We start from the raw sequence: 57,671 nt of genomic DNA on the forward strand, positions 1-57,671 counted from the left end.
GGTGCTGCTGGAGTTGCCCTGGGTGGCGGGGCCGGCGCCGCCGCAGGGGCTGCCGCCGGGCGTGGGGGTGCAGGTGCCGCCGCCCGAGCCGCCACCGCCACCGCCGAGGTCGATGCCGCCGCCCGTGCCGGGGGCGCAGCTTTGTACGGTGGGGTCGCATTTGCCGGAGCCGCCGCCCAGGTTGGGGGCGGCAGCCGCCAGGGTCGGCGTGGCCTGGGCCAGCAGTGCGGCAATGCATAGCAAGGCGCTGCGCAGCAGCGTGTGCCGTGGGTGCATGTGAGTTTCTCCCTCGGGATTTTTAGGAATCTCGGGCAGGAGGCGGCCATGCGTCTGGCGGGGAGCTGGTGGAGGCAAGCCTGTGTCCGGGTTGCCGGTCAATCTAGGCAGCTGCGGCGTGCTTGTCTCTAGGAATAGTCTGCTTCTGCGGCCCAAAGGGAGGAATGGGGCGGAAAAGGGGCCGGCGTGGGGCTGTGGCGCAACGGAATGCGCCCCGCCCCAACGCAACCACTCAGAACTTGTAGTTCAGCACCGCCATGGCCTGGCGCGGCGTGCCGAACTGGCCCTGGCCGTCGATGTTGACGTAGTACTTTTTGTTGAAGAGGTTGTTCAGGTTCAGCTGCAGCGAGAGCCTGGGGCTGAAGGCATAGCGCGCCATGAGGCTGGCGGTGGCGAAGGATTTCTGCTCGAAGACCAGGTCATTGCCCGCCACGAAGACGCTGGCGCGGGTGCGGCTTTGCCATTGCAGGCCGCCGCCCACGGTGAGCTGATTCCATCCACCGGGCAGGCGGTAGGAAGTGAACAGCTGGGCCTGGGTCTTGGGCGCCCAGGCGTTGATGGACAGGCCCTGGGCGTCGCGCGCGACGGTGTGGGCAATGCCGGCCGACAGGTTCCAGCCCGTGGCCAGCTCGCCCGAGACCTGGGCCTCGAAGCCCTTGCTGGTCACGCCCTTGGCGCCGTAGTAGGCGAAGTCGGTGGTGCCGGGCACGACCTGGCCTTCGTCCAGCTGGGCCACGTTGTCCTGCTGGATGCGGAAGACGGACAGCGAGCTGTTGAGCCTGCCGTTGAGGTGCTCGCCCTTGATGCCGATCTCGAAGCTCTTGCCCGCCACGGGGTCCAGGTAGCTGCCGCCACGGTCGCGGTAGTTCTGGGGCTGGAAGATGTCGGTGTAGCTGGCATAGGCCGAGAAGCCTTCGCTCAGGTCCAGGACGACGCCGGCATAGGGGATGAAGACATCGTGCGAGCGGTTCTCGCTCAGGCTGCGCACCTTCCAGCTGCTCTGGCGCCCGCCCACGATGAGCTTGACCGGATCGGCCAGCGACAGGCGCAGCGCGCCGTACAGCGCGTCCTGGCGCGTGTGGTCCAGGCTGCTGGTGGTCAGCGGCCCCCAGGTGGGCTCGGCATAGGAGCCGTCCCATTGGTAGTAGTTGCCCACGTCCTGCAGGGGGCTGGTGCGCGCATGGCCGGCCTTGTGCTCGCGGGCACGGCTGCTGGTCAGGCCCACCACGGCCTCATGGCGGCGCCCGCCCAGTTCCCAGCCGCCCGTCACCTGCAGGTCGGCGCTGTTTTGCTGGAAGCTGTATTCGGAGTAGTTGGGCAGGGCCGCCATGCCCAGGCCGGTGGTGATGTCGGGCTGGCGCATGAGGTACAGCAGCTTGGCGTCGTAGGCGCTGTCGCGGTGCACGAAGTTGGCCTTGAGCTTCCAGTCGTTGCCGAAGCGGTGCTGCAGGTTGGCGAAGATGCTTTTGTTGGTGCTGTTCCAGCGCGTCCAGTTCGCAGCCGTGGTCTTGGAGGTGCTCCAGTCGGCCGGCATGCCGTTCGTGAAGACCAGCGGCAGGCCGCCCCAGGTCGAGCCGGTGGGCCGGTTGGCCTGGTAGTCGGCGCCCACGCTGAGCGTGGTGTCGGGCGTGAGGTCGGCATCGATCACGCCGTAGAAGACCTGCTTGCGCGCGTGGTAGAGGTCCACATGGGAGTCGCGCTCTTCGGCCATGCCGGCGACGCGTGCGCGGATGCGGCCGTCCTGCGTCAGCGGCATGGACAGGTCCACCGTGCCGCGATGGTGGTTCCACGAGCCCACGCTGGCCGAGGCCGAGCCCGTGAACACCTTGCTGTTGGCGTGCTTGCGCACCATGTTGATGGAGGCCGACGGATTGCCCGCGCCCGTGAGCAGGCCCGTGGCGCCGCGCACCACTTCGACGCGGTCATAGATGGTGGTGTCGTTGCCCGATTCGCCGTAGAACGACAGGCCGATGGAGGTGGGCACGCCGTCGTACTGCAGGTTGTCCACGTAGAAGCCGCGCGAGTAGAAGTCCGAGCGGTCGCTGTCCGAGCTGACGACATGGATGCCGGTGACGCTGCGCATGGCGTCGTTGAGCGATAGCAGGCCCTGGTCCTCGATCTGCTGGCGCGTGAGCACGCTGACGGACTGCGGCGTGTCGCGCAGCGACAGGCTCAGGCCCGTGGCCGCCGCCGTGGCCGGCGTGGTGTAGGAGCCCGAGCCTTCGGTGGTGGGGCTGGCCTGGGCAGAGGCCGTGACCAGCACGGTCCTGAGCGTCTGGGAGGACCCCGCGCCTGCCGCACCCGCAGCACCCGCCGCGCCGGAGGTGGCAGGCACCACGGGCATCTCGCGCAGGGTGTAGCCGCCACCGGCCGAGCGCACGGCCGCCAGCGGCGTGCCCAGCAAGGCGCGGTCCAGCGCCTGCTCCACGGTGAAGCGCCCGCTCACGCCGCCGCTGCGCAAGCCTTCGGTGACGCCCGAGCCGAAGGTGACCAGCACGCCGGCCTCGCGCCCGAGCTGGTTGAGCACGCTTTCCAGCGGGCCGGCTGCAATGTCGTACTGGCGTTGCTGCGAAGCACCGGCAGCGGGCTGCGCCCAGGCCTGTGCCGGAGCCAGGGCGCCTGCGGCAGCCAGCCCCGCCAGCGTGCCCGCGCACAGCACCTGCAGCGCCAGCGCCACGGGCCGCAACGCCGGGGCCGCCTGGGATGGGCGGACGGTGGAGGCGGCAGCCTGCCGCATGGAGTTCTGGCGCATGGTCTGAGGGCGCATGGAAAGGCCTTGTTGCAATGGTTGTAGAGAAGCGTTGGCGCACGCTGCGGTGCGCTCCTGTCTCTGTTGACAGCCATCGCCGGCAAATCAGCTCACATTTTTTTCAGGAAAGTGCGAAGGCCTTCATGCAGGCCGTGCCGCTCATGCCTTGCCCGCCCCGGCAGGCCGCACCATCACCCAGTAGCGCGAGAAGGAATGGATTTCCACGGGCAGCGACGAGGTCAGCGCGGCCAGCACGCGGTCGGTGTCGGCCAGCGGATAGGCGCCGGAGACGTGCAGGCCGGCCACGGCGGGGTCGCAGCCCAGGCGCCCGCGCCGGTAGCGGCCCAGCTCGGCCAGGAAATCCTCCAGCAGCATGCGCGAGGCCACCAGCATGCCTTCGGCCCAGGCGCTGGCCGCCGTGTCCAGCGCGCCGGAGTGCACGGCCTGCTGGGCCGTGAACGTGCCCTGCTCTCCCGCATTGATGCGCTGCGCGGCATGCGGGGCATGCGCGGGCCGCAGTTGCACGGCGCCTTGCAGCACGCCCACTTCAACGCCGGACTCGCGCTCGCGCACCGTGAAGCGCGTGCCCAGGGCCTGGACGGCGCCCATGGCGGTCTGCACGATGAAGGGCCGGTGCAGGCTGTCCGGCGCGGTCTGCACGAGGATTTCGCCACGCACCAGCTCCAGCACGCGCTCGGCCGCGCCGTAGCGCAGGTTGAGGGCGCTGCCGGTGTTGAGCACCACGCTGCCGCCATCGGGCAGCGGCAGCCGGCGCTGCTCGCCCACGGCAGCCACCTGGTCGGCCGTCCAGCCGCGCCAGGCCTGCGAGCGCACGACGGCTGCGGAGCCTGCGCCCGAGACCAGCAGCACGGCCAGCGCCTGCACCGCACGGCGCCTGCCGGCCGAGCCGGGTGCGGCCAATGCGGCCCGCGCCAGCGGCATGGGGATGCCGGCCATCTGGCTGCCCATGGATTCGATGCGCTGCCAGGCGGCCTCATGCTCGGGGCTGGCCGCACGCCAGCGCTGCAGGCCAGCGTGCTGCCGGGCCTGGGCCTGGCCGGAGTTCAGTTGCAGCCACCATTGCACGGCCTGGCGGGCCACTTCGGCAGAAATGGGGGAAGAAGCGGAAGGGAACGCCTGCATGCCGACTACTCCGGGAAGAAGCAGCGCATGGCCGCCTTGGCCAGATGCCGCTTGACCGTGGAGATGGAGATGCCCAGCTCGGCAGCGATCTCGCCATGGCCGAGCCCTTCGAGCTGGGCCAGCAGGAAGGCCTGCTTGGCCAGCGCGGGCAGGCGGCCCAGGCGCCGATCTATCTCCACCAGGGTCTCCAGCACCATGAGCCGGACCTCGGGCGGCGGCGCCACGGGCTCGGGCATGGCGGCCAGGGCATCGAGATAGGCCTGCTCGATGGCGCGGCGGCGCACCTGGTTGATCAGCAGGTTGCGCGCAATGGTGGTCAGGTAGGCGCGCGGCTCCTGGAGCTGGTCCAGCCCCTTGGCGCCCAGCACCTTGAGGAAGGTGCTCTGCGCCAGATCGGCCGCGTCGAAGGCATTGCCCACCTTCTTGCGCAGCCAGCCCTGCAGCCAGCCGTGGTGGGCCAGGTACAGGGATTCGACATGGGCGGACAAGGAAGGCGATGGGCTGGACACGCGACGACCCGAGATTGAGAATAATTCTCAATTATAGGCAACTGCGACCCTCTTGCGGCCCTGCTCTGCCGCCTGCTGCTGCAGTCCGTTCCTCCTGGCCGCGTTTCAGAACTTGCCGCGCAGGGTGAGCGTCGCGCTGCGTGGCGCGCCGTAGACATTGCCCCAGGCCGGCGCGCCTATGGTCTGGTAGTAGGTCTTGTCGAACAGGTTGGCCACGCTCAGTGCCACGGACCAGTTGCGGTCGATGCGGTAGCCCAGGCGGGCAGACCACACGGCATAGGCTGGCTGCACGTCGGTGATGGCGCCCACCGCGCGCGAGCTGGCGGTCTGGAAGTTGACGCCGCCGCCCACGTTCCAGGCGCTCCATTCGCCCGGCAGGCGGTAGTCGCTCCAGACCCGCAGCATGTGCTTGGGCGTGTAGGTGCTGGCGAACTCCACGCCGGCATTGGAGGTGTTGTCCAGGTACTTGAAATGGCTGAAGGTGTAGCCGGCAAACAGCTGCCAGCCGCGCGCCACCTCGCCGCTGATCTCGGCATCCAGCCCCTGGCTGCGGACCTTGCCCACGGAGACATAGCAGTAGGTGCTGGCCGAGCAGGGGTTGACCAGGTCCTCTTCGGCGCGGTTCTTCTGGTCGATGCGGAACAGGGCCACGGCCGCGTTCACCCTGCCGTCCAGCAATTCGCCCTTCATGCCCACTTCCAGATTGCGCCCCTTGATGGGAGCCAGCAGGTCGCCGGCCGCCGTCACGGCGTTCTGGGCCTGGAAGATGTCGGAGTAGCTGGCATAGGCCGACCACTGGTCATTGAGCGCATAGACCAGGCCGCCATAGGGCGTGATGACGCCGCTTTCCTTGTACGGGTCGTTGTAGGCCTCGCCCGTGTTGCGGTAGTTGCTGCTGCCCGTGAAGCGGGTGATGCGGGCGCCGCCGATCAGGGTCAGCGCATCGGTGAGGCCCAGCCGCGCCACGCCGTAGGCGCCGGACTGGGTCATGCGGGTGCGGCTTTCATCGCCACGATAGCGGTTGGCCAGGAATTCCGCGCGGGACGGCTCGCGGATGGCGGCGCTCGGGTCGAACACGTTGTTGGGCAGGCCCATGCGGATCAGCGAATAGTCGCTGTCGTTGACCATGCGGCCCGTGTTGGCGCCAAAGCTCAGCGAATGCCGGCGGCCGAAGGCGTCGAATTTGCCGTCCACCGCCACGTCCAGGGTCTTGTTGTCGGTGGTGACATCGAACAGGCCGGCATACATCTCGTTGCCCGCCAGCGTGGCGGGATTGATGGCCCCCAGGGCGAAGGCGTACTTCATGTCGTGCTTTTCCCGGGTGTAGCCTGCCGTGGCCTTGACGGTCCAGTCCGCGTTGAAGCGGTGCTGCAGCTCGGCAAACAGCGATGTCTGCTCGCTGTCCCAGCGGTTCCAGTCCGCGCCCAGGAAGGTGGAGCGCGGCAGCCGCAGGTCCGCACCGTCGGCATAGCGCGGCAGGCCCTGGAAGAACGGCGTGGAGCGCAGCCGCTCGTGGGTGGCGCCCACCGTCAGCCGGGTCTGGGAGCTGAGGTCGTACTCCAGCACGCCGTAGAGCACGCCGGTGCGGCTGCTGGCCACGTCGTAGAAATAGTCGCGGCTATTGAGGCTGGCGACCACGCGCCCGCGCAGCGTGCCGGCCTCGTTGAGCGGGCCCGTGGCATCGATCTCGCTGCGCAGGTTGTTCCAGGAGCCCGCACTGGCCGAGACCTCCAGCTGGCGCTCTGCCAGGGGGCGCTTGCGCACCATGTTGATGGCCGCGCTGGGCGAGCCCGCCCCCTGCAGCAGCCCCGTGGCACCGCGCACCACTTCCACGCGGTCCAGCGTGGCGGCGTTGCTGGTGAAGTTGTCGGCCTGCGGGTAGTAGAAGGCGCGGTTCACACCATCGAACTGGTAGGTGTCCACGCGGAAGCCGCGCGAGTAGACATAGCGCCCGCCCATGGGGCTGTCGTACATGGTGATGCCCGTGGTGCTGGCCAGCACGTCGTCCACGGTGTGGAGGTTCTGGTCGTCCATGCGCTGGCGCGTGATCACGCTGATGGACTGGGGGATGTCCTTGATCGCCTGCTCGCCCTTGCCCACCGTGACCGCGCGGGCCGCGTAGCTGCCCGTGCCTTCGCTGGTGGCGCTGCGCTCGGCGCGGGCCGTCACCTGCACTTCGTTCAGGACCGTGGTGGAACCGGCGCCAGCGCCGGCCGGTGCGGCCTGCCTGCGCAGCGTGTAGCTGCCATCGCTGCGCGCCACCATGTCCAGCCCGCTGCCGGCCAGCAGGCGCTGCAGCGCCTGCTGCGGCGCGTAGTGGCCGGACAGGGCCGGGCTGGTGAGCCCTTCGGTCAGCGCAGGATCGAAGGACAGCGAAATGCCCGCCGCCGTGGCCACGCCGGCCAGCGTGCGGCCCAGCGGCCCGGGCGCAATCTGGTAGGTCTGGGCTGCGGGAGCGGGGGCAGGTACGGAAGCGGGGGCCGGTTCGGCCGCCTGCCCGGCGCCTGCGGCCAATGCCATGCCCAGCAGGGCCAGTCGGGCGGCATGCGCCAGGGGATGGAAGACGGGATGCGGCATGGGTACGGCAGGCATGGAAATCGGTCCTTGGAGGCGGTGAAGAAAGAAGCTCTTTCCCCGTTGCCAGCCGAGATCCGAAAAAGTGTCACCCTGCCTCGATTTTTTTAGTTCCTGGCGACGACGGTGATCCAGTAGCCGCGCATGCGCGTCTGCACGTCGACGGGATAGGTGGAGGCCAGCATGGTCAGCGTCCGGTCCGTATCGCCCAGCGGGAAGGAGCCGGACACGCGCAGCGCGCGCACCTCGGGCGCGCACTGCAGCAGGCCGGGGCGGTAGCGCGACAGTTCGGCGCAGAACGCGGCCAGCGGCATGGCGTCGGCCATCAGCATGCCGTGGGTCCAGGCCGTGGCCTCGGGCTGCAGGGGCTGGGGCGCGGTCACCTCCCCCGCTCGCAATACCGTTTGCTGACCGGCTTGAACGACCAGCGCCGGGCTGGCGGCGCCGCGCAGCGTGACCTCCACGGCGCCCTCGGTCACGGCCAGGCGCACGGGGCCGCCGTCCGCCCTCTCGCCCTCTTGCCGCACGGTGAAGCGGGTGCCCAGGGCGCGCAGCCGGCCATGGGCGGTGTCCACGACAAAGGGACGGTGCGACGTGGCGGTATCGGCCGCCGTTTCTATGGAAATCGCGCCCTGGCGCAGGGTGAGCAGGCGCAGTGCGCCATCAAACCGGATGTCCACCGCGCTGGCCGTGTCCAGCAGGAGGCGGCTGCCATCGGCCAGATGCTCGGTGCGGCGCTCGCCGGTGGCGGTGCGCAGGTCGGCGCCCCAGCCGCGCTGGTCCGCCGCACTCCATACCAGCCAGCCTGCAGGCGCCACGGCCAGCAGCGCGGCCAGCCGGGCCACGGCGGCGCGGCGCTGGGCGCGGTGGCTTCGGGGCCGGTCCAGCGCCGGCATGGCCAGCGCTGCAGGCAGGCCGCCCAACTTGCCCAGCAGCCGCTCGGCGCGCTCCCAGGCCAGGGCATGCTGTGGGTCGGCCTGGCGCCAGCGCTCGCAGGCGGCGCGGTCGGCATCGGTGGCGCCGCTGTCGTGCAGGCGCATCAGCCATTCGGCGGCCTCGTCGAGCACGCGCGCTTGCAGGGGCGTCTCCATCACGCCATTGCCCCCAGGCATTGGCGAAACGCCTGGGCCATGTAGCGCTTGACGCTGGTGAGCGAGACCTCCAGCTGCTGCGCGATGTCCTCGTACTTCATGCCGTCCAGCTGGGACAGCAAAAACGTGCGCCGCACGATGGGCGGCAGCGCGTCCAGCATGGCGTCTATCTCGTGCAGGGTCTCCAGTACCAGGGCGCGCTGCTCGGGCGAAGGCGCCACGGGCTCGGGCAAGGCGGCCAGGGCTTCGAGGTAGGCGCGCTCCAGCGCCTGGCGCTTGTACCAGTTGACGAGCACGCCCTTGGCCACCGTGGTCAGGTAGGCACGCGGCTCCTGCACACCGGCCAGGTCGCGCACGCCCAGGATGCGCACGAAGGTGTCCTGCGCCAGGTCCGCCGCATCCGCCCCGTTGCCCAGCCTGCGGCGCAGCCATCCCTGCAGCCAGCCATGGTGGCCGGCATAGAGGGTGGAGATTTCGCGGTGCAAGGAGCTGGAGGCGGCGCTGGAGGCTGGGGCGGATGGCATGGTAGGACCCGATGGCTTGAAGGCGGGATGCACCATCAAACAAGAATCATTCTCAAATCATTGTAACCAGCGGAATCACTTGCCTAAGCGTGCCATCAGGCGGACCATCCAAAGGCGAACAGTGGGAGCAAGTGCGACCAGGTGTGGCTGACATCCAGCTGCTGCGCCGGATCGGTATCATTTAGAAACAATCAATCATCAGCTCAGCATCCATCAGGAGAGCGAACCATGTTCGAAACGCGGGTAGCAGGCACGGCAGGACAACAGGCGCTGTGGAGCACGCTGGACAAGGCCATGGCGCTGGCGGAATTCACGCCCGAAGGCCGGCTGATGCGCGCCAATGCCAACTACGAGGCCATCCTCGGCTATCCGGCCACGGGCGCTGAAGGTCTGCTTCACAGCGATCTGTGCACGCAGGCCCAGGCCGACCCGGCCGCCTACGGTCAGTGGCGCCAGCGCTGGGGCGCGGGCGAGACGGTTTCGCGCGTGGGAGAGCACCGGCGCCGCGACGGAAGCACCTGCTGGCTGGAGGCCACCTATGCGCCCGTGCTCGATGCGGCCGGCGCCCTCAGCCATGTGCTGTGCATTGCCACCGATGTCTCGGCCCGCATGCTGGCCGACCGCCGGCGGCAGGAGCACATGCGGCGCCTGTCCCTGGTGGCCGATGCCACCGACGCGGCCGTGGTGATCGCCGATGGCAACTGGACCATCAGCTATGTGAATGCGGGCTTCAGCCGCATGTTCGGCTGGACCAGCGAGGAGGTGGTGGGCCGTGCGCCCATCGCCCTGCTGGTGCCCCATGCCTCGCCCGAATTCACGGCCGCCTACCGCGCCGAGCTGGACGCGGGCAAGCCCGTGTACCGCGAGGAGATCCTGGTGGGCAAGGACGGCGAGCGCTACTGGGTCAGCGCCCAGGCCAATCCCGTGATGGGGCCGGACGGGCGGCTGCAGACCACGGTGACGGTGATCACCGACATTACCGAAGCCAAGATGCATGAGGTGCTGCAGCGGCGCGCCCTGGAGGCCATGGCCCGCGACCAGCCGCTGACCGAGGTGCTGGACCTGGTGTGCCGCGAGGTCGAGCGCATTGCGCCCGATATCGCGGTCTCGGTGCTGGAAGTCGATGACCAGAACCGCCTGCATCCGCTGGCCGCGCCCAGCCTGCCGGCCTCCTATTCGGCGGCGCTGGACGGCGTGCCCATCGGCCCCAATGTCGGCTCCTGCGGCGCGGCGGCCTTTCACAACCGGCCCGTGCTGGTGGGCGACATCGCCACCGACCCGCTGTGGGCCGACTACAAGCACCTCATCCTGCCGCTGGGGTATACGGCCTGCTGGTCCACGCCCATCTGCGGGCTGCAGGGCGGCGTGGCCGGCACCTTTGCCTTCTACTACCGCCATTTCAACCGGCCCGGCCCCGATCCCTTCCACCAGCGGCTGGTGGAGGCCTGCACCGACCTGTGCGCGCTGGCGCTGGAGCGCGAGCAGGCACGCCGCCGCATCCGGCAGCTGGCCTTCTACGACGGGCTGACCACCCTGCCCAACCGCAGCCTGCTGCTGGCCCAGGCCGAGCAGGCGCTGTCCGTGGCGTCGCACGAGGGCCACGAGCTGGCCGTGGTCTTCATCGACCTGGACCGTTTCAAGCAGGTCAACGACTCGCTGGGCCACCCGGCCGGCGACCGGCTGCTGTGCAGCGTGGCCCAGCGCATTCAGGCGGAGCTGCGCACGGGTGACATTGCCGGGCGGCTGTCGGGCGACGAGTTCGTCATCGTGCTGCCACACTGCGGCGGTGCGCAGGCGGCCGAGGTGATAGAGCGGCTGCAGTCGGCACTTGGCGAGCCCTGCATGATCGACGACGTGTCCCTGGCCAGCACGGCCAGTTGCGGCATTGCCGTGTTTCCCGCCGACGGGCGCGACATGGAGACCCTGCTGCACCGCGCCGACATGGCCATGTACCAGGCCAAGTCGGGCGGGCGCGGGCTCTACAGCTTCTTCAGCCCCGAGATGAACCGCCTGGCCCAGGAGCGCCTGGTGCTGGAGACGGCGCTGCGCGATGCCCTGCGCAGCGGCGGCCTGCGACTGCACTACCAGCCCCAGCTCGACCTGAAGGACGGGCGCCTCTACGGCGTGGAGGCCCTGGCGCGCTGGAGCCATGCGGAATTCGGCGAGATCTCGCCCGCACGCTTCATTCCGCTGGCCGAGGAATGCGGCCTGATCGGCGAGCTGGGCACCTGGGCACTGCGCGAGGCCTGCCGCCAGCTGGGCGAGTGGCGCAGCCGGGGCATCGACGTGCCGGCCATGTCGGTCAACCTCTCGCCCACCAGCTTTCACAACCTGGACCTGCCGCGCATGATTGCCGACACCCTGGAGCACAACGCGCTCAAGCCGCAGGACCTCACGCTGGAGATCACCGAAAGCCTGCTGCTGGACACCAACCCGGGCACCATGCGCACGCTGCAGGCCGTGCATTCCCAGGGCGTGCGCCTGTCCATGGACGACTTCGGCACGGGCTACTCCAGCCTCAGCTACCTGCGGCGCCTGCCGGTCAGCGAACTCAAGCTGGACCGCAGCTTCGTCGCCGACCTGGAGCACGACGAGGCCGCGCAGGCGCTGAGCAACGCCATCCTGGGCATAGGCCGCAGCCTGCACCTGACCGTGGTGGCCGAGGGCGTGGAGACGGCAGCGCAGAACACCATCCTGCGCGAACAGGGCTATCCGGTGGCACAGGGCTATCTGTTCTCGCGCCCGCTGCCGGCCGCTGATCTGGAGCGGTGGCTGCAGGCCTCGAGCGCGCCGGCCGGCCTGGCGACGGACGTGTGAGCGGGCATGTGAACGGGCATGTGAGCGGACCAGGCCATGCGCGCGGAGACCTTGGCCGGCAAAAGTAACAATCCGCAATAAATATTCGGACTGGACCTATTTTTCCCTAAGCCTCGCCGGCAAGTGACCGATATCTGCGGCATGGCGGCGGCTGAGTGTCGGCCCCGCTGATCGCCACAGATCGCCACCGTTTCCGCCGACTCCCAGCCCCAGCCGCTCATCCGCTTCCGCTCTTCGCCATACGGCACTCCCCCACCATGATGTTTTTCCGCAATCTGAAGCTGGCCCCCAAGCTGCTGGCCTCCTTCATCGCCCTGCTGCTGCTGACCGCAGGCCTGGGCCTGTTCTCCGTGGTCCAGCTGGACCGCGTCAACCAGACCGCCACCGACCTGGCCCACCACTGGATGCCTGCCGAGCGCGTGCTCCTGGAGATGCGCTACCAGCTGCAGCGCTACCGCTCGCAGACCATGCAGCATGTGCTGGCCACCTCCATGGAAGAGATGGCCGTCTACGACAAGAACATGCCCGCGCTGTGGTCCGAGCTGCTGAAGAACCAGCAGGCCTTCGAGCGCTATGCCAATACGGCACGCGAGCGCGAGCTGATGGCCGGCATCAAGGACGATCTGGGCCAGTACGCGCAGCACACGGCAAAGATCGTGGACCTGTCCCACGCCCTGCGCACCGACGAGGCCTCCGAGCTGCTGCGCGGCGATTCGGTCAAGACCAGCCGCGCCATCAACAGCAAGCTTGATGAACTGATCAAGCTCAACGCCCAGGGCATCGAAGATGCCAACCAGGCCGGTGACGACATCTTCACGGCTGCGCGCTGGTGGGTGATCGCCCTGCTGGTGGGCGCCGTGGTCTTCGGCCTGGCCATGGCCCTGCTGATCGCCCGCAGCGTGGCGCGCCCCCTGCAGCAGGCCGTGAGCCTGGCGCAGGCCGTGGCCGCAGGCGACCTGGGCAGCCGCATCGAGGTGCATGGCAAGGACGAGACCGGCCAGCTGCTGCTGGCCCTGCAGCACATGAACGAAAGCCTGCAACGCATCGTGGGCCAGGTGCGCCAGGGCACGGACTCCATCGCCACGGCCAGCGGCCAGATCGCATCGGGCAACCAGGACCTGTCGGCCCGCACCGAGGAGCAGGCCAGCTCGCTGGAGCAGACCGCCGCCTCCATGGAGGAGCTGACCTCCACCGTCAAGCAAAACGGCGCCAACGCCCAGCAGGCCAACCAGCTGGCCGCCGCCGCGTCCCAGGTCGCCGTGCGCGGCGGAACGGCCGTGGCCCAGGTGGTGCAGACCATGTCCGCCATCAACGATGCCTCGCGCAAGATCGTGGACATCATCGGCGTCATCGACTCCATCGCCTTCCAGACCAACATCCTGGCGCTGAATGCCGCCGTGGAAGCGGCCCGCGCCGGCGACCAGGGCCGGGGCTTTGCCGTCGTCGCCTCGGAAGTGCGCACCCTGGCCCAGCGCTCGGCCGCCGCCGCCAAGGAGATCAAGCAGCTGATCGACGACTCGGTGGGCAAGGTCGAGGAAGGCAGCGCCCAGGTCGATTCGGCCGGCAAGACCATGGAGGAGATCGTGGCCAGCGTGCGCCGCGTGACCGACATCATGGGCGAGATCTCGGCCGCCAGCCATGAGCAGACGGCCGGTATCGAGCAGGTCAACCAGGCTGTTACGCAGATGGACCAGATGACCCAGCAGAACGCGGCCCTGGTCGAGGAATCGGCGGCGGCCACCGGCGCCCTGCAGGCCCAGGCCAAGGCGCTGGCCGAGGTGGTGAGCGTGTTCAAGCTCTCGCCGTCCACCGGCATGCTGGGCAGCAGCCGCGGTGTCAGCCACGCCGCCGCCGTGGCAGCGCCCCGCCAAACACCGGCGGCGCCCCGTCCGCATCTGGCGCCTGCCGCTCCCAAAGGCGCTGTGCCCGCACGCGCATCGGCCGCCCTGCCTTCTGCAACTGTTGCGGCCGGTGCACCCCCTGCTCCGGCAGGCGCCGCGCGCCCGGCCCAGCCGGCGCAGCCGGCCCGGCCTGCCGTGACCGCACCTGCCAGGGCCAAGGCCAAGGCGGCCAGCACGGCCTCCGACGACGATTGGGAAACCTTCTGAACCAGGTTTTCACCCGCCCCGCCCGGGGGCGGACACACCGGCCAAGGCCCGACCAGCTCCTGCTGGCCGGGCCTTTTTTCCGGGCGCCTCGCAGGCGGATCACGCCCCTGCCATGGCCAAGCCCTTCAAATCTGCCATGATCGACCGCTGCAAGCCCTTGTTTTGAAAGCCCTCGCCAGTCTGCCGCCCTCCCGCAGCCCCGCGCGACAGGCGCTTGGCCCGGCACGGTGCCCCAGCATGAGAAAATCGGCGATTCAGCCAAGAACACATTCATCAGAAGACGGAACACATCATGGAAGCAGAACGCATCAACCTCATCGGCAACACCCTCGAAGATCTGTCGCAGCGGACGGCAGATCTACGGAGGTATCTTTGACTACGATGCAAAGTACGAACGACTGCGCACGGTAAATGCCTCGCTGGAAGATCCCAGCGTCTGGAACGACCCCAAGAAGGCCCAGGAACTGGGCAAGGAAAAGAAGCTGCTCGACGGCGTCGTGCTGACGCTGCAAAAGCTCACCACCGAGCTGGCCGACAACGCCGAGCTGTTCGAGATGAGCAAGGAAGAAGGCGATGAGACCGGCCTGCTCACCATCGAGGGCGAGACCGCCAAGCTGCAGCCCCTGATCGAGGAACTGGAGTTCCGCCGCATGTTCGGCAAGGAAGCCGATCCGCTGAACTGCTTCGTGGACATCCAGGCCGGCGCCGGCGGCACCGAAGCCTGCGACTGGGCCGGCATGCTGCTGCGCCAGTACCTGAAGTACGCCGAGCGCAAGGGCTTCAAGGCCACGGTCGAGGAAGAGACGCCGGGCGACATCGCCGGCATCAAGAGCGCGACCATCCACATCGAGGGCGAGTACGCCTACGGCCTGCTGCGCACCGAAACCGGCGTGCACCGCCTGGTGCGCAAGTCGCCCTTCGACAGTTCGGGCGGCCGCCACACCAGCTTTGCCTCGCTGTTCGTCTATCCCGAGATCGACGACTCGATCCAGATCGAGATCAACCCCTCGGACGTGCGCACCGACACCTACCGCGCATCGGGCGCCGGCGGCCAGCACATCAACAAGACCGACTCGGCCGTGCGCCTGACGCACATCCCGACCGGCATCGTCGTGCAATGCCAGGATGGCCGCAGCCAGCACAGCAACCGCGACGTCGCATGGCAGCGCCTGCGCTCCAAGCTCTACGAGCACGAGATGCAAAAGCGCATGGTGGAGCAGCAAAAGCTGGAGGACACCAAGACCGATGTGGGCTGGGGCCACCAGATCCGCTCGTACGTGCTGGACAACAGCCGCATCAAGGATTTGCGCACCAACGTCGAAATCTCGGCCACCCAGAAGGTGCTGGACGGCGACCTCGACGCTTTCATCGAAGCCTCGCTCAAGCAAGGCCTCTGAGTTCCAAGCCCCTGGGCGGCACCGGCCGCACAGGGGCTTGGACTCTGTCCCCTGATATTGGCATAGGAAGGAATCTGTATGCTGCAACTGCGTGACGGGCAGGCCCCTGCCACCGCCATCCACCGCGCCGACTACCAGGCTCCTGCCTGGTGGATCGACACCGTGGACCTGACCTTCGATCTCGATCCGGCCAAGACCCGCGTGCTCAACAAGATGCGCGTGCGCCGCAACACCGAGGTGCCGGCGCAGCCGCTGCGCCTGGACGGCGATGAACTGAACCTTGCGCGCGTGCTGGTCAACGGCGGCGGCACCTCGTTCAAGATGGACGGCGACCAGCTCGTGCTGGAGAACCTGCCCGAGGGCGGCGACCCCGTCGATCTGGAAATCTTCACCACCTGCGCGCCCGCCAAGAACACCAAGCTCATGGGCCTGTATGTGAGCCAGGGCACGTTCTTCACCCAGTGCGAGGCCGAGGGTTTCCGCCGCATCACCTATTTCCTGGACCGTCCCGACGTGATGGCCATGTATACCGTGACGCTGCGCGCCGACAAGACCGCGTACCCGGTGCTGCTGTCCAACGGCAACCTGGTCGAGCAAGGCGCGCTGGAAGACGGCCGCCACTTCGCCAAGTGGGCCGATCCGCACCGCAAGCCCAGCTACCTGTTCGCCCTGGTGGCCGGCAACCTGGTCGCGCGCGAGCAAAAGATCAAGAGCCGCGCAGGCCGCGACCACCTGCTGCAGGTCTTCGTGCGCCCCGGCGACCTGGAGAAGACCGAGCACGCCATGAACTCCCTCATGGCCAGCGTGGCCTGGGACGAGGCCCGCTTCGGCCTGTCGCTGGACCTGGACCGCTTCATGATCGTCGCCACCAGCGACTTCAACATGGGCGCCATGGAGAACAAGGGCCTGAACGTCTTCAATACCAAGTACGTCCTGGCCAGCCAGTCCACGGCCACCGACACCGACTACGCCAACATCGAGTCCGTCGTCGGCCACGAGTACTTCCACAACTGGACCGGCAACCGCGTCACCTGCCGCGACTGGTTCCAGCTGTCGCTCAAGGAAGGCCTGACCGTCTTCCGCGACCAGGAATTCAGCATGGACATGGCGGGCAGCCCCTCGGCGCGCGCCGTCAAGCGCATCGAGGACGTGCGCGTGCTGCGCACCGCCCAGTTCCCCGAGGATGCAGGCCCCATGGCCCACCCGGTGCGGCCCGACAGCTACATCGAGATCAACAACTTCTACACCGTCACCATCTACGAAAAAGGTGCCGAGGTCGTGCGCATGCAGCACAACCTGGTGGGCCGCGAAGGCTTCGCCAAGGGCATGAAGCTGTATTTCGAGCGCCATGACGGCCACGCAGTGACCTGCGACGACTTCGCCCAGGCCATGGCCGACGCCAACCCCGACAGCGAACTGGCCCGGCGCCTGGACCAGTTCAAGCGCTGGTACAGCCAGGCCGGCACGCCACAGCTGCGCGCCGAAGGCAGCTATGACGCGGCCGCCCGCACCTACACGCTGACCCTGAGCCAAAGCTGCGCGCCCACGCCCGGCCAGGCCGAGAAGCTGCCCTTCGTCATCCCCGTGCAGATGGGCCTGCTGGGCCAGGACGGCCGCGCGCTGACCCTGCGCCTGCAGGGCGAAGATGCGCAGGCAGCCGGCGACAGCCGCCTGTTGGTGCTGTCCGAACCCAGCCACAGCTTCGTCTTCACCGACGTGGACCAGGAGCCCGTGCCCTCGCTGCTGCGCGGCTTCAGCGCCCCCGTGGTGCTGCAGCACAGCGACAGCGATGCCGCCTTGCTGACCCTGCTGGCCCATGACAGCGATGCCTTCAACCGCTGGGAAGCCGGCCAGCGCCTGGGCCTGCGCATCGCGCTGCAGGCCATTGGCGACACCTCCATCACGGCAGACGCCAGCGGCCAGATCGCCGCTGCCCTGCTGCCGGCCTCCTTCGTCGAGGCCATGCGCGGCGTGCTGCGCCATCCGCAGCTGGATGCGGCCTTCAAGGAACTGATGCTGACCCTGCCCGGCGAAAGCTACATTGCCGAGCAGCTGGCCGTGGTCGATCCGCAGCGCGTGCACGCCGTGCGCGAAGCCATGCGCCAGCAACTGGCCACCGAACTGCAGGCCGACTGGCAGCAGGCATGGCAGGAGCACAGCGACACCGGCGCCTACCGCCCCGACCCCGTCAGCTCCGGCCGCCGCGCCCTGTCCGGCATGGCACTGTCCATGCTGTGCCTGGCCGCGCGCGCCTCGGGCGACACGGTCTGGCCCGGCAAGGCGCTGCAGCGCTTCAAGGACGCAGGCAACATGACCGACCGCATGAGCGCCCTGACGGCACTGGTGCAAAGCGGCCACCCGCTGGCCGCCCAGGCCCTGGCGCGTTTCCACAAGCTGTTCCAGCACGATGCGCTGGTGCTGGACAAGTGGTTCGCGCTGCAGGGCGGCGCCTGCGACCGTGGCGGCAACGTGCTGCCGGCCGTCAAGCAGCTGATGAAGCACCCCGACTTCCAGATCAAGAACCCCAACCGCGCGCGCAGCCTGATCTTCAGCTACTGCAGCGCCAATCCCGGCGCCTTCCACCGCGCCGACGCGGCGGGCTACGTGTTCTGGAGCGAGCGCGTCATCGAGCTGGACGCCATCAACCCCCAGGTCGCCGCCCGCCTGGCGCGTGCCCTGGACCGCTGGAGCAAGCTGGCCGAGCCCTACCGCACGGCGGCACGCGAGGCCATCGCCCGCGTGGCGGCCCGCGCCGAACTCAGCAACGACGTGCGTGAAGTCGTCACCCGCGCCCTCGCGGATTGACGAGCCACCCCCTGAGTCGCTTCGCGCCTTCCCCCTTGCAGGGGGACGACACCCTCGGTGCGAGGCGGCTCTTCCTCGGTGTCCCCGGCTTGAGCAGCGCCGGTTTTATGCTGCAAGCCAGGAATCACTGAAATGCTGTTCATCAGCAGATGCATACGCCATGCCGCATCTGCTCCCGGATTTTTAGGAGTTGAACCCATGAAGAAAAACGTCAGCCTGACCCGCTACCTGGTCGAGCAGCAACGCGTGGACGGCCTCATCCCCGGCCAGCTGCGCCTGCTGCTGGAAGTCGTGGCACGCGCCTGCAAGCGCATCAGCCAATCCGTCAACAAGGGCGCCATCGGCGACGTGCTGGGCACGGCCGGCAGCGAGAACGTGCAGGGCGAAGTCCAGAAGAAGCTGGACATCATCGCCAACGAGGTGCTGATCGAGGCCAACGAATGGGGCGGCCACCTGGCAGCCATGGCCTCCGAGGAAATGGAAGGCATCTACCTGGTGCCCAACCGCTACCCGCACGGCGAGTACCTGCTGATGTTCGATCCGCTGGACGGCTCGTCCAACATCGACGTCAACGTATCCATCGGCACCATCTTCAGCGTGCTCAAGAAGCCCGAAGGCCACCCCGGCGTGACCGAGCAGGACTTCATGCAGCCTGGCACCCAGCAGGTCGCCGCCGGCTACTGCATCTACGGCCCGCAGACCACCCTGGTGCTGACCGTGGGCGACGGCGTCTCCATGTTCACGCTGGACCGCGAGCAAGGCTCCTTCGTGCTGGTGCAGGAAAACATCCGCATCCCCGAGGACACCAAGGAATTCGCCATCAACATGTCCAACATGCGTCACTGGGACACCCCCGTCAAGCGCTACGTGGACGAATGCCTGGCCGGCGTGGAAGGCCCGCGCGGCAAGGACTTCAACATGCGCTGGATCGCCTCCATGGTGGCCGACGTGCACCGCATCATGACCCGCGGCGGCATCTTCATGTACCCCTGGGACCGCCGCGAGCCCAACAAGCCCGGCAAGCTGCGCCTGATGTATGAAGCCAACCCCATGGCCTGGCTGGTCGAGCAGGCCGGCGGCGCCGCCACCAACGGCAAGCAGCGCATCCTCGACATCCAGCCCACGCAGCTGCACGAACGTGTGAGCGTCATCCTCGGCTCGAAGAACGAAGTCGAAAAAGTGACGCAATACCATTCCGAGGCATGAATTTGCCGTTATAATTTTTGTCTGTCGCCGGTGTAGCTCAGTTGGTAGAGCAGCTCATTCGTAATGAGAAGGTCGAGGGTTCGATTCCTTTCTCCGGCACCAAACAAGAAGCCCCTGGTTCGCAAGAGCCAGGGGCTTTTTTCATGCTGCCGCGAGCATACCCCCCTGCGTCCGGCCGGTAGGAGCGCTGCCAGCCCTCTGTCGCGCAACGGCTCGCAGGCAGGGCCGGCCTATGCCATTGCCTCGGGTCGCAGCCGGGACCCGTCATTTGCCGCCTGCGCCGCCTGCAGCCCGTTCGGGCGACATACACGCAGCGGTCCTGCTTCCAACCTCCATTACACGTGACCTGCCGGCGCCGGACGGAAAAAGGGCTGCGGGCCCGTGCACGCGCAGGAACGCTCGGCAGCCGATATGAACTTGATGCCGGCAACGGAGCGTCCCATACGAATACCTATTTCCAGTGATATACCACTTTCCGTGCGTCTCCTATGATCGCGGCTTCCTCTCATCTCAGCGATATTCATTGGAGCAAATGGTATTAATGAAAATGAAAAATCATTTCGACCAAAATCTCACCTGCTTGCATGGTCGATAAACGTTTTCAAAAAAACTATTGAAAATGCCTTCTTGAAATAAATAGATAGCCAACAACCATCGCCGTTGGTTATTGACATCCCACCCAATCCCCTGACAGGACGCTCCGGCACGTTTTCCCCGGGGAGACGGGTGCGCCTGCACTGCGGAGAAGCGAATGTTGTCGTCAGTAATTTTTCTTGAAATTTCTTAACAATTCGTAGATATTCGCCCTGTCCGATTGACCCGTCTTTCGTTTTCCCGCTTTCCCACCCAAGCCATGCCATTTTCCGGCCATACCCCACCGCCCGACGTACATGCACAACCGTTTTGCATTACCAGGCAAGACAGGGAAAATCTGCATGGCCACAGGGCATGCGCCATATGGCTCACCGGTCTTTCCGGATCTGGCAAATCGACAATCGCGAATGCGCTGCAGGCCCGGCTGCATGCCGCCGGCAGACGCACCTATGTGCTTGATGGCGACAACATCCGCCAGGGCCTGAACCGCGACCTGGGTTTCTCCAACGAAGACCGTGCAGAGAACATCCGCAGGGTTTCAGAGGTCGCACGGCTGTTCGTGGATGCGGGAACCATCGTGATCGCCGCCTTCATCTCCCCTTTCCGGGCCGAGCGCGATGCTGCGCGGGCCTTGTTCGACAAGGGCGACTTCTTCGAGATCTTCGTGGATGTTCCCCTGTCCGTCGCCGAGCAGCGCGACCCCAAGGGCCTGTACATGAAAGCCCGCCGCGGCGAGCTGCGCCAGTTCACCGGCATCGACTCTCCTTACGAGGTGCCCTCTGCTCCGGACCTGGCCTTGGCCACGCACCAGCTCAGCATCGCTGCCTGCGTCTCGCGCATACAGGCGCTGCTGCAGATGGAGCAGGCGGCCGAACCAGGCCCGGCAGCATGTGGCGTGGTGCCGCTGGTGGACTCACCCCTGCCGCTGGCCAAGGCACTTCAATGAATGCCAGGGCCATCCCGTCTTGTACAACTGTCGGCGCATGCGCCGGCGCGCCCTTGTTTGCCCGGCTGGAGGCCGAGGTACGGCTGCAGGGACTGCGGGACGAGGTCGATGCGCTGCTGTCCTCACACTGGTGTGACCATGTGAACCACCGCGGCTACGAAGGTGCATGGCGCGTGGTGCCGCTGCGCTGCCAGCGCCAGCATGTGGCGGCCCACCCCCTTCTTCAGAGCTTCTCCATCGAGGCGCCTGACGAAGAATGGGACGATCTGCCTTCGCTGCAGCACAGCCCGGCGATGCGTGAGGTGCTGGACCAGTTGCAATGCCCGCTGCGCTCCGTGCGCCTGATGCAGCTGAAGGCCTGCTCATCCATCAAGCCGCATCGCGACCATGGCTTGAGCCTGGATCATGGCCAGGCGCGACTGCACGTGCCCGTCTACACACACCCCGATGTGCGATTCATCGTGGAAGGCCTGGAAATCCCCATGGCCCCAGGAGAGCTCTGGTACTTCAATGCCGACGCCACGCATGAAGTGCTGAACCAGAGCACGCAGGACCGCACCCATCTGGTCATCGACTGCATTGCCAACGCCTGGCTGGCCGACCGCATCGGCAAGGGACAGGCCTATGCATGAGCTGCAGGTCGCTTTTGCCGCACTGATCGCAAGCCCGTCGCAGCAGGCCTTGTTTGAGCGGGCTGGAAGTGTGGAATCGGTGCTCGCCCAGTTGCGGCTGCTGTGGCGTCTTCACGGCTGGGGCGATGCCCGGCTCATCCAGACTCTGGAGCAGTTGAGCAAGGAGGCTGCCGTGCCAGCCACCGCGCTGCTGGCCGGTGGCTGGCTTCCACACAGGTATGAGGCACGCACGCGCAGCATCCAGTGGTGCCTGCCGGACGGCCCTGCCACCGAGCCGTTCCATGACGAGTACATCAGCCGCTGCCTGCAGCGCAGGCTGCTGAATCAGTTCATCCGGCCACGCACGCCGCTGGCCGAGCTGTGCGCAGCCAGCGCTCCCAGGCGCGGGGGCCATCGGCCTGCCGGCTTCATCTTCCACCTCTCGCGCTGCGGCTCCACCCTGGTCTCGGGCAGCCTTTCCGAGCTGGACAGCACGCTGGTTCTGTCGGAGCCGCCGGTGTTCACCGAGTTGCTGCTGGACACCTCGCTGGACCGTGCGCAAAAGCGCGAGGGCATTGCCGGTCTGGTGTCGGCAATCACCGTCGCCGTGCCTGGGCGCCATGACCTTGTGGTCAAGTGGAATGCCTGGGACATCTTCCAGTGGGAGCTACTGCAGGACCTCTACCCCGAGGTGCCCAGCCTGATGCTGGTGCGCGATCCTGTGGAGATCCTGGCCTCGCACCACAGGCAGGCCGGCCGGCACATGTCAGGCGACCCGTCGCTGGCTGGCGCCAGTCCGGTGTTCTGTTGCGGCAGGAGCAGCCAACCCTTTGTCTCCATGCTCGACCATCGCATGCGCGTGCTGCAGGCACTGATGGAGCGGATGCGGGGCCTGCACGAAAGCCAGGGCGTTCCTGTGCTGCACTACAGCCAGCTGGGTGCCGGGGCCATGGAGCAGATAGCCCGGCGCTTCGGCCTTCATGCGAGCGAGGCCGCACGCCAGCGCATCGCCGTGCGCCTCAGCCAGCATGCCAAGGCGCTGGACCAACGCTTCTCGCCTGATGGGCAGGACAAGGCAGCCGTCTTTGGCGCAGGCGATCGCCAGGATATCGAAGCGCGCCTGGGCCCGCTGCACGCACAGCTGCTGCAGTGCGCACAACCCCTGATGGATGCGGAGGCCCTGCATGCTGCTTGAAGCGCTGCGCCCCCCCGGCCTGTTCACCCGTCCCGCTGAACCCGAAGACCGCGACTTCCAGCGCGCACTGTTTCTCTCCGCGCGCCCGCACCTGCAATCCCTGCCACTGCCCGGGGCCGCCCTCGCCCAGCTGCTGGACCAGCAGTACGACTTCCAGCAGGCCGACTACCAGCGCCGCTTTGCCGGCGCACCCCGCCTCATCGTGCAGGAAAGGGGCGTGCCCATAGGCGCACTGACGGTGCATGACAACGGAGCGGACCTGCACATCGTGGACATCGTGATCACGCCTGCCGTACGCGGACAAGGATACGGCGCGGCTCTGCTGCGCTGGGTGCAAGGCAGTGCCGCCGTGCTGGGCCGCCGGGTCACGCTGAGCGTCGATGCAGCCAACCACGGCGCGCAAAGGCTGTACGCCCGGCTGGGCTTCGCGTCATCGGGCATCGATGCCGTTCAACTGGGCATGGCCTGGCATCCGCCTGCCGCCTGAACACCTTCATACCCCTCCTGCACCCCCACAAAGCGATAACAGAAAGGCAACGCTTCCATGGAAAACTTCATTGGAGAAATCCGCTTGTATCCCTATGGCTGGCCTCCCAAGGGATGGGCGATGTGCGCCGGACAGATTCTGGCCATCAACCAGAACCAGGCACTGTTCTCGCTGCTGGGTACGCAATTCGGCGGAAACGGCAGCACTACCTTCGCGCTTCCCGATCTTCGTGGCCGGGTCGCACGGCACACGGGCGGCGGCTTGCAGCAAGGCTTGCCGGGTGGCGTGGAAAGCGTCACCTTGGTCGCCAACAATCTTCCCCAGCACACCCACTTCGTCATGGCAAGCACGGACAGCGGGGATGCGCCCGCGTTCAGCAACAACAGCATGGCCACGGCCACGCTCGTGGCCACCAGCGCCCCCACCAATTTCTATGCACCAGGCACCGCTGGCCAGCAGCCGATCGCGCCGGCCAGCGTCTCCAACACCGGCGGCAATCAGCCGCACGAGAACTGCCAACCCTCGCTGGTGCTGACACCGTGCATCGCGCTGACCGGCATCTACCCTTCGCGCAACTGACACGCGCCCACAGGAATACGCAATGGACTATTACCTTGGAGAGATCCGCCTGTTCGCAGGCAGTTTTGCACCCGCAGGCTGGCACCTGTGCGATGGCGCGACGCTCAACATCTCTGAATACGACGCCCTGTACTCGCTGCTGGGAACGATCTACGGAGGAGACGGGCAAACCACCTTCAAGCTGCCGGACCTTCGATCCCGCGTGCCCGTGGGGCAGGGAGCAGGCCCGGGGCTGACCAGTCGCGCCGTGGGTCAGCAGTTCGGAGTGGCACAGGTCTCGCTCACGACAAACCAGATCCCCACCCATTCCCACGGTCTTGTCGCCAGCACCTCCCTGGCTACCGCAGCACAGGCCACAGGGCTGGTGCCTGCACAAAACGGGTCCGATCTCTTCTATGCGCCACAGCCGGTGGCAGGGGCCAACCCACAGACCATGGCACCCGCATCGGTCACGGTCGCAGGCAACAGCCAACCGCACGACAACATCATGCCCAGCATGGCGATGAATTACATCATTGCGCTCTACGGCATCTACCCCTCCAGGAACTAGGACAGCACCATGGACGCTTTCATCGGCGAAATTCGCCAATTTCCGTTCAACTTCGCCCCCAAGAACTGGGCGCTGTGCAATGGCCAGTTGCTGGCCATCCAGTCCAACCCCGCATTGTTTTCCATCATCGGAACCTTCTATGGCGGCAACGGAACCACAACCTTCGGCCTGCCCAATCTGATAGGCCATGTCGTCACCGGAGCCGACCCGCAGCAGTCCTGGAACATCGGCTCCACGGAAGGCACTGATTCCGTCACGCTGCTGACCACTGAAATGCCCCAGCACAACCATTTGCTGACCGGGCTGAACAATCCAGGCACCCAGGCAGCGCCTGACAGCACGTCCTACCTGACGTTCGACGGTCGGGGGGGTACTGGGGTCGTGCGGTACATGCGAACCAACGGCACGCCCAGCGCCGCCATGGCTCCCAACATGCTGACTCCGGCCGGAGGCAACACCGCGCATGAGAATCGCCAGCCCTTTCTCGTGCTGAACTTCTGCATTGCGTTGCAAGGCGTCTTCCCCTCACGTAACTGACGTGCCGCAGCCCATGCCACGCACACTGCATTTCATCTCTGGCCTGCCGCGCTCGGGCTCCACGCTGCTCGCGGGCATCCTGCGGCAGAACCCGCGCTTTCACGCCGCGATGAGCAGTCCCGTGGCGGGGCTGGTCAACGGCGCCCTCGAGCAGATGGGCGCCGGCAGCGAATCCCACGCCTTCTTCGACGAGGCCCGGCGCAAGGCCATCTGCCGGGCCATCGTCGATGCCTACTATGCCGGCCAGCAGCAGCCCGTCCTCTTCGACACCAACCGCCAGTGGACGGCACGCATGCACCAGCTCGTGGAACTGGTGCCCGACTTCAGGATGGTGTGCTGCGTGCGCAATCCGGCATGGGTCATGGACAGCTTCGAGACCATCTACCGCAGGAACCCCTTCGACTACAGCCGCATGTTCAACGCGGCCTCGCGCCAGACGGTGTACAGCCGCTGCGAGTCGCTCATCCATGTGGCCGGTGCCGTGGGCAGCGCATGGACCGCGCTCAAGGAAGCCTACTACGGCGAGTTTTCCGAGCGCCTGCTGATCGTGGACTACGACCTGCTCACCCAGCACCCTCGGCGCACGGTGGAACTCATCTACCAATTTCTCGGCGAAGAGGCCTTCGCCCACGACTTCAATGCCGTCGAGTACTCCGAAAGCGAGTTCGACCTGCAACTGGGCGTCAAGGGCCTGCACGACGTGCGCCGGAAGGTGGCCTTCAAGCCGCGCCGCAGCATCCTGCCGCCCGACCTGTTTGCCAGGTACCAGGCCATGGACTTCTGGCAGGACACCACCGGCACCTCGGCCCACATCATCGCCAGCAAGAGAGCGTCCGCGACGGACACCGAAACACAGAGAGGAACACCATGATAGGCACCACATTCCTTGGCGGCTTCTCCGCCGCACTGCTTCCGCTGGGCCTGCTGGGTTCCGCAGGCCCGGCAGCGGGCTCGTACCTGCGCTCGTACCTGAGATCGCCCCAGGACTCTGGCGAGCAGACCGCCCTGCCCCTGTCCCGCAGTGCCGCGCCGGCGCGCGACCTGCGGCCTCGCCCCCCGGGAGAGCTGGAGATCGTCGTGGCGTCGCCCGTCAGCGAACTGGTGATCGTGGACTCTGCCGTGCAGGACCGGGCCGTGCTGCAGCGTGCGCTCAAGCCCGGCGTGCAGATGGTGGAGATCGATGCCTCGCGCCCCGGCCTGCCCCAGTTGGTCCAGGCCCTGGCTTCGTTCAAAAATCTGTCAGCCATCCACGTGGTCTCGCATGCCGAGGCCGGCGTGCTGCTGCTGGGCAGCAGCCGCATCACGGCCGAAAGCGTCAAGGGCGAGATCGAATCGCTGGCCGCACTGCGCAATGCCGTGCGTCCCGGCGGTGACCTGCTGTTCTACGGCTGCGATCTCGCAGCCACGCCCGAAGGCGAGCAACTGCTGGACATCGTGCAGCATGCAACGCAGCTGGACGTGGCGGCGTCCAGCAATGCCACAGGCAACCTGGCCCAGGGTGGAGATTGGCAGCTGGAGGTGCGGCGCGGCCACGTCGATACGCAGCTGGCGTTTTCGGACAAGGCTCTGGCTGATTTCTCGGGCGTGCTGCTGGCCAGTGACGGACCAAAGTCTTTCTCCAGCTTCAGCGTCAACAGCCTCGATCTAGTCCAGACGGATTTTCGCGTCTCCGCCTGGGACAGCACACATACACAACTGGGACTGCAAATATATTCAGCTGCGCCCTTCGCCGCCTACATCCAGAACGGAGGGACTGCGACCGGCACCTACTTCTATCTCAGAGCGGACGATATCAACACCACAAAGTTCGAGCTGACGGGCCTGTCAGCCGGTGAATATGGTGCCGTCAGCCAGTTCACCAACGTGCGTATCGTGGGGATGCTGGCATCCGGTGGCACGGTCACGTCCAGCACCATCAACGGCAGCGCCACGCCAGGAGAAGCGTTCACCTTCACGGCAACCCAGCTTGCCGATTTCAGTGGCAAGAAACTCAAAGGCTTCAAGCTCTATGTGGATTGCGGCGGGGACGGTGGCGCCTGCCCGGCAAACAAGTTCGCCGACTTCGAATTCCGCGGCTTTACGATCGCAGGGGCGCAGAACTCGCCACGCATCTCCATTGACCACATAAGCCTGACAGGAGCCACGGGAACAGGCGGAGCGTTCAAGATAGGTGACACCGTCACGGCACGCTGGAACAACACTGCCAGCGGAGACTACAACGCCACACCGATCACAGGCGTCAACTTCGATTTGTCCCAGTTCGGTGGCGGCGCTTCGGTGGCGGCTCTCAATTCTGCAGGCATCTGGACAGCGACCCATTTGCTGTCGGCTGGCGCCATCGATGCCACGAATCGCAACGTATCCGTCACGGCAAGCAACAGCAATGGTCCCGCAACAACGGCAGGCACGAACAATGCCACGGTAGACACCATTGCGCCTGTCGTCACCCCTGGCAACATCGCCCTGTCGGGAGCGTCCGGCGTGGGCGGCGCCTTCAAGGCCGGTGACACCGTGACCGCCCAATGGAACAACACTGCTGCGGGCGACAACAACACTGACACCATCAGTGCTGTGACCATCAACCTGTCCGCCTTCAACGGCCCGGTGGCCGTACCGGCCACCAACGCCGCCGGGATCTGGACAGCCACCCACCCGCTGCCGGCTGGGGTTGCAGGAAACAACCTCAATGCGAGCATCAGCGCCGCGGATAACGCCGGCAACATCACCACCACGGCAAGCACCGCCAACGCCACCGTGGACACCCTGATCCCCACCGTCAGCAGCATCGCCGTCAGCGGCTCGCCAGCCCCGGGCGATGCCAGCGTGGCGTTCACGGCAACCTTCAATAAGCCAGTCACCAACATCTCCACCGACGACTTCACCCTGATCGGTACGGGCACGGCTTCAGGCACCATATCCAGTGTCTCGGCCAGCACGGGCAGCTCCGTCAACGTCAACGTTTCGGGCATCACGGGCACCGGCACCATCAAGATCAACCTGAACGGCAGCACCAACATCGCCGACAGCGTGGGCAACGGGCCGCCTGCGTCCTTCAACAGCGGCGGGACTCACACGGTCGCCGTTCCGGTGGCCCCCGGTGCTCCCACGGGTGCCACGGCCACGGCCGGCAATGCCCAGGCCTCCATCACATTCGCTGCCCCGGCCAGCAACGGCGGTTCGGCCATCTCCACCTATAACGCAGTGGCCAGCGGGGGCGGAGGCCAGACCGGATACTGCACGGGGCCGACAGCCTGCACCATCACCGTGCCCGGTCTGACCAATGGCATCAGCTACAGCTTCAACGTCACGGCCACCAACTCGGCAGGACTGACCGGCCCTGCGGCCACGTCCAACAACGTTACTCCCCAGGGCACGCAGACCATCAGCTTTGCCCCTGCGGCCAGCTACAACTTCGGCACCACACCCACGCTGACAGCCACCTCCAGCGCAGGCGCCAGCTATCCGGTGAGCTTCACATCGTCCACCACGGGCGTGTGCACCATCACGCCAACGGGCTCGCTGACCTTCGTGACGGCTGGCAGCTGCTCCATCAACGCCGACCAGGCCGGCGATGCGGCCACCAGCGCCGCACCCCAGGTCTCGCAGACCTTCAACGTCAACGCCGTCGCACCGGGAGCGCCCACCATCGGCACGGCAACAGCCGGCAATGCCCAGGCCACGGTGAGCTTCACCGCACCCGCCTCCACCGGGGGAGCCGCCGTCACCTACACCGCCACATCCACCCCGGGCAACTTCACGGCGACGGGTAGCAGCCCGATCACCGTGGCTGGCCTGACCAATGGCACGGCCTACACCTTCTCGGTGACGGCCGCCAACTCTGCGGGGCCAGGCTCTCCCTCGGCTGCATCCAACGCCGTGACGCCCAGGGCCTCGCAGACCATCAGCTTCACGCCCGCTGCCAGCTACAACTTCGGCACCACACCCACGCTGACGGCCACCTCCAGCGCAGGCGCCAGCTATCCGGTGAGCTTCACGTCGACCACCACGGGCGTGTGCACCATCACGCCAACGGGCTCGCTGACCTTCGTGACGGCTGGCAGCTGCTCCATCAACGCCGACCAGGCCGGCGACGCGGCCACCAGCGCCGCACCCCAGGTCTCGCAGACCTTCAACGTCAACGCCGTCGCACCGGGAGCGCCCACCATCGGCACGGCAACAGCCGGCAATGCCCAGGCCTCGGTGAGCTTCACCGCACCCGCCTCCACCGGGGGAGCCGCCGTCACCTACACCGCCACATCCAGCCCGGGCAGCTTCACGGCGACGGGCAGCAGCCCGATCACCGTGCCCGGCCTGATCAATGGCACGGCCTACACCTTCTCGGTGACGGCCGCCAACTCTGCGGGGCCAGGCTCTCCCTCGGCTGCATCCAACGCCGTGACGCCCAGGGCCTCGCAGACCATCAGCTTCACGCCCGCTGCCAGCTACAACTTCGGCACCACACCCACGCTGACAGCCACCTCCAGCGCAGGCGCCAGCTATCCGGTGAGCTTCACATCGTCCACCCCGGGCGTGTGCACCATCACGCCAACGGGCTCGCTGACCTTCGTGACCGCAGGCACCTGCACCATTGCAGCCGACCAGGCCGGCGATGCCGCCATCAGCGCCGCACCTCAGGTCACGCAGAGCTTTGCCGTGAACGCCATCGCGCCTGATATCCCCGTCATCGGCACCGTCACTGCCGCAGACGCCCAGGCCACGGTGAACTTCACGGCCTCCGTGGGCAGCGGCGGTGCGCCCATTTCCGGCTACACCGTGACCGCCACACCAGTGGCGGTACCCGGTGCCCCCTCCGTGACAACGCAGACGGGCACCACATCGCCCATCGTCGTGACGGGTCTGACAAATGGATTTGTCTACAACTTCACCGTCAAGGCCACCAACGGCGCACAGACCAGCGCGGACTCCGCAGCGGTACAAGCCACGCCGCGCAAGCTGGAGCTGGTGGGCGCGCCAGGCAGCGTGCCCGGCATGGCCGGCACGCCGACAGCGACGCTGTCCGGCGGCGGTGCCACCTGCACGCTGCAGGCCACCGGCGGCTTCGGACCTGCGGCGTCCACACCGCCAGGCCTGCAGGCGCCCAACGGCCAATTCGCCTTCACGGCCGAGCAATGCACGGGCGCCGTGACGATGACCCTGGTCTACCCCAGCCCGCTGCCCGTGGGCGTGCAGTTCCGCAAGCCCGACGGAGCAGGAGGCTGGTTCGACCCCACAAATGCAGCCACCTCGCTGAACGTGGTCCTGAACGCTGCCCGCACCACGGTCAGCTACACCATCACCGACAACGGTCTGGGCGATACCAACCCGGCCACGGGCTCCGTCAGCGATCCGTTCGTTCCCGTGGTGGCTGCCGTGGCACCCGGAGGCGCGCAGGCCATTCCCTCGCTGGGTGGATGGGCGCTCGCAATGCTGTCCGGGCTGCTGGGAGGCCTGGCTCTGCGCAGCAGGAAGGTGTTCACGGCACGGCGTTGACGCGCAAGCTGCCCTGGCTGTTTGGCAGCTTGGCAGGCCCTGGTTCGCAAGAGCCAGGGCCTTTTGCATGAAGAGCGCAGGCCGCCTTCGGCGCAGGTGCGGCGACGGCCGTTCGCAGAGCCCGTATCGCCTGGGAATGCGGCAAGACGCCATCCCTGTGAGCCATGCCTGCTGCACAAGGCTTTTCTTAACCGCGCCCAGCGCATTCGGCCCGCCACACCGCCAGGGCCGACAGCGCAGCGCTGGCTCCCGCCAGCAGGATGGACGGCGTGTAGCCACCCCAGATATCGAACAGCCAGCCCGCCAGGCTGCCCCCGGCCATGGCCGAGATACCGACCGCCACATACAGCGCACCCAAAATGGCGCCCAGGTTCCGCGTGCCGAACCAAGTGGCGGCCACGGCGGGATACAGCGCGATGCACCCGCCGTTGGCCGCGCCGAACACCAGCGCGAAACCGGCCAGGGCCATGAAGCCCCGCGCCATGGACCACAGCCCGCACAGCACGGCCAGGGACACGGTGAGCACCAGCAGAAAGCGCAGCGCCCCCATCCTGTCGCCCAGCCGGCCCAGCGCAAGGCGCCCCAGCACATTGCCCACGCCGATCAGACCGATCAGCCCATTGGCCTGAGCGACAGACAACCCCTGCTGGCGTGCCAGCGGGTTGATGTGTATCAGCGCCAGGAACAGGCCGATGGAGCCCAGAAAGATGGCCGCGAAACACCACCAGAAACGGGCCTGCCGCGCCGCCTGGGCCAGGTCCATGCCCTGGGCGGACTGCCCGGCGGCAGGGTCACCCGAAGGCGGCACGCCGTCGGGATGCAGCCCCAGCTCCTCAGGCCGGCCGCGCAGGACTGCCGCCGCCGCCAGGCCAGTCAGTGCGATGGCTGCGGCATATACCTGCATGGTCAGTTGCCAGGACAGGTGCTCCATGAGTGCGCCCGCCACCACGGGGCCGAGCAGCGTGCCCAGCCCGGTGCCCGCCAGCGCGATGCCGGAGGCAGAACTGCGCCACAGCACGAACCAGCGCGCAATGGTGGAGACGGCGGGCACATACACCAGGCCCACGCCCAGGCCGACCAGAATGCAGAAGGCGCCCAGGAACAGCACCAGCGATGAGGACAGCAGGCTGCTGGCCACAAAGCCCAGCGCCAGCAACACGATGCCGGCCGAGGTGACGGTGCGTACCGACGTCCTGTCGCTCCAGGCCCCCGAGAACACGCCCACGCCGTAGTAGATCAGGGCAGTCAGGGAAAAGATGGAGGCCGTGGAAAAACTGCTGGCGCCAAACTGGGTCTGGATGCTGGCAAAAAACGCCCCGAACGAATAGGCCGCGCCAAAGATCAGCGCCAGCAGCACATGGACGGCGCCCACGATGTACCAGCCCCGGAAAAGTCTGCCTCGCCTCATTTGCATCTCCTTGGTATGGGATGACTTTAGTTGTCTATACATGCTTAGACATTAGGTATCAACCCCAGGAATACAGAGCAAAGAGCGAAATTGCAAGGACGGCGCACCTGCAAGGCCGGCAGCATTCCATAGCCGGTGTATGGGAGACAAGGCGTTGTTCAGAGGGACGGCCGCAAGGGTGCATGGGCTGGGGCGAGGCGGGTCACCAAACCATCGCCTGTGGCAATCCATGCCTCCTTGCGCCCAGCCGCTGCGCATCTATGATCGCCACGAAGAATCGTTTTCTTCCTGCATCCGTTCACGGGCTGCACTCTCTCCATGCGCAGATCTTCTCGCCGACAGCTTCCCTCGCCCGCACGGTACCGGGCACCGTGCCCGGCGTTTTGCAGCGCTTGGCTTTCTGGAGCCTCATTGCAATCTTGGCGCGCGCCCTAGGCACTCTTTCCGTGGCTCATCCGGCTGCCACAGCTCTCACAGTCACTGCATTGGTCAGTTGCGGAGCATGGTCGAACAACCGCGAGAAAACCAGATTGCAGGCGCTTGCCGCCACCCGCAACGGCGAGTCGATCTGCGGCTTCGCCCGTTCCTTCGATTTGCGCAGCACAGATCCTTTGGTAATCCGCGCTGTGTATGAACAGCTTCAGGAAGAACTGCTCAGCTACCAAAAGAGCTTTCCTGTCCGCGGATCCGACCGGCTTGAGGAAGAGCTCGGCCTGGACGGTGATGATCTGGACATGAGCGTTGCGACAGCCATTGCACGTCGCTCGGGCAGGTCACTGGAAGGCACGCAGTCCAACCCCTACTACGGCCGCGTCATGACTGCATCCGATCTTGTGTATTTCTTCAACGGCCAGTCTGAAGCGGCACCGCAGGCCACCGCATTTCACTGACGACAGTGCCTTGCCCAGAGCACGGCACAGGCCGCTGCAGCGCCCTCACGAAATCACATTCCGGATGAACCGCGTCACGCCTTCGTGCAGGTTCACATAGGCGTAGTCCTGGGCGCTGCCGTAGATGGCGTAGTCGCCGGCCTCGATGGTCATGGGGCCTTCGCTCAGGTCCACCAGCAGGCGGCCTTCGACCACGACGATCATCTCGTGCCAGCCTTCCGGGTCGGGTTCGGCCTGGTAGCGTTCGCCGGGGCCCAGGGACCAGGACCACAGCTGGGCCTCGCGCGTGGCGGGCACGCTGCCCAGCAGCATGGCCTGGCTTTCGGGCCGGGTGCCGCGCCAGGCCATGGCGTCCATGCGCAGGCGCTGCGCGGCCGGGTCGCTGACGATTTCTATGAAGCTGGCGCCCAGCGCATCGGCCAGCCGATCCAGGCTGGACAGGCTGATATTGGTGTCGCCGCCTTCCAGCTGCACGACCATGCGCCGGCTCAGGCCTGCGGCCTCGGCCAGGGCCGCCTGGCTCAGTCCTGCACGCTGGCGAAGGCGGCGCAGGTTTTCGCTGACGAAAGCCAGGACATCGGAGCGCTCGCCAGCGCTGTGCAATATATTTCTCATATGATCTGCGCAATATGTTGCACACGTCATCTTCTCACAGTTCGCGCACGCCGCTGCTCAGCCGGCAGGAGCTGGCCCTGATCGCCGTCACCATGGTCTGGGGCGGCACTTTTCTCGTGGTCCATCTGGCCATGCAGCACAGCGGGCCGCTGTTCTTTGTGGGCCTGCGCTTCGTTACGGCGGGTCTGATCGGGCTGCTGGTGTTCCGCAAGGCCATGGCCGGGCTCACGCGCACCGAGCTGGTGGCAGGCATCGCCATCGGCGCCAGCATCTTCCTGGGCTATGGCCTGCAGACCTTCGGGCTGCAGACCATCAGCAGCAGCAAGTCGGCGTTTCTGACGGCGCTGTATGTGCCGCTGGTGCCTCTTGTGCAATGGCTGGTGATGGGCAAGCCGCCGCGATTGATGAGCTGGATAGGCATCGGCCTGGCCTTCACGGGCCTGATACTGGTGGCGGGGCCCGAGTCCGGGGGAATGGAGTTGAACGTGGGCGAGATGGCGACCATGCTGAGCACGCTGGCGATTGCGGCCGAGGTGCTCCTGATCGGGCATTTCGCGGGCAAGGTCGATGCGCGGCGCGTGACCACGGTGCAGTTGCTGGCGGCCGGCACCATGGCGCTGCTGGCCATGCCCGTGGCTGGCGAGTCGGTGCCGGATTTCTCGTGGATCTGGCTGACGGCCGCCGTGGCCATGGCCTGCGCCAGCATCCTGATCCAGCTGACCATGAACTGGGCCCAGAAGTCCCTGTCGCCCACGCGCGCCACCGTGATCTATGCCAGCGAGCCGGTCTGGGCCGGCATCGTGGGGCGCATGGCCGGCGACCGGCTGCCGGGGCTGGCCATCCTGGGGGCAGTGCTGATCGTGGGCGGGGTGCTGGTCAGCGAGCTGAAATGGAGCCGGCGCAAGGCTGGAGCATCCACGGCTTGAGAGGGACGGGGGCGACATCCGTGGTGCTGTCCCGGTGCTGCCTTGATGCGGCCTTGATGGCGTTGTGCGCAAACACAATCCGCCCTTGAGGCAGCCGTCCCTAGAGTCAAGGCCTCACAACAAATGGCTTCCCGATGAAGCCGCGCCGCCATGAGACCTGTCGCCATCCTCCAGCACGAATCCACCCAGGGCCCCGGCGTTCTGCGTGAACACCTGGAGCAGCAGTGCATTCCCTACCGAATGTTGCAGCCCGCCCTCGATGGAAGAGCCCCTGTGCATGCCGCCGACTACAGCGGCATCGTGGTGCTGGGCAGCAACCATTGCGTCAACGAGGGCCTGCCCTGGATGGAGGATGAACAGTCCCTGCTGGCCGACGCTCTGCGGCATGACGTTCCCGTGCTCGGCCACTGCTTCGGCGCGCAGATGCTGGCGCGCGCCATGGGCGCCAGGGTCTGGCGCAACCCCTGCCCCAACATTGGCTGGAGCCGCATCTGGGTGACGGCCGCCGCCCAGCAGCTCATGGACCTGCCGCGCGAGGCCACGATCTTCCATTGGCACTACGACACCTTCGAGATCCCGCGCGGCACCGTGCGCACCATGTACGGCAGCCACTGCCTGAACAAGGGCTTTCGCCACGGCCGGCACTGGGCATTCCAGGGCCACATGGAAGTGACCGCCGCCAGCGTGGCTGCCTGGTGCGCCGAAGGCCATGACGAGTTGCTGCGCGCACGCGGCCCCGCGGCGCAGACCGAGAGCGAGATCCTGCGCCACCTGGACCTGCGCATTCCCGTGCTGCACGCCCTGGCCCACCGCACCTACCGGGCCTGGACGTCACAGCTGCAGCGGCCCGTGGTCGTGCCCCTGAGCGCGGCCAGCCGGTAAACCTTCCAGGCCAGGCAATCCCTGGTGAATACCCTGGGTGCGCTTGACGCAGCTTTTGCGTGCAGGGAAACTTTCGATACGAAATAGAAAACTTTCGAATCGAAAGAATCCATGCAGGAACAAGGCAACAGTTCACTCAAGCGCAGGCTGCAGATCGTGGAGCTGGCGCGCAAGACCGACGAGGTGCGGGTCGAGGCGCTGAGCGTGCTCTTCGGCGTCTCCACCGTCACCATCCGCAACGACCTGCACTACCTGGAGCAGCAGGGCTATGTGGTGCGCGCCTTCGGCAAGGCGCGCTACAACCCGGCCCTGCTCAAGACGGCGGCCGAGCTGCCCGGCGCCCACGCCGCCGCACAAGGCCCGGCACAGGCCCAGGTGGCCCAGGGCGCCCTGGGCTGGATTGAAGACGATGCGTCCGTCTTTCTTGGCGGTGGCCGCATCACCCACCGCGTGCTGCCGCTGCTGGCCAGCCGCCAGGGCATTGCGCTGACGCTGCACGACCTGTCCATGGTGGCGACGGCCCGGCAGTTTCTCGATTGCACCATCCACATCACGGGCGGCTCGCTGGCCGGCGACGAGCCCTGCCTCATCGGCCCCGGCGCTGAAACGGGCCTGCGCGGCCGGCCGCTGGACATCTGCCTTTTCGAGATCTGCGGCATCGACGAGCGCAACCGCCTGCTGTGCCGCGACCCGGGCGCCGCGCGGCTGTACGCGGCAGCCGTGGAGCACAGCGCCAAGGCCGTGGCGCTGGCACTGGATCTGGACAGCACCTCGGGCGGACACCCGGTCTGCGACATCGCTCAACTCGACGGCCTGTGCGCGCACCAGGACATGGAGCCCGGCGCCTTCGATCTGCTGGAACGCCACCGGCTGCAGGCCACCCACAAGGCCGAGGGCCGCATCGAGTTCGCCAGAAGCTGAGTTTTTCCACAACGACAGAGGGAGGGAGACCGCCATGGACCGCAACACGTTTCTCCGGCGCATGCTGGCCGGCGCATTCACATTCGGCCTCCCGGCCAGCCCGGCGCTTGCACAGCCGGGCCCCGGCCCCGCGCGCACCATCGGTGTGTCCCTGCTCACGCAGCAGCACCCGTTCTACCTGGAGCTGGCCCAGGCCATGCAGCAGGAAGCCGCGCGGCAGGGGCTGAAGCTGGACCTGAGCATTGCCAACCAGGACCTGGGCAAGCAGATCTCCGATGTGGAGGACTTCGTCAGCAAGAAGGTCGATGCCATCATCCTGTCGCCCGTGGATTCACGCGGCGTCAAGGCCGCCGTGCTCAAGGCCGCCGCCGCCCGCATACCCGTGATCACCGTGGACATTGCTGCCAGCGGGGTCGAGGTCGCATCGCACGTGGCCACCGACAACCGCGCCGGCGGCGTGCTCGCCGGCCAGCTCATGGCCCGCGCCACGGGTGGCAAGGGCCAGATCGGGGTGCTGCACTACCCGTCCATACAGTCCGTGGTCGATCGCGTGGAGGGCTTCAAGTCGGCCATCGCGGCCTTCCCCGGCATGAAGATCGTCTCGGTACAACCCGGCATCACACGCGCCGAGGCCCTGTCCGCATCGCAGAACATGCTGCAGGCCCACCCCGACCTGGCAGGCATCTTCGGTTTTGGCGACGATGCGGCCCTGGCCGCGCTGGCCAGCGTCAAGGCCGCCAGAAAGCTGGAGCAGGTGAAGATCGTGGGCTTTGACGGCATGGCCGAGGCCCGCGCAGCCGTGGACCGCGAACCGGCCTTCGTGGGCGTGATCCGCCAGTACCCCGACCAGTTGGGACTGCAAGCCGTGGCCATTGCCGCGCAGCTGCTGCAGGGCAAGCCGGTGGAAAAATTCCACCCCGTGCTGCCCGGCGTGTACACGGCTGCCGCCAGGTAAACGGACCTGCGGAGCCCGCCATGCCAGGCCCCACTGCACACGGCCGCCCAGGCCGTGCCATGCTCGACGCCGTTGCGCCGCCCCCCATGCTCGAAGCCCGGGCGCTAGCCAAATCCTTCGGCGCCGTGCAGGCGCTCAAAGGCGTTTCCTTCCGCCTGCGCGCAGGCACGGTGCACACGCTGCTGGGCGAGAACGGGGCCGGCAAATCCACCCTGCTCAAAATCCTGGCCGGCGTGCACCGGCCCGATGGCGGCCAGCTGCTGATCGAGGGTGCCAGCACCGAGCTGGCCAGCCCCGGCGATGCGCAGCGCCACGGCATCGCCATCGTTCACCAGGAGCTGAGCCTGGCGCCCAACCTCAGCGTGGCGGACAACCTGTTTGCCGCGCGGCTCCCGCAGCGGGCCGGCTGCGTGGACCGCCGCGCACTGCGCCGCGACGCCACCGCGCTGCTGGCCCGCCTGGGCATGGACCTGGACCCCAACGCGCAGGTGGCCGAACTGTCCCTGGCCCAGCGCCAGCTGGTGGAGATCGCCAAGGCGCTGTGCCAGCCCTCGCGCATCGTCATCATGGACGAGCCCACGTCGTCGCTCAGCGACAGCGAGGCGCAGATTCTCTTCACCCTCATCGCCCGCCTCAAGGCCGAGGGGCGCGCCATCATCTACGTCTCGCACCGCATGGACGAGATCATGCGCATCTCGGACGAGATCACCGTCATGCGCGATGGCAGCTCCATCTGCACCCTGGCGCGGGACGAGACCGACATCGGGGCGCTCATCGCGCTCATGGTAGGGCGCCAGATGCAGGACATCTATCCGCCGCGCGGCCCCGCCCCTGACCGCAGCACGCGCGCCCTGCTCCAGGTGCGCGGCCTGGGCCTGGCCGGGCGCTTCGAAGGCATTGACTTCGAGGTCCATGCGGGAGAGATCGTGGGGTTCTTCGGGCTGGTGGGCTCGGGCCGGTCCGATGTCATGGATGCGCTGTTCGGCATGCACCGCTGCACGGGCAGCATCCTCATGCACGGCCGGCCGCTGCGCCTGCGCTCGCCGGCCGACGCCATCGGCCAGGGCATGGCCTTCGTGACCGAGAACCGCAAGGAACAAGGCCTGGTGCTGGACCAGTCCGTGCAGCACAACATCTGCATGGTGCAGGTGCACAGCGGGCGCGGCGGCGCACTGCTCACCGACGAGGCCGCCGAGCAATCGCTGGCCCGCACCTGCGTGCAGCGGCTGAAGATACGCGTTGCCGGCCTGCACCAGCCCGTGCGCCAGCTGTCGGGCGGCAACCAGCAAAAGATCGTGTTCGCCAAATGGCTGGCCATGCGGCCCCGGCTGCTGGTGCTGGACGAGCCCACGCGCGGCATCGACGTGGGCGCGAAGTTCGAGATCTATGCCCTGATCCGCGAGCTGGCAGCGGCCGGCACCGCCGTCATCCTGGTGTCGTCGGAACTGCCCGAGGCACTGGCCCTGAGCGACCGGCTGCTGGTCATGCGCAACAAGCGCCTGGTCCAGAGCCTGGACACCCTCCATCTGCGCCAGGAGACCGTGATGGCGCACGCCACCGGAGCAGGACTGCCATGACCCCTTCCGAACTGAGCATCACCGCGTCTGGCTCCTCCAAGGCCTCCGACGCTGCCGACGCCGCCGAAGGCATCCCGGACAGCCAGGAAACATGGCGAGGTGGCTGGCGATCGCTGCGGCGCCACGCCGGCACCCTCATGGGCCTGGCCGCCCTGGTGCTGCTGTTCTCTCTGCTGTCGCCGGCCTTTCTGACGGCCGGCAACCTGCGCAACGTGCTGCTGCAGGTGTCCATCATCGCCATCGTGGCCTTCGGCATGACCTATGTGCTGCTGCTGGGCGAGATCGATCTCTCGGTGGGATCGGTGGTCGCCCTGGCAGGCAGCGTGGCCGGCCTGATGCTGGGCCAGGGCCTGGCACCTGCCCTGGTGCTGCCCGCCGTGCTGCTGTGCGGCCTGCTGCTGGGCGCGCTCAACGGCTCGCTGTCGGCGCTGCTGCATCTGCCGTCCTTCATCGTGACGGTGGCGACCATGGGTATCTTCCGGGGGCTGGCCTATATCGTCTCGGGCGGCATGCCGCAGCCGGTGGACAGCGAAGCCTTTTTGTGGATCGGCAATGGCGAGCTGCTGGGCATGCCCGTGCCCATCTGGATACTGGCCGCGCTGCTGGCTGCCAACCACTTCGTGCTGTCGCGCACCGTGTTCGGCCGCAAGACCTATCTGGCAGGCGGCAATGCCGAGGCGGCCATCTATGCAGGCATACGCGTGGGGCGGCTGAAGATCGCCATCTTCATGCTGTCGGGGCTGATGGCGGCCGTAGGCGGCCTGCTGCTCACCTCGCGCCTGTACTCGGCCCAGCCCAACGCGGCCATGGGCTGGGAGCTGGACGCCATTGCCGCCGCCGTGCTGGGCGGCACGCGCCTGGCCGGAGGCCACGGCTCCATCGTCGGCACGCTCATCGGCGCACTGATGATCGGCGTCATCAACAACGGCATGAACCTGATGAGCGTGCCCTACTTCTATCAGCTCATCGTCAAGGGCAGCGTGATTCTGGTGGCCGTGTGCATTGATGTGCACAGCAGGCGCAGGCGCTGACGCATGGGCCGGCGGTGCAGCAAACGGCGCACGGGGTTTGATTCCAAAGGGAGGGAGAGCATGCAATCCATCATGACCATGGGCGAGATCCTCGTCGAAATCATGGCCGAGCGAAAAGGCCAGAGCTTTCGCGCGCCGGGGCCGCTGGCCGGGCCCTACGCCAGCGGGGCGCCCGCCATCTTCATCGATCAGGTCGCCCGGCTGGGCCACCCGGCCGCCATCATCGGCTGCGTGGGCGATGATGATTTTGGCTGGCTCAACATCGACCGCCTGCGCCGCGACGGCGTGGACACCAGCGCCATCGCCGTGTGCCAGAACGCCGTCACGGGCAGCGCCTTCGTCACCTACCGCGACAGCGGCGAGCGCGACTTCATCTTCAACATCACCAACAGCGCCTCGGCCCAGCTGCAGCCCGAGCAGGTCAACCAGGCCGTGCTCAAGGACTGCGCGCATTTCCACGTCATGGGCTCGTCGCTGTTCTCGTTTCGCATCATCGATGCCATGAAGAAGGCCATCGAAATCGTCAAGGCCCAGGGCGGCACCGTGTCCTTCGACCCGAACGTGCGCAAGGAGATGCTGCGCATCCCCGAAATGCGCGAAGCCCTGGCCTACATCCTGGAGTTCACCGACATCTTCCTGCCCAGTGGCCACGAGGTCACGCAGCTGGCCCGCTCGGCCGACGAGGCCGGCGCCATCGCCGAGATCTTTGCGCGCGGCGTGCGCGAAATCGTGGTCAAGCGCGGCGCCGACGGCTGCAGCTACTTCAGTGCCGACGAGCGCATCGACCTCGACGCCCTTGCCGTGGACGTGGCCGACCCCACGGGCGCGGGCGACTGCTTTGGCGCCACCTTCATCGCCTGCCGGCGCCTGGGCAAGACCGCGCTGCAATCGCTGCGCTACGCCAATGCGGCCGGCGCGCTGGCCGTCGCCAGCAAGGGACCGATGGAGGGCACATCCGGCTTTGCGGGGCTCGACGCGCTGCTGGCACAACAGCCGCAGCACCTGCGGCATGCGGTGATGGAGGGCTGAAACCATGCTCACCCACCTCACCCGTCTGGCACAGTCACGCTGCGGGCAGGCGCCAGCAGCCGCTGGCGGCGCGAACGGCGCACTCGGCATCTACTCCATCTGCTCGGCCCATCCCCTGGTCATCGAGGCGGCCATGCACCAGGCGCTGGACGACGGCACGCCGCTGCTCGTGGAAGCCACCGCCAACCAGGTCAACCAGTTCGGCGGCTACACCGGCATGCAGCCCGCCGACTTTCGCCGTTTCGTGCTGGCCATTGCCGACCGCTGCGGCCTGCCGCAGGACCGCGTGCTGCTGGGCGGCGACCACCTGGGCCCCACGGCGTGGACACACCTGCCTGCCGCCGAGGCCATGGACCTGGCGCAGGACCTGGTACACGCCTATGCGGCGGCCGGCTTCGTGAAGCTGCACCTGGACGCCAGCATGGCCTGCGCAGACGACCCCCAGGCGCTGGACGACGAAACCGTGGCCCGCCGCGCCGCCCTGCTCTGCCAGGCGGCCGAGCGCGGCAGCACCTGCCCGGCGCCCGGCCCCGTCTACGTGATCGGCACCGAAGTCCCCGTGCCCGGTGGCGCCGCGCATGCGCTGGAGCATGTGGAAGTCACCGCGCGCGCCGACGCCCAGCGCACGCTGCAGGTGCACCGTGAAGTCTTCGCGCAACAGGGGCTGGACCCCGTCTGGCCGCGCATCATTGCCATGGTGGTCCAGCCCGGCGTGGAGTTCGATCACACGCGCGTGGTGGACTACGCGCCAGCCGGGGCAGCCGACCTCCGGCAGTTGCTGCGCCAGCATCCGCAACTGGTCTTCGAGGCCCACTCCACCGACTACCAGCGGCCCGAGGCCCTGCGCCAGCTGGTGCAGGACGGCTTTGCCATCCTCAAGGTCGGGCCCGGCGCCACTTTTGCGCTGCGCGAGGCGCTGTTCGCGCTGGCCGCCATCGAGGAGCAGCTCGTGGATGCACCCCAGCGCTCCCACCTGCCCGCCGTGCTGGAGTCGGCCATGCTGGGCCGCCCCGCCAACTGGGAGCGCTACTACCGCGGCGAGCAGCCCGATCCCGGCGCCCAAAGGCTGCTGCGCATCTACAGCTACAGCGACCGCATCCGCTACTACTGGGCCGACCCCACGGTGAACGCCGCCGTGGCGCGGCTGCTGGACAACCTGTCCGCCTGCGCCCTGCCCGAGAACATGCTCAGCCAGTTCCTCCCAGCCCAATACCAGGCCGTGCGCGCCGGGCGGCTGGCACCCTCGCCCCACGCACTGGTGCTGGACCGCGTGCGCGAGGCGATCAGGCCGTATGCGGCGGCCTGTGGCCACAGCCTCACAGCTGCCCCGCCTCCCCCCTGATCAAATCCCACACGCTTTGCGCCACGGGCGACAGCTCGCGCTGGCGGCGGCGCACCAGCATGATGTCGCGCTGCACGCGCGGCAGCAGGGGGCGGCTGGCAAGGGCGTCGGGGGTGGTGGCGCCACTCGCGGGAATTCGCCATGCCTGCGGCACGGCCAGTTCCGGCACCACGCTCAGGCCCAGGCCCGCCTGGAGCATGCAGAAGATGGTGGTGGTGTGGCCGACTTCCTGCACCACGGCGGCCTCGGCGTCGTGGGCCTGCAGCGCGGCGTCGATCAGGCGGCGGCTGCCCGAGGCGTGGTCCAGCAGTACCAGCGGCTGGCCGGCCAGGTCGCTCCAGGCTACCTGGCGCTTGCGGGCCAGCCGGTGCGTGGACGGGCAGACCAGGCAGAACGGTTCACTGAGTATGGTTTCGCAGTACAGGTCATCGCGGCCCTGCGGGTCGATGACCACGCCGAAGTCCACCTCGCCGCTGCGCACGCTTTGCAGCACGTCGCTCTGGATGCGGTCCAGCAGCAGCAGCTCGATGCCCGGCGCCTGCTCGCGGCAGCGCGCAATGCAGCGCGGCATCAGGTGGGCCGACAGCGTGGGGCTGCTGGCCACGCGCACCTTGCCCAGACGCTGGGTGGCCAGGCCGCTGACTTCGAGCAGGCATTCATCCAGCGCGTCCAGCACGCGCGTGGCATGGCCTTGCAGCAGGCGGCCGGCATCGGTCAGCTCCACCTCGCGCGTGGTGCGGTGCAAAAGCTGCACGCCCAGGGCCTGCTCCAGTTCGGTGACATTGCGGCTGACGGCAGGCTGGGTGAGCGCCATCAGCTCGCCGGCACGGCTGAAGTTGCGGCTTTCCGCCACGGCCAGGAAGGCGCGCAGCTGGCGCAGGCTGATATTCATACGGAAAAATTATAAAACCATCAGATAAATCCATTTCTCTTTTCAATGGCCGTGGCGTCCAATCGGGGCCTTGCAGCCTGGCTGCACGAACCGATAGTTAGTTGGAGAGAGTTTTCCCATGGCACGCCCCCGCTTCGCCCCTGACAATTTCACGCTGATGCTGCTGTCCACCGTGGCACTGGCCAGCTTCCTGCCCGCCTCGGGCACCGTCTCGCAATGGCTGGAGGTGGCGACCACGCTCATGGTCAGCCTGCTGTTCTTCCTGCACGGCGCCAAGCTCTCGCGCGAGGCCATCTTTGCCGGCATAGGCCACTGGCGCCTGCACCTGACCATCTTCGCGTCCACCTTCGTGCTCTTTCCCCTGCTGGGCTGGGCGCTGCGCCCCGTGCTCGAGCCCCTGGTCACGCCCGAGATGTACATGGGCGTGCTCTTCCTGTGCACGCTGCCGGCCACGGTGCAGTCGGCCATCGCCTTCACGGCCATGGCGCGCGGCAACATGCCCGCCGCCGTGTGCAGCGCCTCGGCCTCCACGCTGATGGGCATCGTGATCACGCCCATCCTGGTCAGCATGCTGCTGCACAAGAGCGCCGAAGGGGGCGATGCGCTGCAGGCCATCGGCAAGATCGCGCTGCAGCTGCTGCTGCCCTTTGTGCTGGGCCATCTGCTGCGGCCCGTGATCGGCGGCTTCATCTCGCGCCATGCCAAGCGCGTGAAGTTCGTGGACCAGGGCTCCATCCTGCTGGTGGTGTACACGGCCTTCAGCGCCGCCGTCATCAGCGGCCTGTGGCAGCAGACGCCCCTGCCCGCGCTGCTGGGCCTGCTGCTGCTGTCGTCCATCCTTCTGGCCCTGGTGCTGGTCATCACGTCGTGGACGGCGCGCCGCCTGGGCTTTTCCAAGGAGGACGAGATCACCCTGGTGTTCTGCGGCTCCAAGAAGAGCCTGGTCAGCGGCGTGCCCATGGCCAAGGTGCTGTTCGAGTCCAGCGCCGTGGGCGCCATCGTGCTGCCGCTGATGGTCTTCCACCAGCTGCAGCTCATGGTCTGCGCCGTGCTGGCCCAGCGCTATGCACGCCGGCCCATGCATCCCGAGGCGATCGAGGATGGCGCCGCGCCCGCCAGCGCTGCGCCGGCCGCCAAGGCCGAAACTGCGCCGGCCAAATAAGGCGCAGGCGCGCTCCCATCACAAAAAAGCCTGGCTCTCGCGCCAGGCTTTTTTGCATCTCATCCCTTCAGGGCCAGGTTGTTGAGCTTGTCCAGCCGTTCAGGCCAGCTTCCCTGCTGCGCCGACTGCAGCAGGATGCGCGTCCAGGCGATCCAGGCATCCCACTGCACGCGCTTGTCCCAGGCATTGCCCCAGCCGCTGAAGCACTGCAGCGCGCTGGTGGCTGCGCGCGCGGCGTCGTCGGCACGGCCGGCAGACAGGTAGAGCTGGGCCAGCACCATCTGCGGCTCGCCCACCCAGGGGTTCAGGCGCACGGCGCTTTCCAGCACGGCCGTGGCGGCATCCAGGTCCACCAGCGGCTGGTCCAGCTGGATCACCGACCAGTACAGCGACACGGCAGCGGCCTCGTCGCCGGGCGACAGCTGCCGGCTGCAATGGTCGAACACCGGCGGCAGCGGCAGCTGGGCGCGCAGCGCCGGGTGCTGCAGCGCACGACCCAGGTCGCTGATCTGGCTGAGCATGCGGCTGGCAGGCCGCATGGGACCGGGCCACAGCGAGGCAGCCCAGTGCACGCCCTGCTGCCGCTGGTTCTGCACCTGCGGAAACTGCGAGTAGATGTCTTCCTGCCAGCTGAACCACTGCTCCATGGCATCGGCCATGCTCACGATGGTGAAGGCCGCCACTTCATAGGCGCTCAGGCGCTGGCTGCGGCCGGCGGATTCCAGCGCCATGGAGCCGTCTTCGGCCAGGTCGCCGGCCAGGATCTTCTGCATGAACTGCGTGCGGCTCATGGTGCAGAACAGGTAGACCAGGTGCTCGGCGCCCTCGCCCACCAGTTCGCGCAGGCGGCCGCGCTCGCTGCCCGCGTCGAACTTGACCAGGTCCACGAAGGCGTTGCCGTAGACGCTGTGCAGCAGGCCCAGCAGGCGCACGTCGCGCGGCTGGCGCCACAGCGCCAGCGAACGCGCCACGCCCGCCAGGTGGTGGCGGAAGGTGCCGGCCTTGTGCCAGTCCTGGCCCACGCCGCGCGCCAGCACCACGGGCAGCACAGGAGCGAGGTCGGCATCCTTGGCCAGCCATTCCTCGTCCAGCAGGCCCTGGGCGCGCGTGAACAGCGCCTCGTCAAGTGTCTGGAACAGTGTCGGGACAGGCAGGCTCATGCGGGCACCTCCATGGCAGCGGCGGGCCGCTGGGTATATTGCGCCACCCAGCCCGCTGTATCGGCGAACAGGCGCAGCGCCTTGATGCGCCGCGTGGCGGTCAGCGTGAAGCGGTGCTCCACGCCCGCCGGTATGCGCAGGTAGTCGCCGGGCTGCACGCGCAGCACGCGCTCTTGGCCGCCGGCATCGAAGAAGCCGAACAGGCCTTCGCCTTCGAGGATGTAGCGCACCTCGTCATCGGCATGGGTGTGGGGCTTGTCGAAGCGCTCCAGCGCCTCGTCCAGGCCCTGCGTGCCCGGGTGCAGCACGACCAGGTCCATGCTGTGGTAGCCATGGGCCACGCATTCGTCGACCACCAGCATGCCCACGGCCTGGACCACGGTGGCCTTGCCGCCGTCGTCCAGCTGGGCCTGCGCCAGCAGCGCGGCCAGGCCGGGCTCGGGCGCCAGCGGGCGGCGCTGCCATTGCACGCCGATGGCGGCCACGAAGTCCGCGTCGGAAACTTGGTGCGATGCGAGGCTGCCCATGCTCTTACCAGGCCGCCGTGTAGGCGCCCTTGAACTGCGTGTCGATGAACTGGCGCACCTCGGGCGACTGGTAGGCCTTGACGAAGGCCTGCAGGCGGGCGTCCTTTTCATGGCCGGCGCGCGTGGCGATCAGCACGGTCACGTACGGCGTGTCCGTGGCTTCCAGCGCCAGCGAATCCTTTTGCGGCGACAGGCCTGCGGCCACGGCGTAGCTGCTGTTGACGGCGGCGGCGTCCAGGTCATCCAGCGAGCGCGCCAGCTGGGCGGCCTCCAACTCGACGAACCTCAGCTTCTTCGGATTGGCCGTGATGTCCAGCACCGAGGCACGAGCGCCCGCGCCGGTCTTCAGTTCGATCAGCTTTTGCGCGGCCAGCACCATCAGTGCGCGCGAGCCGTTGGTGGGGTCGTTGGGAATGCCCACGCGCGCACCGCTCTTGAGGTCGGCCAGGCTTTTGATCTTCTTGGAGTACACGCCCATCTGCTGGTTGACCGCACGGGCCACGGGCACGAGCTTGTAGCCGCGGTCCTTGTTCTGGGCGTCCATGAAGGGCTGGTGCTGGTAGATGTTGGCATCCAGCTCGCCCTGCGACAGGGCAGCGTTGGGCTGGATGAAGTCGCCGAACTCGACCAGCTTCACCTTCAGGCCGTTCTTCTCGGCCACTTTCCTGGCCACCTCGGCGATCTGGGCATGCGGGCCCGAGGTCACGCCGATGGTGACCGAGCCGTCGGCCGCATGGGCCGGCAGCGCGGCCATTCCCGCCAGCGGCAGGACGGCGGCCACGGCCAGCGATTGAAGCAATACGCGCTTTTTCATGGAATCCCTCTTTCAGACAATCTCGCGGCAGCTTGCCGCCCCGGCCGCGCCAGCCGCACCGGCCGCCGGGGTGTGTGGATCAGCGGTGGCTCAACCTGCGCACCGCCCAGTCGCCCAGGCTCTGGATGGCCTGCACGAAGAAGATCAGGATGATGACCACGGCCAGCATCACGTCGGGCAAAAAGCGCTGGTAGCCGTAGCGGATGCCCAGGTCGCCCAGGCCGCCGCCGCCGATGGCGCCGGCCATGGCCGAGTAGCCGGTCAGGCTCACGAAGCTGATGGTCAGGCCTGCCACGATGCCGGGCAGCGCCTCGGGCAGCAGGATCTTCCAGACGATCTGGCCCGTGGTGGCGCCCATGGACTGGGCCGCTTCCACCAGGCCGTTGTCCACCTCGCGCAGCGCGGTCTCCACCAGGCGCGCCACGAAGGGCGCTGCCGCAATGGTCAGCGGCACCACGGCCGCCCAGGTGCCGATGGACGAGCCCGTGATCAGCCGCGTCAGCGGGATGATGGCCACCAGCAGGATGATGAAGGGCGTGGAGCGCAGCGCATTGACGATCCAGCCCACGATCTTGTTGGCCGGGCCGTTCTGCAGCACGCCGCCGTGGTCGGTCAGGCGCAGGAACACACCCAGGGGAATGCCGATCAGGCCGCCCACCAGGCCCGAGACGCCGACCATGATGATGGTCTCCCACAGCGAGCTGACGAACAGCTCCAGCATCATTTCCGAAAAATTCTCAAACATCGCTCAATCCCTGGTGGAAACGATCTGCACCTGCACGCCGGTGGCGCGCAGATGGTCCACGGCGGCATCGATCTTTGCCGCGTCGCCGCTGGCGAAGACGGCCAGCGAGCCGAAGGTCTGCTCCTGGATCTCGTCGATCTGGCCATGCAGGATGGACAGGTCCAGCCCCAGCTCGCGGATCAGGTGCGACAGGATGGGCTGGTAGGCGCTCTCGCCCGCATACGACAGGCGCAGCAGCCGGCCTTGCTGGCCGGGCGCCAGCTGGGCGGCCAGCGCATTCACGCGCACGGCCACCGACTCGGGCAGTTGCTGGGGAACGATCTCGTCGATCAGGCTGCGCGTGATGGCCTGCTGCGGGCGCGTGAACACGTCGATCACGGGGCCCAGCTCGGCGATCTCGCCGCCGTCGATCACGGCCACGCGGTCGGCGATCTGCTTGATCACCTGCATCTGGTGCGTGATCAGCACCACGGTCAGGCCCAGCTCGCGGTTGACCTTGCGCAGCAGGTCCAGGATGGAGCGCGTGGTCTCGGGGTCCAGGGCCGATGTGGCTTCGTCCGACAGCAGCACCTTGGGGTGGCTGGCCAGCGCGCGCGCAATGCCCACGCGCTGCTTTTGCCCGCCCGAGATCTGCGCCGGATAGCGGTCGCGCAGCGCGCTCAGGCCCACCAGGTCCAGCAGCGGGTCCACGCGCTTCTTGATGTCGTCGGCCGACATGCCCGCCATCTCCAGCGGCAGCGCGGCGTTGTCGAACACCGTGCGCGAGGACAGCAGGTTGAAATGCTGGAACACCATGCCGATGTCGCGGCGCGCCGTGCGCAGCTCGGCATCGCTGAGCTGCATCAGGTCACGGCCGCCCACCAGCACCTGGCCGGAGGTGGGGCGGTTGAGCAGGTTCAGGCAGCGCACCAGCGAGCTTTTGCCCGCGCCGCTGCGGCCGATGATGCCGAACACCTCGCCCGACTCGATCTGCAGGTTGATGCCCCGCAAGGCATGGACGGGCCCGGTGGGGCCCTTGTAGGTCAGGGAAAGATCCCGAATCTCGATCATGAAAAAACGCCGCGGCGCAGGACGGCCTGGGGACGCCGCTGCGCATTGTTGGGAAGTGGGAGCAAATATAGGTTGCGCGTATAAAAACGCAAACTATAAAAAAATAAAGTAATAAGAAGCTCCGGTTATGCCCGGGACTTCACTACTTTCTGCACAACCCTCAACTATGCCTGAATGTGGACACGCCCTTGCCCTGCCGGGCTATGCGCGGCGCCACGGAGCACTGCGGAAAGGCCGTTCTTGCGGCGGCGTCTGATTGACAGTGCGGCCGGCACGCTGCCGTCGCGGCCTGGCGGCCCCGGCCCGCTCCTGCTTTTGACGATGGCAGGCACCCGCCGCTGCCGCCGCGCTGACGCCAGAAGCAGCCTTTGCTGACAGGCCGCGCGGCATGCGCCCTCCTACAGTGGGCTCAACCCCACAGGAGAAGAGCGCCATGCGCCCAGAACAACACTCCGGCGCCGGCAGCCAGGCCGGCGCGGCTCCCTTGTCGCGGCGCGGCTTTCTGCAGGCCGCCAGCATCGCAGGCGTCAGCGTCTGGGTGGTGCCGCTGGCCAGCCAGGCCTATGCAGCCCTCTTTGAAGACCGCGTGCTCGGCAGCGTGGCCCGCGAGCCGGTCACGCAGCTGCCGCGCATGCGGCTCGATGGCCGCTCCAAGGTCATGGGCGCCAAGGTCTTCGCCCGCGACATCCGCGCACGCGACATGCCGCACTGGCCCCCGCAGCAATCCCATGCCTTCATCGTGCGCACCACGCTGGCCGACCGGCTGTTCGACGGCATGGACCTGTCTTCCCTGGACGGCGAGCTGGCGCCCGACCGCGTGGTCACGGCCGAAGACCTGGCGCGCGATGGCCTGGCCTTTCCCGAGTTCTATGGCGAGGACATGCTGCTGCCCGCAGGCAAGACCCCCGCCTACCTGGGCCAGGCCGTGGCCATCCTGATCTACCACGACTTCGCGCGCTTTCGCTTTGCCAAGGAAAGGCTGCAGGCCACGGCCGGCGTCATCCGCTACGGCCGCATCACGGGCGCGCTGGACCGTCCGCCCTGGGGCGTGTTCCGCTATGTGCGCCAGGGCGGCGCCACGGCCTTTGACGACGACGTGTTCTCCAGCCTGCGCGATGCCCCGCTGTTCCCCGCCGAACGCAAACCGCTGGTCTGGCCGCAGATCTCCAAGGCCGACGCGGTCACGGCACGCGGCCTGCGCGCGGCCGAGCAGATCGCCCAGGAACTGGCCACGCCGCCCGCCGACTGGCTGGTGCTGCAGCGCCACTACGCCACGCAATCGGTGGACACGGCCGCGCTGGAGCCCGACAACGCCAACTGCTGGTATGACGCGGCCACGCAAAGCCTGCACATGGTGCTGGCCACGCAATCGCCGCACGAAGTGGCCGAATGGGCTGCGCAGATGGTGCAGGCCAGCAGGTTCCCGCTCAAGCGCCTTTTCGTGCACCCGTGCTACACGGTGGGCTACGGCTCCAAGGACCACGCGCCCATGCCCTACTACGGCCTGGTCTGCGCGCTGTATGCGGACGGCAAGCCCGTGCGCCTGGCCAATGACCGGTTCGAGCAGTTCCAGTCCTCGCTCAAGCGCCATGCCTTCGAGATCGACTACACCATGGCCATCGACAGGAAGACCGGCCTCTTCCAGAGCCTGGTGGCCAGCATGACCGCCAATGGCGGCGGCCGGGCCAACTTCTCGCCCTCGGTCGCCATGGTCGGCGGCACGGCGGCGCAGTCCATCTACTACTTTCCCAAGAACGACATCACCGCCGTGGCCCTGGCCAGCCGCGCGCTGGATGCGGGCTCGGCACGCGGCTACGGCACGCTGCAGAGCATGGCGGCCACCGAGATGATGGTGGACGAAATCGCCGGGCTGCTGCAGATCGACCCCATCGAGCTGCGCCTGCGCAACGTGCTGACCTCGGGCGCCAAGAACACCCAGGGCGCCATTGCCGCTGGCGCCCTGCGCGCCGACGAGGTGCTGGAGCGCGCCCGCCGCCATCCGCTGTGGACCGAGCGCGCCAAGCGCAAGACCGCCTACGAGGCCAGCCACCCGGGCCAGCGCTACGGCGTGGGCTTTGCCTGCGTGCAAAAGGACTTCGGCACGGGCGGCGAGGCGGCCTTCGCCCGCATCGAGATATCGCCCCAGGGCCGCGTGCTGCTGCACCACTCGGGCACCGAGATCGGCACGGGCATGGGCACCTCGCAGGCCCAGCTGTGTGTGCAATGGTTCGGCAAGCCCGCCGACGAGCTGCAGACCGCCTGCCTGGACTGGCCGGAGCTGCCGCTCAAGGCCGAGGGCGACAACTACACCATGCCCCAGGCCGACCAGGACCGCTTCGCCACCCGGCCGCTGTGGACGCCGGTCTACGCCTCGCCGGCCAGCGCCAGCAACTCGGCCTACTACTACAGCCACGCCACCAGCGAGACGGCGCGCGTGGTCTTCGAGCACGGCCTGTGGCCGGCCGCCGTCGCCATCTGGAGCCAGGGCACGGGCGGCGGCCAGAAGGCGCCCTACGTGGTGCGCCGCGAGGACGCGCGCTGGGTCAACGGCATGCTCACGGCCAACGGCATGCAGCCGCTGTCCCTGCAGGCCCTGGCCCAGAAGGCCCATGCCATGCAGCTGGTCACGGGCGCCGTGGGCCATACCTTCAACCGCTGGCAATGGGCCGAGGCCGACTTCGACATCCTGGGCACCAGCGCGCGCCGGCCGCTGGACGCGCTGGCCGTGCGCCTGGGCAGCGCGCCCGATGCCGGCGCCGTCACGCCGGCCCTTGACACCACTGACACGCCGCAGGCGGCCACGCCCGTCGAGGCCTCTGTCACCGCGCGGCGCAGCGCCGCCGGCTACCGCATGATTGCGCGGCGCAACCTGTTCTATCCGCCCATGCAGCGCAACAACGCGGGCGTCACCTATTACAGCGCCAATGCGGCCCTGGTCGAGCTGGCGGTGGACACGGGCACGGGCGCGGTCGAGCTGCTGGCCCACCACTCCATCATGGAGTGCGGGCGGCCCATCGTGCCCGAGCTGGTGCACGGCCAGCTCGAAGGCGGCATTGCCATGGGCATAGGCCATGCGCTGTACGAAACCATGCCGCTGTACGAGGGCGGCCCCGGCGACGGCAACTGGAACTTCCACCGCTACCACCTGCCGCGCGGCAGCGAGGTGGCGGTCTGGAAGCAGACGGCCGAGCTGCTGGCACCGCTGTCGGACACCGATCCGCCCAAGGGCATTGCCGAGGTGGTGATGATTCCCATCGTCGCCGCCATCGTCAACGGACTACACCACGCCATTGGCAAGCGCTTCCACGACCTGCCCGTGACCCCGCAAAAGATCAGGGAGGCACTCGCACCATGAGCCTTGTCCCGCGCCCCTTGTCGCTGACCGTCAACGGCCAGACCGTCGGCCCCATGGACGTGCCCGAAGGCATGCCCATGATCGACTTCCTGCACGAATACCTGAACCTCACCGGCTCGCGCCTGGGCTGCGGCATCGGCGAATGCCGGGCCTGCACCGTCATCGTGGACGGGCCCGAGGGCAGCCGCGAGATGCGCACCTGCATCACCGGCGCCCACTACTTCCAGGGCCGCAAGGTCCGCACCATCGAAGGCATTGCCGACCCGGCCGGCGCGGACACCGCGCCCCCGCCCCCGCCCGGCGCCTCGGGCCAGCCGCGCAAGGTCATCGCCATCAGCCCCGTGCAGCAGAAGTACCTGGAGCATTTCAGCTTCCAGTGCGGCTACTGCACGCCGGGCTTCGTCATCGCGGCCACGGTGCTGGTCGAGCGCCTGGCCAAGGCGCCCATCCGCGCGGCCGATGTGGAACAGGTCGTGGGCGAGGCGCTGCAGCCCCACCTGTGCCGCTGCACCGGCTATGTGCGCTACTACGCGGCCGTGAAGGACCTGCTCCTGAACACGCCCGGGCTGACCTTGAAAGGATGAGCGCCATGTCCGCCGCCGACCCCAGCGCAGCCACCCCCACCGGCGCCACCGCCGCGCCACCTGCCGACTACAGCGGCGCCCGCCCCCCGCCACCACGCAGGCCCAGGCGCCGCTGGCGCGGGCTGCTGCTCATCCTCCTGCTGCTGGCCGTGCTGTTTGCCATTGCCGCCGTCTGGGGCAACCGGCCCCATGTGCCGCAGCGCGAGCCGCAGGCCGTGCACCGCAGCCCCCAGCAGCTGGCCCAGGGTCTGTACCTGGCGCGCGCCGCCGACTGCATGGCCTGCCATGACGGGGTGGGTGGCATAGGTGGCGCCCGAGAAGGCCAGCCCTTTGCGGGCGGCAAGCCCCTGCCCACGCCCTTCGGCACCCTCTACGGCACCAACATCACCCCCGACCCGGACCACGGCATAGGCCGCTGGACGGCCGAGGAATTCCACGCCGCCGTCACCCGCGGCACGGCGCCGGGCGGGCGCCAGCTCTACCCGGCCATGCCCTATGCCTCCTACCACCTGATGAGCCGCGAAGACTCGGACCTGATCTACGGCTACCTGATGAACATCCGGCCCGTGGCCCAGCCCAACACCAAGCCCGCCCTGCCCTTCCCCTTCAACCTGCGCGTGCTCATGTTCGGCTGGAAGACGCTGTTCCTGTCCAGCGCGCCGCTGCCCGTGGGCTCGCAGGGCCAGAGCCCGGCCTGGCTGCGCGGGCAGTACCTGGGCAATGTCATGGGCCACTGCGCCGAATGCCACACGCCGCGCGGCATGTTCGGCCAGATGCAGAAGGACCGCTGGCTGCAGGGCGGCACGCTCTCGCTGTTCACGGCCCCCGGCATCACCGCCGAAGCCCTGGCCGCACGCGGCTGGACGCGCGAGGGCATGGCCCAGTTCCTGCAGACGGGCTTCTCGGCCCACGGCAGCGCCTTCGATGAAATGCACGAGGTCATCGCCAACAGCACCCGGTACCTCACGGCCGAGGACATGACGGCGCTGTCCACCTTCCTGCTGGGCGACAACCCGCCCGCGCCCCAGCCCCTGCCGGCCGCCGCTCCCCCGGATTCCGGCACCGGCAACAGCTCCGGCGCGGGCACGCTGGACGCGGGCCGGGGCCACTACATGGCGCTGTGCGCCAGCTGCCACGGCAGCGAGGGCCTGGGCCGCAGCCTCACCATGCCCCCGCTCAAGGGCAACAGCACCGTGCGCCAGGCCGACGCCCGCAATCTGGTGCTGGCCATCCTCGTCGGCCTGCCCAAGCACCCGGCCACCCAGCAGGGCCCCACGCCCCTGCCCGGCATGCCCGGCTTCATGCAGGAGCTGACCGATGGCGAAGTCGCCGCCCTGGCCAACTACACCCGCACGGCCCTGGGCGGCCAGCCTGCCGATGTGACCGCCGCCCAGGTGGCCGACCTGCGCAGCGCAGCCGGAAAGTCAGGGCACAAGGCTGCGCCGTGAAACACCGGCTGTTCTACGGAGCCCAACCCGTATGCCCGCGCCTGCGGCGTGGCGGTTGCGGGGTTGCAAGCCTGCCGAAGGACAGGCTTGCTTCGTCATCTGACTCGCCGTGATGTCTGAACGTAGCGTGCAGCGCGAAGTGAGTTTCACGGCGAACCCCGCAACCGCCACGACGCAGGTTGCCCGCAGCGAAGCGGAGGGTCGCGGACATCCGGGTCGCCTTCTTTGACCTGACCTTTCTTGGCGAATCAAGAAAGGGCAGTCGGCCGCCGGGCCGAGACCCGGCCTCGAAAAACAACCACCCGGCAGGGGGAAATGAGCCCCCCTGCACTCGCTGACAAGCCGCGGTCACAGCCCCAAAACACAAGCCCATTGTTTCCACCACGGAACCAACCGCGTTCCACCACCCTCCTTTGCCAGCCGCCCCTGTCTCCCTAGAGTGAAAGCAAAAGGAGACAAGCATGTTCGAAGCCAATCTATTCCAGGGCCAGCGCGTCCTGATCACCGGGGGCGGCACGGGGCTGGGCCTGGCCATGGCGGCCAAGCTGGCGGAGCTGGGTGCCGAGCTGCACCTGTGCGGCCGGCGGCATTCCGTGGTGCAGCAGGCCTGCGAGATGCTGAACAACGACACGGGCGCGCAGGCCTTTGCGCATGAACTCGACATTCGCCAGCCCGAGGCCGTTCACACCGTCATCGACCGCATCTGGGCCGAACACGGCCCGCTGACGAGCCTGGTCAACAACGCGGCCGGCAACTTCGTCAGCCGCACCGAGGACCTGAGCATCAACGGCTTCCATGCCATATCGGACATCGTCTTTCGGGGCACCTTCTACGTCACCCAGGCCGTGGGCCGCCGCTGGATCGCCGAAGGGCTGCCGGGCTCGGTGCTGTCCATCGTCGTCACCTGGGTGGACACGGGTTCGCCCTTTGTCGTGCCCTCGGCCATGTCCAAGGCCGGGCTGGACGCCATGACCAAATCGCTGGCCGTGGAATGGGGTCCCAAGCGCATACGGTTCAACGCGATTGCACCGGGCGTGATTCCCACCCAGGGCGCCAGCCAGCGCCTGCGCCCCAGGATCGACGGCAACGAGGACTCGGCCGACCGCCGCCGCCTGGACAACCCCACGCGCCGCCTGGGCACGGGCGAGGACATCGGCAACATGGCCGCCTTCATCCTGGCCCCGGGCAACACCTGGCTCAACGGCCAGACCATCACGCTGGACGGCGGCGACGCCCTGGCCAACGGCGCCTACTTCACCGAATACCAGGCCTGGGACGATGCCGACTGGGCGCGCGCCCGGCAGATGGCCAAGGCCGCCAACCAGCCCAACGTCAACGATGGGGAGCAGGAGGCCACGCCCACATGAGCACCGCCGCCACGCCCCATTCCACCCTGGTCTTCGAACAGCGCACGCTGACCGGCGCCGCCCAGCAGCAGCGCGGCCGCCAGCTGGCCCAGGGCCTGCGCAGCCTGGGCCTGGCCGAAGGCGACGTGCTGGCCGTCTTCCTGCGCAACGGCATCGAATACGCCGACGTGGTCCATGCCTGCCGCATTGCGGGCATCTACTACTGCCCCGTCAACTGGCATTTCACGGCCACGGAGATCGACTACATCCTGGCCGACAGCGGCGCCCGCGCCCTCATCACCAGCCAGGACCTGCTCGACGGCCTCAAGGGCGAACTCTATGCGGACCTGCCCCGGCGCGTCGCCCACGCACGAGAGCCGGAGCAGGACTACGAAACCTGGCTGGCCGCCCAGGCACCCTACGAGGGCCCGCTGGTCGCGCCGCGCGGCCACATGGCCTATACATCGGGCACCACGGGCCGCCCCAAGGGCGTGCTGCGCAAGGCGTTTCCCGTGGAAGAACTGCCCCGGCGCCTGGCCGTGAACCAGGCGCTGATCGCCACCGCCTACGGCCTGCAGCCCGGCGCGCGCACCCTGCTGACCGCGCCCATCTACCACAGCGCGCCCAGCCTGTACTTCCAGAACGCGCTCATGCTCAGCGAGCTGGTGGTGCTGGAGCAGCGCTTCGACCCCGAGCGCTTTCTGCAGCTGGTGCAGGAGCACCGCATCGACACCGCCTACATGGTGCCCATCATGTACGTGCGCCTGCTCAGGCTGCCGCGCGAGGTGCGCGAGCGCTACGACATCTCCTCGCTGCGCTTCATCGCCTCCACCGGATCGCCCTGCGCGCCCGAGGTCAAGAAGGCCATGATCGAGTGGATGGGACCCATCATCAACGAGACCTATGCCTCCAGCGAGTCGGGCCTGGTCACCTTCATCGGCTCGGCCGACGCGCTCACCCACCCCGGCAGCGCCGGCCTGCCGCTGCAGGACGCCGAAGTCCGCATCCTCGACAGGCAGGGCCAGGGCCTGCCCACGGGCGAGGTGGGCCTGATCTACGTGCGCCAGCCCGCCTATGCCGACTTCACCTACAAGGGCAATGAAGAGGCCCGCCGCAAGATGGACCAGGGCGGCCTGATCACCCTGGGCGACATGGGCTACCTGGACGAGGAAGGCTTTCTCTACGTCTGCGACCGCGACTCGGACATGGTGATCTCCGGCGGCGTGAACATCTACCCGGCCGAGATAGAGAACGAGCTGCTCAGGCACCCCGGCATAGCAGACTGCGCCGTCATCGGCGTGCCCGATGCCGAGTACGGCGAGCGGCTGCTGGCCCTGGTCGAGCCCGGCCAGTCAGGCACACTGCCCGAGGCCGAACTGAAAGAATGGCTGCGCGGCCGGCTGGCGGCCTACAAGCTGCCGCGCAGCTTCGTCTTCCAGCGCCTGCCCCGCGACGACAACGGAAAGATCGCCAAAAGAAAGCTGCGCGACGCCCACTGGGGCGCGACGCAGCGCAAGATCTGAACCCGCCAACACCGAAAGAGAAGGAGACAACGCATGAACAAGGCCATCGCATTGCTGCTTGCCGCTGCGGCCACCGCAGCCGCAGCCCCCGGGTTCGCCCAGTCCGACTACCCCAGCAAGCCCATCAAGCTCATCGCCCCGTATGCACCGGGCGGCTCGGTCGATGTGCTGGCCCGCACCCTGGCCACGCACCTGTCCACGGAGCTAAAGCAGTCCGTGGTCGTGGAGAACCGGCCGGGCGCCAACACCATGATTGCCGCCTCGGCCGTGGCGCGCTCACCGGCCGACGGCTACACCCTGCTGCTGGCCAGCAATGCCAGCATGGTGCTCAACCCCCTGCTCTACAAGAAGCTCAGCTACAACCCCGACCGGGAGCTGAAGCTCACCAACATCCTGGCCGAGGCCCCGCTGGTGCTGGTCACCAACAGCCAGACCGGCATCAAAAACGTGGCCGACCTCAAGGCCTACTCCAAGGCCCACGCGGGCAAGCTCAACTACAGCTCGGTCGGCCTGGGCAACCCGCTGCAGCTGACCACCGAGCTGATCAAGTCCCGCCTGGACGTGGCCGCCACCCACATTCCCTTCAACGGCAGCGCGCCGGCCCTCACCGCCCTCATGGCCAACGACACCCAGCTCATGGTGGACGTGGCCGGCACCTCCCTGCCCCACATCAAGGCCGGCAAGCTGGTGGCCATTGCCACCACCGGGCCCGAGCGCTCGCAGTTCCTGCCGCAGACGCCCACCATTGCCGAATCGGGCGTGCCGGGCTTCAGGGCCTCCACCTGGTTCGGCATTGCCGTGCCCGCAGGCACGCCCGCGGACGCGCGCAACACGTTGCAGGCCGCCGTCAACAAGGTCATGCTCAACCCCGAATTCGCCAGTGCCCTGGGCAACCAGACCCTGGCCGCCAGGAAGCCCCAGACCCAGGCACAGCTAGACGACTTCCTGGCCGCAGACGGCCAGATGTGGCGCAAGGTGATCGCGGACAACGCGATTGCGCTGGAGAACTGAAGACCGAAAAGGTGATGAACTAAGGGCCTAAGGACCTAAGGGCCGGACACCTCGGCCTGCTCCACGAAGCGCAGCAGGCTGGCCCTGAGGAACTCGGTCATCACCTTGACGGCATGCGAGGGCCGGCGGTCCTCGGCCGTGATGATGTACAGCCTGTCGCCCAGGCCGGACACCGTCCAGTCCGGGCACACGCGCTGCACCGCGCCCGATCGCAGCTCGTCCATCACCATGTAGTTGGGCAAGGTGGCCACGCCGCTGCCCCGAAGCATGGACTGCTTGAGGAAGGGGAA

Annotated in this window: 45 protein-coding genes, 1 tRNA gene and 1 pseudogene (1 of these 47 running past the window's edge); 31 read left to right on the forward strand and 16 right to left on the reverse strand. The window is 67.6% G+C overall.

Annotated features, from left to right (window positions below):
- From ACF8ME_RS24930 to ACF8ME_RS24960, 7 genes and pseudogenes are all read right to left on the reverse strand, one after another.
- Positions 1-276, reverse strand: a pseudogene (locus ACF8ME_RS24930) (hypothetical protein); the annotation flags it as partial.
- A gap of 232 nt (positions 277-508) precedes the next feature.
- Positions 509-3,043, reverse strand: a complete 2,535-nt coding sequence (gene fhuE / locus ACF8ME_RS24935; protein ID WP_392418626.1) for a ferric-rhodotorulic acid/ferric-coprogen receptor FhuE — start codon at positions 3,041-3,043, stop codon at positions 509-511.
- A 141-nt stretch (positions 3,044-3,184) separates the two neighbouring features.
- Positions 3,185-4,168: a FecR domain-containing protein gene (locus ACF8ME_RS24940; protein WP_392418627.1), complete on the reverse strand. Its 984-nt coding sequence runs from the start codon at positions 4,166-4,168 to the stop codon at positions 3,185-3,187.
- Positions 4,169-4,173: 5 nt separating this feature from the next.
- A complete protein-coding gene (locus ACF8ME_RS24945; RefSeq protein WP_016450750.1) occupies positions 4,174-4,656 on the reverse strand; it encodes a sigma-70 family RNA polymerase sigma factor in 483 nt (160 codons plus the stop codon).
- A gap of 126 nt (positions 4,657-4,782) precedes the next feature.
- On the reverse strand, positions 4,783-7,269 hold the full coding sequence (locus ACF8ME_RS24950) for a TonB-dependent siderophore receptor (protein WP_392418629.1): 2,487 nt from the start codon (positions 7,267-7,269) through the stop codon (positions 4,783-4,785).
- 89 nt (positions 7,270-7,358) lie between these two features.
- Positions 7,359-8,363, reverse strand: coding sequence for a FecR domain-containing protein (locus ACF8ME_RS24955; protein WP_392406639.1), 1,005 nt, complete (start codon positions 8,361-8,363; stop codon positions 7,359-7,361).
- Positions 8,342-8,866, reverse strand: coding sequence for a sigma-70 family RNA polymerase sigma factor (locus ACF8ME_RS24960; protein ID WP_392406641.1), 525 nt, complete (start codon positions 8,864-8,866; stop codon positions 8,342-8,344). Before ACF8ME_RS24960 ends, ACF8ME_RS24955 begins: the two co-directional genes overlap by 22 nt.
- Positions 8,867-9,094: 228 nt before the next feature.
- Between ACF8ME_RS24960 and ACF8ME_RS24965 the strand changes: the two genes are divergently transcribed.
- The 15 genes from ACF8ME_RS24965 to ACF8ME_RS25035 all read left to right on the forward strand — a co-directional run bounded on the left by ACF8ME_RS24965 (position 9,095) and on the right by ACF8ME_RS25035 (position 30,188).
- Positions 9,095-11,683 carry a GGDEF and EAL domain-containing protein gene (locus ACF8ME_RS24965; RefSeq protein WP_074923610.1) on the forward strand — a complete coding sequence of 863 codons (2,589 nt, stop codon included), beginning with the start codon at positions 9,095-9,097 and terminating at the stop codon, positions 11,681-11,683.
- Between the two features lie 257 nt (positions 11,684-11,940).
- Positions 11,941-13,791, forward strand: coding sequence for a methyl-accepting chemotaxis protein (locus ACF8ME_RS24970; protein WP_016450622.1), 1,851 nt, complete (start codon positions 11,941-11,943; stop codon positions 13,789-13,791).
- Positions 13,792-14,083: 292 nt separating this feature from the next.
- A protein-coding gene (gene prfB / locus ACF8ME_RS24975) for a peptide chain release factor 2 (protein WP_126312227.1) occupies positions 14,084-15,188 on the forward strand; the annotation gives its coding sequence in 2 pieces (ribosomal slippage) (positions 14,084-14,164 and positions 14,166-15,188; 1,104 coding nt in all).
- Between the two features lie 78 nt (positions 15,189-15,266).
- A complete protein-coding gene (gene pepN / locus ACF8ME_RS24980; RefSeq protein WP_016450620.1) occupies positions 15,267-17,993 on the forward strand; it encodes an aminopeptidase N in 2,727 nt (908 codons plus the stop codon).
- Positions 17,994-18,191: 198 nt separating this feature from the next.
- Positions 18,192-19,199, forward strand: a complete 1,008-nt coding sequence (locus ACF8ME_RS24985) for a class 1 fructose-bisphosphatase (RefSeq protein WP_012205101.1) — start codon at positions 18,192-18,194, stop codon at positions 19,197-19,199.
- A 26-nt stretch (positions 19,200-19,225) separates the two neighbouring features.
- Positions 19,226-19,301 (forward strand) — tRNA-Thr (locus ACF8ME_RS24990).
- Between the two features lie 751 nt (positions 19,302-20,052).
- Entirely contained in the window at positions 20,053-20,739 is a 687-nt protein-coding gene (gene cysC / locus ACF8ME_RS24995; protein ID WP_043791449.1) for an adenylyl-sulfate kinase, read from the forward strand.
- A gap of 53 nt (positions 20,740-20,792) precedes the next feature.
- Positions 20,793-21,371, forward strand: a complete 579-nt coding sequence (locus tag ACF8ME_RS25000) for an aspartyl/asparaginyl beta-hydroxylase domain-containing protein (protein ID WP_288896103.1) — start codon at positions 20,793-20,795, stop codon at positions 21,369-21,371.
- Positions 21,364-22,545, forward strand: a complete 1,182-nt coding sequence (locus tag ACF8ME_RS25005) for a sulfotransferase family protein (protein WP_374005353.1) — start codon at positions 21,364-21,366, stop codon at positions 22,543-22,545. The genes ACF8ME_RS25000 and ACF8ME_RS25005 overlap by 8 nt, the downstream gene beginning before the upstream one ends.
- The gene (locus tag ACF8ME_RS25010) at positions 22,535-23,032 is read left to right on the forward strand and encodes a GNAT family N-acetyltransferase (protein ID WP_052013988.1); all 498 of its coding nucleotides are present in this window, start codon (positions 22,535-22,537) and stop codon (positions 23,030-23,032) included. The genes ACF8ME_RS25005 and ACF8ME_RS25010 overlap by 11 nt, the downstream gene beginning before the upstream one ends.
- Before the next feature lie 57 nt (positions 23,033-23,089).
- Positions 23,090-23,611, forward strand: a complete 522-nt coding sequence (locus tag ACF8ME_RS25015; protein WP_034364006.1) for a phage tail protein — start codon at positions 23,090-23,092, stop codon at positions 23,609-23,611.
- 22 nt (positions 23,612-23,633) lie between these two features.
- Positions 23,634-24,161 (forward strand): phage tail protein, encoded by a 528-nt coding sequence (locus ACF8ME_RS25020; protein ID WP_047219765.1) that lies wholly within the window; start codon positions 23,634-23,636, stop codon positions 24,159-24,161.
- Positions 24,162-24,170: 9 nt separating this feature from the next.
- On the forward strand, positions 24,171-24,698 hold the full coding sequence (locus ACF8ME_RS25025) for a phage tail protein (RefSeq protein ID WP_034364007.1): 528 nt from the start codon (positions 24,171-24,173) through the stop codon (positions 24,696-24,698).
- 13 nt (positions 24,699-24,711) lie between these two features.
- Positions 24,712-25,569 (forward strand): sulfotransferase, encoded by an 858-nt coding sequence (locus tag ACF8ME_RS25030; RefSeq protein WP_034364027.1) that lies wholly within the window; start codon positions 24,712-24,714, stop codon positions 25,567-25,569.
- Positions 25,566-30,188 carry a DUF4347 domain-containing protein gene (locus tag ACF8ME_RS25035; protein WP_392418634.1) on the forward strand — a complete coding sequence of 1,541 codons (4,623 nt, stop codon included), beginning with the start codon at positions 25,566-25,568 and terminating at the stop codon, positions 30,186-30,188. The genes ACF8ME_RS25030 and ACF8ME_RS25035 overlap by 4 nt, the downstream gene beginning before the upstream one ends.
- Positions 30,189-30,375: 187 nt before the next feature.
- Here ACF8ME_RS25035 and ACF8ME_RS25040 read toward each other — a convergent pair whose 3' ends face one another.
- On the reverse strand, positions 30,376-31,596 hold the full coding sequence (locus ACF8ME_RS25040) for an MFS transporter (protein ID WP_154834544.1): 1,221 nt from the start codon (positions 31,594-31,596) through the stop codon (positions 30,376-30,378).
- 260 nt (positions 31,597-31,856) lie between these two features.
- Between ACF8ME_RS25040 and ACF8ME_RS25045 the strand changes: the two genes are divergently transcribed.
- On the forward strand, positions 31,857-32,486 hold the full coding sequence (locus ACF8ME_RS25045; protein ID WP_392418635.1) for a hypothetical protein: 630 nt from the start codon (positions 31,857-31,859) through the stop codon (positions 32,484-32,486).
- Between the two features lie 45 nt (positions 32,487-32,531).
- On the opposite strand, the gene ACF8ME_RS25050 is transcribed toward ACF8ME_RS25045, so the two are convergent.
- Entirely contained in the window at positions 32,532-33,101 is a 570-nt protein-coding gene (locus ACF8ME_RS25050; RefSeq protein ID WP_026062195.1) for a helix-turn-helix domain-containing protein, read from the reverse strand.
- A 14-nt stretch (positions 33,102-33,115) separates the two neighbouring features.
- Here ACF8ME_RS25050 and ACF8ME_RS25055 point away from each other — a divergent pair, with 14 nt between their 5' ends.
- The 8 genes from ACF8ME_RS25055 to ACF8ME_RS25090 all read left to right on the forward strand — a co-directional run bounded on the left by ACF8ME_RS25055 (position 33,116) and on the right by ACF8ME_RS25090 (position 41,764).
- Positions 33,116-34,027 carry a DMT family transporter gene (locus ACF8ME_RS25055; RefSeq protein ID WP_392418637.1) on the forward strand — a complete coding sequence of 304 codons (912 nt, stop codon included), beginning with the start codon at positions 33,116-33,118 and terminating at the stop codon, positions 34,025-34,027.
- A 150-nt stretch (positions 34,028-34,177) separates the two neighbouring features.
- Positions 34,178-34,909: a type 1 glutamine amidotransferase gene (locus tag ACF8ME_RS25060; RefSeq protein ID WP_392418639.1), complete on the forward strand. Its 732-nt coding sequence runs from the start codon at positions 34,178-34,180 to the stop codon at positions 34,907-34,909.
- 111 nt (positions 34,910-35,020) lie between these two features.
- On the forward strand, positions 35,021-35,830 hold the full coding sequence (locus ACF8ME_RS25065) for a DeoR family transcriptional regulator (protein WP_047327574.1): 810 nt from the start codon (positions 35,021-35,023) through the stop codon (positions 35,828-35,830).
- Positions 35,831-35,864: 34 nt separating this feature from the next.
- Positions 35,865-36,785 carry a substrate-binding domain-containing protein gene (locus tag ACF8ME_RS25070; RefSeq protein ID WP_343739560.1) on the forward strand — a complete coding sequence of 307 codons (921 nt, stop codon included), beginning with the start codon at positions 35,865-35,867 and terminating at the stop codon, positions 36,783-36,785.
- A 20-nt stretch (positions 36,786-36,805) separates the two neighbouring features.
- Positions 36,806-38,362 carry a sugar ABC transporter ATP-binding protein gene (locus ACF8ME_RS25075; RefSeq protein WP_392418641.1) on the forward strand — a complete coding sequence of 519 codons (1,557 nt, stop codon included), beginning with the start codon at positions 36,806-36,808 and terminating at the stop codon, positions 38,360-38,362.
- Positions 38,359-39,393 (forward strand): ABC transporter permease, encoded by a 1,035-nt coding sequence (locus ACF8ME_RS25080; protein ID WP_392418643.1) that lies wholly within the window; start codon positions 38,359-38,361, stop codon positions 39,391-39,393. The genes ACF8ME_RS25075 and ACF8ME_RS25080 overlap by 4 nt, the downstream gene beginning before the upstream one ends.
- Before the next feature lie 60 nt (positions 39,394-39,453).
- Positions 39,454-40,422: a sugar kinase gene (locus ACF8ME_RS25085; RefSeq protein WP_392418645.1), complete on the forward strand. Its 969-nt coding sequence runs from the start codon at positions 39,454-39,456 to the stop codon at positions 40,420-40,422.
- Between the two features lie 4 nt (positions 40,423-40,426).
- A complete protein-coding gene (locus ACF8ME_RS25090) occupies positions 40,427-41,764 on the forward strand; it encodes a D-tagatose-bisphosphate aldolase, class II, non-catalytic subunit (protein WP_392418648.1) in 1,338 nt (445 codons plus the stop codon).
- On the opposite strand, the gene ACF8ME_RS25095 is transcribed toward ACF8ME_RS25090, so the two are convergent.
- Positions 41,739-42,656: a LysR family transcriptional regulator gene (locus ACF8ME_RS25095; protein WP_310040040.1), complete on the reverse strand. Its 918-nt coding sequence runs from the start codon at positions 42,654-42,656 to the stop codon at positions 41,739-41,741. The two genes, ACF8ME_RS25090 and ACF8ME_RS25095, sit on opposite strands and share 26 nt — an antisense overlap.
- Positions 42,657-42,774: 118 nt before the next feature.
- On the opposite strand from ACF8ME_RS25095, the gene ACF8ME_RS25100 reads away from it, so the two are divergent.
- The gene (locus tag ACF8ME_RS25100) at positions 42,775-43,818 is read left to right on the forward strand and encodes a bile acid:sodium symporter family protein (RefSeq protein ID WP_392418650.1); all 1,044 of its coding nucleotides are present in this window, start codon (positions 42,775-42,777) and stop codon (positions 43,816-43,818) included.
- 59 nt (positions 43,819-43,877) lie between these two features.
- On the opposite strand, the gene ACF8ME_RS25105 is transcribed toward ACF8ME_RS25100, so the two are convergent.
- The 5 genes from ACF8ME_RS25105 to ACF8ME_RS25125 form a co-directional block, all read right to left on the reverse strand.
- Positions 43,878-44,978 (reverse strand): DUF6817 domain-containing protein, encoded by a 1,101-nt coding sequence (locus tag ACF8ME_RS25105; protein WP_392418652.1) that lies wholly within the window; start codon positions 44,976-44,978, stop codon positions 43,878-43,880.
- The gene (locus tag ACF8ME_RS25110) at positions 44,975-45,505 is read right to left on the reverse strand and encodes a cupin domain-containing protein (protein ID WP_392418653.1); all 531 of its coding nucleotides are present in this window, start codon (positions 45,503-45,505) and stop codon (positions 44,975-44,977) included. Before ACF8ME_RS25110 ends, ACF8ME_RS25105 begins: the two co-directional genes overlap by 4 nt.
- Positions 45,506-45,509: 4 nt before the next feature.
- Entirely contained in the window at positions 45,510-46,319 is an 810-nt protein-coding gene (locus ACF8ME_RS25115; protein ID WP_392418654.1) for a MetQ/NlpA family ABC transporter substrate-binding protein, read from the reverse strand.
- Between the two features lie 79 nt (positions 46,320-46,398).
- Complete coding sequence (locus tag ACF8ME_RS25120) at positions 46,399-47,064, reverse strand: methionine ABC transporter permease (RefSeq protein ID WP_012205011.1); 666 nt, start codon at positions 47,062-47,064, stop codon at positions 46,399-46,401.
- Between the two features lie 3 nt (positions 47,065-47,067).
- Positions 47,068-48,114, reverse strand: coding sequence for a methionine ABC transporter ATP-binding protein (locus ACF8ME_RS25125; protein ID WP_012205010.1), 1,047 nt, complete (start codon positions 48,112-48,114; stop codon positions 47,068-47,070).
- A 433-nt stretch (positions 48,115-48,547) separates the two neighbouring features.
- Here ACF8ME_RS25125 and ACF8ME_RS25130 point away from each other — a divergent pair, with 433 nt between their 5' ends.
- From ACF8ME_RS25130 to ACF8ME_RS25155, 6 genes are all read left to right on the forward strand, one after another.
- Positions 48,548-51,469 (forward strand): xanthine dehydrogenase family protein molybdopterin-binding subunit, encoded by a 2,922-nt coding sequence (locus tag ACF8ME_RS25130; protein ID WP_392418656.1) that lies wholly within the window; start codon positions 48,548-48,550, stop codon positions 51,467-51,469.
- Positions 51,466-52,053 (forward strand): (2Fe-2S)-binding protein, encoded by a 588-nt coding sequence (locus tag ACF8ME_RS25135; RefSeq protein ID WP_392418658.1) that lies wholly within the window; start codon positions 51,466-51,468, stop codon positions 52,051-52,053. The genes ACF8ME_RS25130 and ACF8ME_RS25135 overlap by 4 nt, the downstream gene beginning before the upstream one ends.
- 5 nt (positions 52,054-52,058) lie before the next feature.
- Positions 52,059-53,501, forward strand: coding sequence for a c-type cytochrome (locus ACF8ME_RS25140; RefSeq protein ID WP_392418660.1), 1,443 nt, complete (start codon positions 52,059-52,061; stop codon positions 53,499-53,501).
- A 461-nt stretch (positions 53,502-53,962) separates the two neighbouring features.
- Positions 53,963-54,868 carry an SDR family oxidoreductase gene (locus ACF8ME_RS25145; protein WP_016448092.1) on the forward strand — a complete coding sequence of 302 codons (906 nt, stop codon included), beginning with the start codon at positions 53,963-53,965 and terminating at the stop codon, positions 54,866-54,868.
- On the forward strand, positions 54,865-56,370 hold the full coding sequence (locus ACF8ME_RS25150) for an acyl-CoA synthetase (RefSeq protein WP_313233753.1): 1,506 nt from the start codon (positions 54,865-54,867) through the stop codon (positions 56,368-56,370). The genes ACF8ME_RS25145 and ACF8ME_RS25150 overlap by 4 nt, the downstream gene beginning before the upstream one ends.
- A gap of 33 nt (positions 56,371-56,403) precedes the next feature.
- Positions 56,404-57,381, forward strand: a complete 978-nt coding sequence (locus ACF8ME_RS25155; RefSeq protein WP_012205004.1) for a tripartite tricarboxylate transporter substrate binding protein — start codon at positions 56,404-56,406, stop codon at positions 57,379-57,381.
- A gap of 35 nt (positions 57,382-57,416) precedes the next feature.
- Here the strand turns inward: ACF8ME_RS25155 and ACF8ME_RS25160 are convergent, their stop codons facing one another.
- On the reverse strand, positions 57,417-57,671 hold the end of the coding sequence (locus ACF8ME_RS25160; RefSeq protein WP_016448094.1) for a LysR family transcriptional regulator. 660 nt of this gene lie beyond the right edge of the window; the window shows 255 of its 915 coding nt (coding positions 661-915); the start codon falls outside the window, past its right edge; the stop codon is at positions 57,417-57,419.

The sequence above is a fragment of the Delftia sp. WSY_7 genome (assembly GCF_043104845.1).
In the GTDB taxonomy this organism is placed as follows: domain Bacteria; phylum Pseudomonadota; class Gammaproteobacteria; order Burkholderiales; family Burkholderiaceae_C; genus Comamonas; species Comamonas tsuruhatensis.

Bases quoted from the DNA above. Each gene is read 5' to 3' on its own strand.
- ACF8ME_RS25115 (WP_392418654.1), bottom strand. From the start codon at position 46,319: ATGAAAAAGCGCGTATTGCTTCAATCGCTGGCCGTGGCCGCCGTCCTG.
- ACF8ME_RS25095 (WP_310040040.1), bottom strand. From the start codon at position 42,656: ATGAATATCAGCCTGCGCCAGCTGCGCGCCTTCCTGGCCGTGGCGGAA.
- fhuE (WP_392418626.1), bottom strand. From the start codon at position 3,043: ATGCGCCCTCAGACCATGCGCCAGAACTCCATGCGGCAGGCTGCCGCC.
- ACF8ME_RS25075 (WP_392418641.1), top strand. From the start codon at position 36,806: ATGCCAGGCCCCACTGCACACGGCCGCCCAGGCCGTGCCATGCTCGAC.
- ACF8ME_RS25055 (WP_392418637.1), top strand. From the start codon at position 33,116: ATGTTGCACACGTCATCTTCTCACAGTTCGCGCACGCCGCTGCTCAGC.
- ACF8ME_RS25005 (WP_374005353.1), top strand. From the start codon at position 21,364: ATGCATGAGCTGCAGGTCGCTTTTGCCGCACTGATCGCAAGCCCGTCG.
- ACF8ME_RS25090 (WP_392418648.1), top strand. From the start codon at position 40,427: ATGCTCACCCACCTCACCCGTCTGGCACAGTCACGCTGCGGGCAGGCG.
- ACF8ME_RS25105 (WP_392418652.1), bottom strand. From the start codon at position 44,978: ATGAGCCTGCCTGTCCCGACACTGTTCCAGACACTTGACGAGGCGCTG.
- ACF8ME_RS25015 (WP_034364006.1), top strand. From the start codon at position 23,090: ATGGAAAACTTCATTGGAGAAATCCGCTTGTATCCCTATGGCTGGCCT.
- ACF8ME_RS24970 (WP_016450622.1), top strand. From the start codon at position 11,941: ATGATGTTTTTCCGCAATCTGAAGCTGGCCCCCAAGCTGCTGGCCTCC.
- ACF8ME_RS24965 (WP_074923610.1), top strand. From the start codon at position 9,095: ATGTTCGAAACGCGGGTAGCAGGCACGGCAGGACAACAGGCGCTGTGG.
- ACF8ME_RS25070 (WP_343739560.1), top strand. From the start codon at position 35,865: ATGGACCGCAACACGTTTCTCCGGCGCATGCTGGCCGGCGCATTCACA.
- ACF8ME_RS25010 (WP_052013988.1), top strand. From the start codon at position 22,535: ATGCTGCTTGAAGCGCTGCGCCCCCCCGGCCTGTTCACCCGTCCCGCT.
- pepN (WP_016450620.1), top strand. From the start codon at position 15,267: ATGCTGCAACTGCGTGACGGGCAGGCCCCTGCCACCGCCATCCACCGC.
- ACF8ME_RS25140 (WP_392418660.1), top strand. From the start codon at position 52,059: ATGTCCGCCGCCGACCCCAGCGCAGCCACCCCCACCGGCGCCACCGCC.
- ACF8ME_RS25150 (WP_313233753.1), top strand. From the start codon at position 54,865: ATGAGCACCGCCGCCACGCCCCATTCCACCCTGGTCTTCGAACAGCGC.
- ACF8ME_RS25155 (WP_012205004.1), top strand. From the start codon at position 56,404: ATGAACAAGGCCATCGCATTGCTGCTTGCCGCTGCGGCCACCGCAGCC.
- ACF8ME_RS25045 (WP_392418635.1), top strand. From the start codon at position 31,857: ATGATCGCCACGAAGAATCGTTTTCTTCCTGCATCCGTTCACGGGCTG.
- ACF8ME_RS25130 (WP_392418656.1), top strand. From the start codon at position 48,548: ATGCGCCCAGAACAACACTCCGGCGCCGGCAGCCAGGCCGGCGCGGCT.
- ACF8ME_RS25020 (WP_047219765.1), top strand. From the start codon at position 23,634: ATGGACTATTACCTTGGAGAGATCCGCCTGTTCGCAGGCAGTTTTGCA.
- cysC (WP_043791449.1), top strand. From the start codon at position 20,053: ATGCCATTTTCCGGCCATACCCCACCGCCCGACGTACATGCACAACCG.
- ACF8ME_RS25120 (WP_012205011.1), bottom strand. From the start codon at position 47,064: ATGTTTGAGAATTTTTCGGAAATGATGCTGGAGCTGTTCGTCAGCTCG.
- ACF8ME_RS25145 (WP_016448092.1), top strand. From the start codon at position 53,963: ATGTTCGAAGCCAATCTATTCCAGGGCCAGCGCGTCCTGATCACCGGG.
- ACF8ME_RS25035 (WP_392418634.1), top strand. From the start codon at position 25,566: ATGATAGGCACCACATTCCTTGGCGGCTTCTCCGCCGCACTGCTTCCG.
- ACF8ME_RS24955 (WP_392406639.1), bottom strand. From the start codon at position 8,363: ATGCCTGGGGGCAATGGCGTGATGGAGACGCCCCTGCAAGCGCGCGTG.
- ACF8ME_RS24985 (WP_012205101.1), top strand. From the start codon at position 18,192: ATGAAGAAAAACGTCAGCCTGACCCGCTACCTGGTCGAGCAGCAACGC.
- ACF8ME_RS24950 (WP_392418629.1), bottom strand. From the start codon at position 7,269: ATGCCTGCCGTACCCATGCCGCATCCCGTCTTCCATCCCCTGGCGCAT.
- ACF8ME_RS25025 (WP_034364007.1), top strand. From the start codon at position 24,171: ATGGACGCTTTCATCGGCGAAATTCGCCAATTTCCGTTCAACTTCGCC.
- ACF8ME_RS25050 (WP_026062195.1), bottom strand. From the start codon at position 33,101: ATGAGAAATATATTGCACAGCGCTGGCGAGCGCTCCGATGTCCTGGCT.
- ACF8ME_RS25065 (WP_047327574.1), top strand. From the start codon at position 35,021: ATGCAGGAACAAGGCAACAGTTCACTCAAGCGCAGGCTGCAGATCGTG.
- ACF8ME_RS25110 (WP_392418653.1), bottom strand. From the start codon at position 45,505: ATGGGCAGCCTCGCATCGCACCAAGTTTCCGACGCGGACTTCGTGGCC.
- ACF8ME_RS25100 (WP_392418650.1), top strand. From the start codon at position 42,775: ATGGCACGCCCCCGCTTCGCCCCTGACAATTTCACGCTGATGCTGCTG.
- ACF8ME_RS25135 (WP_392418658.1), top strand. From the start codon at position 51,466: ATGAGCCTTGTCCCGCGCCCCTTGTCGCTGACCGTCAACGGCCAGACC.
- ACF8ME_RS25030 (WP_034364027.1), top strand. From the start codon at position 24,712: ATGCCACGCACACTGCATTTCATCTCTGGCCTGCCGCGCTCGGGCTCC.
- ACF8ME_RS24960 (WP_392406641.1), bottom strand. From the start codon at position 8,866: ATGCCATCCGCCCCAGCCTCCAGCGCCGCCTCCAGCTCCTTGCACCGC.
- ACF8ME_RS25080 (WP_392418643.1), top strand. From the start codon at position 38,359: ATGACCCCTTCCGAACTGAGCATCACCGCGTCTGGCTCCTCCAAGGCC.
- ACF8ME_RS25085 (WP_392418645.1), top strand. From the start codon at position 39,454: ATGCAATCCATCATGACCATGGGCGAGATCCTCGTCGAAATCATGGCC.
- ACF8ME_RS25040 (WP_154834544.1), bottom strand. From the start codon at position 31,596: ATGAGGCGAGGCAGACTTTTCCGGGGCTGGTACATCGTGGGCGCCGTC.
- ACF8ME_RS25060 (WP_392418639.1), top strand. From the start codon at position 34,178: ATGAGACCTGTCGCCATCCTCCAGCACGAATCCACCCAGGGCCCCGGC.
- ACF8ME_RS24940 (WP_392418627.1), bottom strand. From the start codon at position 4,168: ATGCAGGCGTTCCCTTCCGCTTCTTCCCCCATTTCTGCCGAAGTGGCC.
- ACF8ME_RS25125 (WP_012205010.1), bottom strand. From the start codon at position 48,114: ATGATCGAGATTCGGGATCTTTCCCTGACCTACAAGGGCCCCACCGGG.